Source organism: Candidatus Poseidoniia archaeon (genome assembly GCA_030748895.1).
Taxonomy (GTDB): domain Archaea; phylum Thermoplasmatota; class Poseidoniia; order MGIII; family CG-Epi1; genus UBA8886.
Genome location: JASMLC010000013.1, coordinates 1 through 45,969 on the forward strand (window position 1 = coordinate 1; position 45,969 = coordinate 45,969).

Consider the following 45,969-nt stretch of genomic DNA (forward strand, 5'->3'; position numbering starts at 1 on the left):
GAGGAAGTCCGTGAATTCTGCGCTGGCTTCCCGCTGCCACACTAATCTTTTTTAAATAGTAGTAGTCGAGGATTTTAACCGCGTAGCCTATGCTTTCGCAGCCGCTCGTAGTGCGGCTGGCACACGTCCAGGATTGCCTGCTGGGCTGGCGCCAGCTCTCCTTCGCGCGGCCGCCACGGCTGGAAGCCGGTCGAGCGGTTGACGGAGTCATACCAGTAAGGCGCCCAGACGCCGTCGCTGTCGCGCGGGCCGGATGGCCATGCCAGCATTTCGTCGCGAAACTCGATGCTGAGGCGCTGGCAGAGCGTGCCCAGCACCTTGCGCGGGTCGGTCAGCACATCCTTCGCGTCGAGCACCGGTGGCACCTCGCCCGTGAGCTCGCGTACGTAGTCGAAGATTTCCGCCTGTTGCAGGATACCCACGTCGTCTACCGTCACGTCGCCCCTCTTGCGGGCGTAGGAGAGTAGCACCTCGCGCGGGTCGCGAATCAGGAAGCAGTTCCGCACTTCTGCCATCCAGCCGCGATTAATGTGCGGCAGCAAGTGGTGCGTCATCTGTTTCTGGTAGAATATTGCGGATTCGACCGGCGCCAGTAACCCCGCGACCGCGCGCTGCCAGTCGGTCTCGCCGGCGGCGATGACCTCGTCGCGGCCAGGGTGCTCGATGCCGGTTTCCGCGAGGAAGTGCGCGTAGAGCGGCTCATCCACCACGACCGTATCGGGGCGATTCTCCCACGCACGCATCATCGCCGTTGAGATGTTGCGCGGGCCGGACCACATCGCGATGCGCAACGTCACGCTTGCTCCAGCATCCGCTCGTAGAGTCCGCGCAGCCGCGCCGTCACTGGCCCGGGCGCCGGGAGGGTGCGGCTGTCGATGCTGCGGGCGGGCGTTACTCCCCCGAAAGTGCCGGTGACGAACGCCTCTTCCGCTTCGCGGAGCGCCGCGGGCGGGAAGTCTGCCTCGCTACAGGTGATGTTGTTGTCGCGGCAGAGGCGGAGTATCGCCTGGCGGGTAATCCCGCCGAGGCAGTAGCGGCCGGTAGAGGTGCGCACCTCGCCGCCGGCGACGTGGAAGAAGTGGGTCGAGTTGCAGGTCGAGACGTTGCCGTGCGGGTCGAGCATGATGCCCTCGTCGCCTCCCAGTGCGGTTGCCTCGCGGCAGGCCTGGATGCAGTTGTGCTTGCTGAGGCTGTTGATGCGCGGGTCCTGCACTTCGGGGCCGGGCCGCCGCGTCGTCACGCTGACGAGCGCGATTCCGCGTGTGTAGAGCGCCGGGTCGGGCGTCTTCCACTCGGGGATGATGACCAGCGTCGGCCCGCCCGCCGAGGCGCGCGGGTCCTGGAACGGCGTCGCCTTGGGTCCGCGCGAGACGACCAGCCTCACGTGCGCACCGTCTTCCATCTCGTTCGCCGCGATCGTGCGGTAGAGTTCGCCCTCCAGCTCCGCCAGTGTTAGCGGCAGCTCGAGGCCGATGGCTGCGGCGCCCGCTACCAGCCGTTGCAGGTGCTCCGGCAGGAACGCGAATTTCCCTTTGTGCAGCCGCAGTCCCTCCCAGACCCCGTCACCGAGCAGGAAGCCGGCGTCGAAGACCGAGACAGTGGCGGCGTTGCGCGGCAGCAGTTCGCCGTTGACGTTGACGAGCACGCTGGCATTGCGTTCGTCCTCGAGGCAGGCGTGCGTCCCGGTTGCCATCACCCTGCCGATGCGACTGCGCTTATTGAGAACGCGGGTAACCGCCACTCTAATTTAGCAGCCAGCGGACTCGCCTGTGATGACTCGCCGGGCGACCGTGCTGCTGCTGGTGCTGCTGCTGGCACTGCCGCCCGCCAGCGGCGACTGGACCATGTTCGGCGGCGACGCCACCCACAGCGGCCTCGCCGCGCCGACCGAGCGCTCGATTGACAAGCGCGAGCCCGTAGTCTCATGGGACCGCGGCAACGGCGACCCCGGCACCGACTGTAGCGGCGTAATCGAGTGTGAAACAGTCTTCTCCTGGGGCAGCGTCATCGGCAACTTCTCGGCCGGCGTCGACGGCGAATACGACCGCAATGTGCTCCACATCGCTTACGCGACCGCCGAGGAGGATGGCGACGACCTGCGCGGTTTCCTCGAAATCCGCGACGGCGGCTTCCCCGGGCGGTTGATGTGGCGGCGCGACCTCGGTATTGTGCGCGACAGCTCCAACAACTCGCTCGAGACTGATTTCACCAGCTACGACGCAGCTTACGCGACTCCCACGCTGGGCGACTTCAATGGTAACGGGCGGCCCGATATCGCCATCGCGACCCCGCACGGCGTCGTGGAATTCTTCGAGCCGAAGATTAGCTGGAATTCGGGCTCGGGCACCTACGGCGGTTCCGGCGCAGTCTGGTCGAACGGCCACTGGTCTTACGATACCGGCCTCACGATTATCCGCTCCAACCCGGCCGTCAGCGACCTTGACGGTGGCGACGATCTGGTTATAAGCGGCCTCGACCCCGCCGAAGGCACGGCAGCGGTCGTTGCGCTCGACGGCGACGGCACCCGCCTCTGGCGCTACGAGTTCGACGCGACCGAGGTATCGTCGCCGGTAGTACTGCGCGAGGGTGCCAGCCGCAAAATCTTCGTTTCGTACCACGACAACAGCAACCTGAAGGTGTACGGCATCCAGGGCGGCAACGCGATTTCGGGCTGGGGGCCAAAGACGGTCGGCAGCATCGTTGACCCGGCCGATAGCAACTTGCACCCGCTGCTGCCGAGCCTGCTGCTCGCGGATTTTACCGACGATAGCGGCACTGAAATCATCGTACCGCGGCCGGCGCCTGAGGATAGCGGTGACTCCAGCCTGCATGTCTACCAGCTGGACGGGACGGCGGCGGCCGACTGGGGCTCCAGCTACACTTTCAGCGACGGCGGCGACATGGATGCGACGCCCGCCATCGGCGACGTCGATGGCGATGGCGACCTGGAGCTGGTGGCGGTCACCTGGCTTGACCCCAGCGCCACCACCAACACCGAGGAGACGCATGTCTGGGCGCTCGAATCGGACCGCACGCAGCTATGGCACACCACCTACGACACATCGTCCGGGGGCGGCGGCTGGGATGACGACGAGCACGCGATTTCGTCCCCCATCCTGGCAGTCATCAACACCGAGGACAGCCTCGGCAGCGACAACTGGGACGTCTTCAGCTGCACCACCCCCGAGTGCTTCGCGCTCGACGGCAGTGACGGCCGCAGCGGCGGCGGAGGGCAGCCCGAGCTGTGGCACGTGACGCTCGAGAATCGCGAGAACTCCAACCGCATCTTCAACTCGCCGGCGGCGTCCGACGTCGACGGCGACGGGCTGCTCGACCTTATCGTGGACGGCTCGGTCTGGTCGGCCGACCTCGCCGACCTTGCGGTCTACCGCGACGACATCACGATTACCAACTCCGATGACGACGAGGTCGATACGGCGCTCGAGGGCGAGGAGCTGACTTTCTTCCCGCTCACGGTGCGCAACGAAGGCAACCACGACGCGCTTGATATGACAGTCGAGGTGCGGCTGGACGACCCCGCCAGCGGCGAGCTGCTCCATGAAGAGCAGGAGCTGGACATCGACGCCAACTCGGTGCTCGACCTGACCAGCTTCGACTGGACTGCGCCGGCGCCGGGCGACTACCGCATCTGGGTCGTCTGCGTCATCGACGCCGGCAGCAATGAGGAGGTGCGCTACGATAACAACAACGCCAGCCGCCCGCTCACCGTTCGCCCCCAGTACGGCGTCGCGCTGGCGGCCGCCAACGCGACGCAGGACGCCGACCCCGGTGCCAGCGTCGGCTTCAGCGTCACGCTGCGCAACAGCGGCGTCGTGGCCGACAACTACACGATTACGGCGACGCTCCCCGCTGGCTGGAGCGGCAGCTGGCCGGCTAACGCCAGCGACGTCGCGCCGAACGGTACGGTCGCGCTGGCGCTGACGGTTGACGTCAACGGTAGCGCGACTGCCGGCGAGCACCTCGTCACGCTTACCGCCACTTCGCAGGGCGACGCGAACGCCAGTGCCAGCCTTGCGCTGCGCGTCAATGTCTCGCAGCATTACGGCGTCGCGCTCGAGCTGCCGGTCGTGGCGCAGCGGGTATTCCCCGACACGTGGGTTTCCTACCCGGTGCGCGTCACCAACAGCGGCAACGGCAACGACACGTTTGATTTGTTCACCGGCACCGACTGGCAGGCGCAAATCCGCATCGGCGGCGCGCCCGCCGGTCAGGTCAGCCTCGGCCCCGGCGCAACCGCGCAGGCCGAGCTACGGCTGCGCCCGCCCGCTGAAGCGGGCTGGAACGAGTCGCGCGAAATATTCTTCACCGCCACATCGCAGGGCAATTCGAGCCATAGCGCGACGGTTGTGACCAACACCTCGGTCGGTGGGCTGATGGCCGCCTCGCCTGTCGCCGGCGCGTTGCCGGGCGGGGTCGCCTCGTTCCGGCTCGAGCTGGCGAACCTCGGCGACAGCAGCGACGATTTCGAGCTGGCACTGGTCGCGGGCGACCCCGGCTGGGAGCAGACGCTCGAGCCGGCGTCGCTGACGCTGGCGGCCGACGAGCACGGCTTCGCGTGGCTCAACTTCACTATTCCGCGCGAAGCCTCTCCGGGGACGGCGTACAACCTCACCCTGCGCGCCAGTAGCAGCTCGATGCAGGAGCAGGTGGCGCTGCGGCTGGAAGTGCTGGCGCCTTCAGGGCTGGGCCTCTGGCCGCTCGAGGAGGGCAACGACCGCGCTTTCGTCGACCCCGGCGCGACCGCCTTCTTCGATTTGCAGGTGCTGAACCACGAAGATACGGCGCTGGACGTCAGCCTCGCGGCGACGCTGCCGGCCGGCTGGAGCGGTAGCTTCGACAACGCCAGCGGCTGGTCCAAGTCGGTCCCGGCTGGCGGCTCGGCGACGGTCTCGCTCGGAATCACCGCGCCCGACGACGCCGAGGCGGTCGAGACCGCGCACGCCGTGATTGAGGCGACGTCGGGCTCACGGCTGGCGCGGTTCCACGCCAATATTACGGTCAACCAGGATTTCGGCGTCGCGGTCGCGATGCCTCCCGAGGCGAAGTTGCTCGGTAACGTCTCGACGACGCTGCGCTTTACGGTTACCAACAACGGTAACGGCGCCGACTCGCTCGAAATCACGGTGGGCGGCGCGTGGGTTAGCGGCTCGACCGAGGCACTGTCGTTCGCGCCGTTCGAGTCGCGCGAGCTGACCGTCATCGCCAACCCGGGCATGGAGGCGCCCGGGACGCTGGCGCAGCTGACCGTTGATGCGCGTTCGCTGACCGCCGACGAGGCGGGGCTCGACGTCACGGCGAGCAACAGTAGCGCGCTGGTCGCGACCGGCCTCCAGCTGCTGGCCGCTCCCGAAGGGCCAGTCGCGCCGGGCGAGACGGTGCAGTTCCTGCTCGGCGCGGTCGCGCTCTACGACCCCGGCAGCGCGACGACGCGGCTGGTGGTCGAAGCGCAGGGCGACGACGCCGGCTGGGCGACGGTCGCCGGCATCGAGAATTTCGAGGGCCGTGATACCCTCATCGTCAAGGTGGGCGTGCCGGAAATCGTGACGGTTAACGTCACCGTCCCGGCCGACGCCAGTGCCGGCGCGCACGCGATTACGCTGCGCGTCGAGGATAATGAAGAGCCGGCGCATGTCTCGACCGTCGCGCTCGAGTTCGAGGTCTCGCAGTCGCACGGGCTGGAGCTGCTGCTGGTCTCCGGGCCGGCGACCGTCGCCCCCGGCGGCGAGGCGAACTGGCTGGTTGACTTGCGCAACAGCGGCAACGGCAACGACAGCGCCAGCTTCACGCTCGAGGGGCTGCCAGCCGGCTGGAACGCCAGCTTCACGCCCGATAACGCCACGCTCGGCGCCGGCGCGAGCGCGGCCATCGGCCTGCGCGTCTCCGTCGGCAGCGACGCGACCGCCGGTAACCACGGCTTGACGCTGGTCGCTCAGGGGGCGGGCGCGAACACCAGCCTGCCGCTTGAGCTTAACGTCAGCTCGACACGCGGCGTTTCGCTCGTAATGACTGATTCCGCGTCGCAATCCGGCCGCGCGGGGCAGACCGTCTTCTACCGCTACACCGTTACCAACAGCGGCAACGCGGCTGACACCATCGAGCTGGATGCGAGCGGACTGCTCGCGACGCAGGGCAGTGCAGTCCTCGACTGGACCGTCGCGACCCTTGGCGCCGGCGTGGAGAAGCCGGGTTACCTGCGCATCACGGTACCGGATGGCTCCGGCCCCTGGAGCGGCACCATTTCGGCGCGCTCGAGCAGCGACCCGGCGGTGGTCGATACGGTCGCGCTTACGCTCGCCTCCGAGTCGGTCTCCGACGCCTACTTGGAGGAGCTGCGCATCTCGCCCTCGTCGCCAGAGGAGGGCGACCGCGTGACCGCGTCGGTGACTGTGCTGGCGGGCGGCACTGACCTCGAGAGCGTCTACGTCGGCTTCTACCTCGACGGCACCTTCATCGGCGGCGAGCGGGTCAACCAGATTGCCGCCGGCTGGCGCGACAAGGTCGTGACCGTCAGCTTCGACGCGACCGGCGGCAGCCACCGCCTCGAGGCGGTCATCGACCCCGATAATGAAGTGGCCGAGAGCGACGAGTCCAACAACGAGCTCGAGCTTGCCTTCACCGTCGATAGCGGCAGCGGGCGGCTGCCGTTCTACCTGCTCTTTGTCGCGCTGGCCGCAGTCGGCGGCGCAGTCTACTACCGCTACCGCAACCGCGACCGGAAGCCGGCGCTGCCGCAGCGGCCCGGCCCGAAGCTGGCCGACGAGCCATCGGTAAAATTCCCGCTGGTGCTCAACTGCCAGCAGTGCGGCTCACGCGTGCGCGTCCCGCGGCCGGGCGCCTTCCGCTGTCCCGCCTGCAAGCACGTGGCGCGCGTAGAGCCGGACGGCGCCATCGTCGACCACGACGCGCCGCGCGCCGAAGCGCCGGCCGGGCCGCCCCCGGAGGAGCCGCCCGCGCCGGCTGCCGCGCCGCAAGTCGACGCGGCCGCCGAAGCGCCCGCGCCCGAAACGGCGGCGCCCGCAGCGCCACCGAACGAACGCAGCGCGCGCATGGCGGCGTTCTTCGGCGACGCGTCGTCCCCGTCGCCCCCGCCGCGCGCGCCGTCGGCAGCCGACCCCCGGTCACGCGACGAGCGACTGGCGGAGCTGCGCGCAGCTCCGCCCGCAGAGCCGGAGCCCGAGGCGGCTGCCGAGCCGGCGGTGCCCGCCGCGCCGGAACCGGAACCGCCCGTGGAGGCGGAGGCGGCGCCCGCTGCCGAGGAGGCCGAGCCCGAGCCCAAGAAGTCGAAGAAGAAGGGGCCGCGCGATTTCGGCCCCAGCATCGGCGGACTGGGATGAAGGTCGGGCTGGTCGGCAAGCCCAACGCGGGCAAGTCCACCTTCTTCAGCGCGGCGACGGCGGCCGACGCGCAAATCGGCGACTATCCTTTCACGACCATCGACTCCAACGTCGGCGTCGCGCACGTCCGCCGCGAATGCCCCTGTGGCTCGCTCGGCGTCGAATGCGAGCCGCACAACTCGCCCTGCCTGGGTGGCACGCGCTACCTGCCGGTCGAGCTGGTTGACGTCGCCGGGCTTGTGCCGGGCGCGCACGAGGGGCGGGGGATGGGCAACCAGTTCCTCGACGACCTGCGGCAGGCGGACGTGCTCATCCAGATTGTGGACGCCAGCGGCAGCACCGACCTCGAGGGCAACCACGCCGACGGGGCGGACCCCATGCGCGAGGTCGAATTCCTCGCCGGCGAGCTGCACCACTGGCTCGCCGGAATCATCCTGCGCAACTGGAGCCGCTCGGCGCGCGCGGTCGAGTCGGGCCGCGCGCTCGAGGATTTCCTCGCCGAGCGGCTGGCGGGGCTCGGCTTTTCGCGAGAGCAGGTTGTCGCCGCCCTGCGCGAGTGTGACCTGCCGGCGAACGTGCAGGCGTGGGGCGACGCTGACGGCCTTGCCCTCGCGCAGACGCTGCAAACGCTCGGCAAGCCCATCATCGTTGCGGCCAACAAGGCGGACATCGCGCCGGCCGCGAACTTGGCGGCACTGGCGGCGGCGGGCGGCATCCCGGTCGCCGCCGACTACGAGCTGGCGCTGCGCAACGCCGCCAGGGCTGGCCTTCTTGAATACCGGCCGGGCGACATCGAGTTCGCGCTCGCCGACGGCGCCAGCCTCAGCGACGCGCAGCGCGCTGGGCTCGAGCGCATCGCCGCGTTCATTTCAGGAGTCGGCGTCGATGGGGCCGGCACCGGCGTCCAGCGCTGTCTCGAGGCGGCGGTGCTCGAGCGGCTCGACCTGATTGCCGCCTTCCCGGTCGAGGACGAGACGCACTACGCCGACTCGCACGGCAAGGTGCTCCCGGACGGCTACCTGCTGCCGCGCGGCGCGACCGCGCTGGCCTTGGCGTACAAGGTGCACAGCGACATCGGCGACGGCTTCATCCGCGCCATCGACTGCCGCACGAAGCGTATCATCGGCAAGGACCACGTACTGCAGGACGGAGACGTGGTGAAGATAGTCGCGGGTTGAGCGCTATAACCCCGCTCCCCTTCCGGCAGTATGGACCCGGTGCGCGCGCAGCTGGACGCAATCGCGGCACGGCTCGCAGCGCACGGCATCGCTGCGCCGGGGACGGAGTTCGCGCCGCTCGCGCCGGGTGAGGCGCCCGCGCTGGTCGCGGCGGTCGACGGCTCTTCGCGCACGCTGCTCGACGGCGGCGCCTTCGCGGTGGTGGCGCTGCGCGCCGGGCGCGTCGTGGTGCGCGACGGTGCCGTGGCGGAGCGCGAGGCGCCGCTCGAGGTGCGGCTGCTCGAGGCCGGGACATTTGCCGACGAATGGAGCGAGCGCTACCGCAGGGTGACCGGCCGGCTGCCGGCCGAGCAGCCCGCGGACTTGCAGACGGCACTGGAGTGGCTGCGCGAGCTGGCGGAAACCGAGGCGGCGCTCGCCGCGCTCGAGGCGCTCGTGGCGGTGCTGGAAGCGAGCGCCGACGATGCACTGCTGCTGCTCGACGGCGCGCTGACCAGCCCGCACGCGCCGGCGCGTGACGCGCTGCGGCTGGTGCTCGACCGCGCTGACGCGGCGGGCGTGACCGTGGCGGCGGTCGCCAAGCGCTCGGCGCTGGCACGCGACGGGGCGCCGCTGCTGCCGGCGCTGATGCGCGACTCGCCCGACGGCTGCTGGCGCGCGCCGCTGGACTGCGACAGCCTGGGAACGCCGGGCGCGGTGCGGCTCAACCCCGCTTCCGAGTGGGCGTTCCGGCTGGATGTCGCCGGCGGCGACTACGGGGCGGTCGCGGCGTCGCTGGCGGGACTGGCGCGCGACGCCGTCTATCCCGGCTACCCGTGGCCGCTGGCGCAGGCGCACAATCTGGTCATTATCGACGGCGACCTTACCGAGTCGCTGCGGCAGGCGCTGCAGGGCGCGGCGCTCGAGCAGGGGCTGGCGCCGGGGGCATGGGACGTTTTATTCAGCGACTACCATGAGGTGCTCGACCGGAGCGTATGATGGAACTGGGACGAATTGTTGGCCGCAACGTAACCGAGGCAAAATTCCGCTGCCCCTACGGGGAATACCTGGCGCTGGGCGAAATAGTCGTGGTCGAGGACGCCGAGACCGCGGAGCCGTATTACCTGCGGGTCTTCAACGTCACCTACGGCGCCGAGGCGGCGGGTGAGGACTGGTTCGAGCGCACCGCCGGCCACATGCTGGCGATGGATGGCGCCGAGATGGAATACGGCTTCGCCGACAAGGAGCGCCGGCTCTACAAACTGGCGTCCGCGAGCGTGCTGGGGGTGCTGCGCGACGGCAGGTTCCGCCGCGCCAAGGGGCTGGTGGCGCACTTCTCCGGCGTGCGCCGCGCTCGCGACGCCGATTTCGAGTTCCTGCCGTCGGAGACGCTCACCGTCGGGCGGCTGCGCAGCGGCGACGAGCCGCTGCCGCATCGTGTCGGGCTGGCGCCGGATGCGCTGCCCTACCATATCGGCATCTTCGCGACGACCGGCATGGGCAAGTCCAACCTGCTCAAGTGCTTCTGCGCCAGCGCGCTGGAGTCGGGGCAGGCGGGGCTGCTGGTGCTCGACCCGCACGGCGAATACTTCGACGGCGGCGTCCCCGACCGGCGCGGGCTGACGCACCACCCGCGCGCCGACCGGCTGGCGGTCTACTCGTCGCGGCCACTCTCCGGCAACTACAGCCAGCTGCGGCTCTCGGCAAGCGAGGTCGAGGTGCGCGACCTGCTGCACCTGTACGACTTCTCGGGGCCGCAGCGCGAGGCGCTCAACGCGGCACGACAGCGCTACCAGCGCAACTGGCTGGTCGAGCTGAACGAGCGCAACGCCGAGCAGGTCTCCGAGGAATTGCACGGCGAGTTCCACCCCGGGACGATTGGCGTCATCAAGCGGCGGCTGCGCTACCTGTGGCAGTTCGACCTGCTCTCGGGCGACCCCGACGTCACGGCGTCCGAGGCGATAATTGCGCACCTTGACGCCGGGAAGGTGGTGCTCGTCGACACCAGCAACATGTTCGAGACCGAGGAGCTGCTGGTCTCGATGGTGCTGGCGCGCGCGGTCTTCGAGTCGCACAAGGCGAAATACGCGCAGCCGAAGGAGTTCGCCAAGCTGCCGCCGGTGCTGGTGACGCTCGAGGAGTCGCAGCGGCTGCTCTCGGAGACGCGTGGCAACGTCTTCGCGCAGATTGCGCGCGAGGGGCGCAAGTTCCGCGTCGGCCTTTGCGCGGTGAGCCAGCAGCCGAAGCTGCTCCACTCCGAAGTCCTGAGTCAGTTCAACACGCTCTTCGTGATGGGGCTGGCCGACCGGCGCGACCGCGAGTCGCTACAGGTGTCCGCCAAGCAGGACCTGTCGCGGCTCGATATGGAAATTCAGACGCTCGCGGCGGGCGAAGCCATCCTGACGTCACCGCACGTCCCGTTCGCGTTGCCGGTGGCGGTCGACCTTTACGAGGATTATCTCAAGGCACTTCCGCCCCCGGAGGAGCAGCCGCAACGGGCGAGTGATGACGGATTCTTCTGAAATCGCCGAGCGGCTCGCCCGGGTGCGCGCGGCGGTCGCGACCGCCGCGCGCGAGGCAAACCGGGACCCCGCGGAAATAACGCTCATCGGCGTCAGCAAGCGCAAGCCGCTCGCCGCCATCGAGGCGGCGTTCGCCGCTGGCCTGCGCGACATCGGCGAGAACCACGCTGACGAGCTGCTGGAGAAGGCGGCCGCCTTCGCCCCCGACGGGCTGCGCTACCACTTCATTGGCCGGCTCTCGTCGCGTCGCGCGCGTAAGGTCGCTCGCCAGGCGATGCTCATCCACACGCTCGACTCGCTGCGGCTGGCGCGCAAGCTCTCGCTCATCGCGCAGGAAGAGGGGCGTGAAGTTCGCGCGCTGGTGCAGGTGAACCAGGGCGGCGAAGCGACTAAGGGCGGTGTCGCCCCCGACGCGACCGCGGCGCTGGCGCGCGCCGCCGCCGCGCTTTCGGGGCTGCGCGTCGTGGGGCTGATGTCCATACCGCCCTTCGACGACCGGCCGCGCGACTGGTTCCGGCAGCTGAGGCAGCTACGCGACGTGGTCGCCGCGGAAACGGGCATTGCACTACCGGAGCTCTCGATGGGCATGTCGCACGACTTCGCCGCGGCGATTGCCGAGGGGGCGACGCTGGTGCGGGTGGGGACGGCGATTTTTGGTGCGCGCGACTAGATTACGACCCGCGGCTCCTGCTTCACCGTGTTGAGCACCAGCGAGGTGTTCGTCCGTTCAATGTGCGGTTGCGAAAGTGTGGACTTGATGAACGCGTCCATCTCGGCCCGGTCGCGGAACCGCGCCAGCACCAGCGAGTCCCACTCACCCGTCACGTCGTAGACGCCGAAGACGCGCGGATGCTCGGCGACGGACGCCTGCACGGCGATAATCTGCCCCTTGGCGATGCGCATCTGCATCACGGCGGTGAGCGTGAAGCCCGCTTGCTCGGCGTCAATATCGGGCAGGAAGCCGCGCAGGACGCCCGTCTTGTGGAGCCGGCGCAGCCGGTTGCTGACGGTCCCCAGCGCAACGCCAATGGCGGCCGCCAGCTCGCGCTGCGAGGCGCGACCGTCGGCGTTCAGCGCTGCCAGTAGCGCGGAGTCGGTCCTGTCCAGCATGAATTGAACATTTGTTCAGTCTTATTAAGGTTTACTGCTGGTTTGCACAGTTTTTCCGCATTTGTTAAATAGAGTCTGCTGCACTGCGGCCTGTTATTTATGGCGATGGCCGAACCGCGTAATGAGCAACTGGAGGGTGACGCAGCGACCGCTCTGTCGGTCGGCTATCGCCGTTACCATATCGACACCGCGCCGACGCCCGACCTGGCCGACCTGCCGCACCGCTTTCTCGTCGAGGTCAACCGCGTCGAGCTGCTGAAGCTGCTGGTGCAGGAGACGTGGGAATACTGGGGCCACTGGGACGTGGTCGCCGCGCGCCCCTGCGTCTACGGCGTTTTCTCGGGGCCGGTGGGCGGCTTTGCGCCGCGGCCGGAGCATTGCGTCGGCTGCCTGCGCTGCACCATCCAGCACCCCGGGGCGGTCACCATTCGCCACAACCCCGAGTGGCAGGCGTGGGGCGACGCCTATCTGGCGCCGAAGCTGGTCGAAACCATCCTGTCTGAGGCAGCGCTGGGCGCGGTGCCGGTCAAGGGGCAGGGCTATCGCGGGCGGTTCGGCGGCCCAGGCTGGGACCGCATCTGGACAGACATGTCCGAAATCGTGCGGCCGACGCGCGACGGCATCCACGGCCGCGAAGTCATCTCAACCGTCGTCGATATCGGCTCGCGCCCGATGCATCTGGCAACCGACGGCGACGGTGAGCGGCCGCGCTGCCTGCAACTACAGCTTCCCATCCTGTTCGACTCGCCGCCGGAGTCGGCGCAGAGCGTCGAGATGGCGCGACTGCTAGCGCACGCCGCCGAGGAGCTCGAAACGCTGGCGTTCCTGCCGCTGCCGCTGGTGCGTGAGGCGGTCGCCGCTTCGCCGGCGGTCGTCCCGCAGCTGCGCGTCGCGGAGCTCGAGGCGCTGGCGCCGGCACCGCGCATGGTCGAAATCCTGGACGACGCCCCCGCCGCGCTTGCGCTCACCGACGCCATCGTTTGCGAGCGGCTCCCGTTCGAGCCGGGCTGGCGCGAGGCGCTGCTGGCGTCGATTGCCGCCGGCGTGCGCGTCTTCCACCTTGTCGCAGACTACCACGGCCGCGGCGATGGCCGTTTCGTGCGCGACCTGGCGATGGAGGCGCACGCGTTGCTGGTCGAGAAAGGGCTGCGCGACATGGTGACGCTCATCGGCAGCGGTGGTATCGCCGCTGCCGAGCATGTCCCGAAGGCGATTATCTGCGGCTTCGACGCCGTCGCGCTCGACACGCCGTTGCTGGCGGCGCTACAGGCGCAGCCCGATGGCAGCGTTACCGACGCCGCGACGGCGCGCTTCAGGCTTCCCGCGAGCCTGGATGTCGAGTGGGGCGTCCAGCGACTGAAGAATTTGTCGGCAGCGTGGCGCGACCAGCTGCTCGAGATTCTGGGCGCGATGGGGCTGCGCGAGGTGCGGCGGCTGCGCGGGGAGCTCGGCCGCGCGATGTTCCAGCGCGACCTTGAGCGCGAGGCGTTCGGGGGGATTGACGGCTATGAGTAGCGTCCCGAGCCCGCAGCTAGTCGAGAAGGTCACCCACTACCTGCACCAGGGCTTCCACGACCGCTCGCACGCGCTGCTCGAAGCCCCACCTGCTCTGGGCGACCCGCGCTGGACCGACGAGCTGATTATGGCGACCTGGTTCCAGGCCGAGCACGGCCGCCCGCCAGATGACATCGAGTATCGTGTCGGTCGCTCGGGAGGCGGTTTTGACAGGCTCGACTTCAAGTTTCTTCCCGAGGGCGAATGGCTTGCGCACAGCGATGCCATTGGCACCGCCATTCCGCTGAACCGGCGCGACCCGGCGCGACAGGAGCTTGAGATCGCTCTGCCGGTCTACGGCGGTGGGATGTCCTACGGCTCGGTCTCCGAGGAGGTGATGGTCTCCCGAGCTATTGCCGCCCAGGAATTGGGCACGCTCACCTGCACCGGTGAGGGAGGCTATCCCGACGGGCTGAAGCCCTACGCCGACAGCGTCATCACCCAGATTGCGACCGGCCTTTTCGGCGTGCGCGAGGAGACCATCCAGCGCGCGCCGATGGTCGAGTTCAAGTACGCGCAGGGCGCGAAACCCGGCCTTGGGGGGCACCTGCTGGGCGATAAGTCCACCACCACCGTGGCAGACATGCGTGAGTCCGTTCCGTGGGTATCGCTCTTCTCTCCCTTTCCTTTTCATTCGGTCTATTCCGTCGAAGACCATCGCAAGCATATCGACTGGGCCATGACCATGAATCCCGACGCAATAATCTCTGTAAAGGTCTCAACACCGATTGACGTTGACATGGTTGCTGTTGGTTCCTACTACGCCGGTGCGCATGTTTTCCACATAGATGGCAGCTATGGAGGAACTGGCGCAGCTCCAGAAATTGCGAAAAAGAACATTGCGATGCCCATTGAGCTTGCCATACCGAAGGTGCACCGGCACCTTGAGCAGGAAGGCATTCGTGACCAAATTACACTGATTGCTAGCGGTGGAGTGCGTACGGCTTGGGATATCGCCAAAGCCATTGCCCTTGGGGCTGACGGTTGTGTTCTCGGCACGTCAGAACTCATCGCAATGGGATGCACACGTTGTTCCAACTGTGAACGGGGCCGTGGCTGTCCTTTTGGACTTACGACCACTGATCCGGAACTGAAGGAGTGGGTGCACCCCGACTGGGGCGCCATGCGGGTCGGCAATCTCTACATTTCGTTCCAGTGGCAGCTGCGTGACATCCTTCGCAGACTCGGACTGACCACAATCTCTGATTTGCGCGGCCGTCGAGATCTACTGCGCTACATCCCGGAGGAGTTCGAGGCGTGAGCCGCGACGCCTGGATTGGAGCGGTGACGCGTAGCCGGGAAGAGTTACCACATGCGCGTCCACCGGTGGATGGTGCAGCCGAAGGTGGCTGCGGTGTCATTGGCTTCGCTTCGACCGTTCCTGTAGCAGCTCGCCATATGCTACAATCGCTTGAACAGATGCGCAATCGCGGTAACGGAAAAGGTGGTGGCATCGCTGCAGTGGGTCTTGATTCAGAACAGCTGGGTGTTGACAGAGGGACACTGGAGCAGGACTACCTGCTCGCTGTGGCATACCTTGATGCTTCTGTCCGCAAGGAAGTGGAGTTGTTTGTCAAGAATGCCTACGAGATAGACCATGTCCATGAATTCCCTGTCAGCGAAGACTGGGACAGTATCGAGGGACTCGAGGTACGGCCACCAGATGTGGCAGCCTATTTCGTGCGCCCTCGTGCCGGGATGCTGGCTACTTTCGCCGAGGCCGTCGAGTTGCCGCACGGACTTCCGCCAACAGAGCGTGAGTTAGCTGACGAGTACGTATTCCAGACATCTTTCCGGCTCAACACTCATTTCTATGCGGGTGACCGTGGAACACAGGCTTTCGTCCTGAGTCATGGTCGTAACCTCCTAGTCCTGAAGATGGTCGGTTATGGGGACGACGTCATTCGATGCTACCAGCTTGAGAATCTGAGTGCACATGTCTGGATTGGCCACCACCGCTACCCCACAAAGGGCAAGGTGTGGCACCCCGGCGGGGCACACCCCTTCGTTGGGTTGAACGAGGCGCTGGTCCACAATGGCGACTTCGCCAATTACGAGGCGGTCTGCGACTATCTCGCGCAGCGCGGACTGCGACCGCTGTTCCAGACTGACACCGAGGTTTCGGTGCAAGTCTTCGACCTGCACCACCGGCTCTACGGTTACCCGCTCGAGTGGGTCATCGAGTCGCTGGCGCCGACGACCGAGCGCGACTTCACGCTGCTGCCGCCCGACCGGCAGGAGCTCTACGACCAGCTGCAGGCGACCCACATCCACGGTTCGCCCGACGGGCCGTGGTTCTTCATAATCGCGCAGTCCGTGCCGGAAGCGTGGCGACTCATCGGCATCACCGACACCAGCATGTTGCGCCCGCAGGTTTTCGCGCTACAGGAGGGCGAGGCGCAGATTGCCTTTGCCGCATCCGAGAAACAGGTAATCGACGCCGCGCTCGAGTCGCTCTCGGAAGCCGATAACCGCTTCTGGCCGCGCGCCGACCGCTACTGGAACGCGCGCGGCGGGTCGCACACCGACGGCGGCGCGTTCATCTTTTCGGTCGTCCCCGACGGCGACCGCTTCCGATTGCAGTGCACCAACAAGTTCGGCGAGCGCATCACTCTCGGTGATGCGCCGCAGCCGCACACGCTCGCGTCGCACCCAGCGAGCGAGGCTGGCGTCGCCGCCGACGCGCCGGCCGCGGAGGCGTTCGCCGCCTTCCGGCAAGCCGTTCTGCAGTGGGGCTACGGCGAGCTGCGCGGCTTCCTGCACGAAGTCGAAAAACGGCTGCGAGGCGAAGCAATCGCGCTGCTGACGCTTCTGCTCGACCGGCGTTACCCGACCGGCGAGCTGCGCCGCAGCTCGCTGCTGGCGCTCGTCGATGAGTCGCTCGAGCGGCTGCTCGGTGCGGTCGCTGACGCCGAGTGCGACGCATACTGCGCTGGTCGCGGCGCCCCGGACGGCCGCACAGCCGTGCTCGACGCCCGCGGCTTCGACATCGAAGGCCCCAAGTCGCTGGCAATTGCGGTCGCCGACATGATGCGCGGCGGCTGGCGCCGTTTCCTGGTTTACGGCTGCCACGGCCACCGCTTCATCGCCAACGCCTTCGGCCCCGACAGCGGCGACATCTGCATTGACGTCTACGGCTCGTCTGGCGACTACCTTGGCTCGGGGATGGACGGCGCACGCGTCGTGGTGCACGGTAACGGACAGGACCAACTGGGACAGATTCTGAAGTCGGGTGAGCTGGTAGTCCACGGTGATGTCGGCCAGACATTCATGTACGGTGCCAAGGGCGGCCACGTCTTTGTTCAGGGCAACGCCGCCGGCCGTCCGCTGATTAACTCGGTCGGCCGCCCGCGCGTAGTCATCAACGGCACCTGTCTCGACTACCTGGCGGAGTCGTTCATGGCGGGCGACCCGCTCAACGACGGCGGTTTCGTCATCCTGAACGGCCTTGAGTGGGATGACGACGGCGAGCTGCGCGAGCTGCCGACGCCCTACCCGGGCGGCAACCTGTTTTCGCTGGCGTCGGGCGGCGCTATCTACGTCCGTGACCCGCACCAGCGCGTCACCGCCGACCAGCTCAACGGTGGCGACTTTGCGCCGTTCACCAGCGCCGACTGGGCAGTGGTTGAGCCGCTGCTGCGGCAGAACGAGCGCGAGTTCGGCCTGCCGGTCGCGCGGCTGCTCGAGGTCAACGGGCAGCCGCGCCGGCCGGGCGAGGTCTACCGCCGCATTCAGCCCGCCGCAACCAAGGCGCTACAGGCCGAAGAGGTGTGGGTCGCGCACGCCCAGAATGGCTGACGACCAGTATTTAAAATGGGGGCGGCGTTTTTCAGACGTCAGCGCAGCAATCCCGCGACCGCTTCCGCCGTCGCTTCCGCGAGCGAGTCTAGCAGCAGCTCCGCTGCGCCCAGCAGCTCGCGCGGCCGCGTCGTTGCGACCGCCAGGCAGGCGAAGCCGCCCGCGTGCGCCGCCGCGACTCCGTCAGGCGCGTCTTCGACCACGACGCATCGCTCGGGTGGTAGCCCGAGCAGCTCCGCGGCGCGGAGGAAGACGTCGGGCGCCGGCTTGCCGTGCGGGACTTCATCGCCGCACGCCGCGGCCGCGAACGCGTCGCTGAAAGGCATCTCGGCCAGCACCAGCTCCAGATTCTCGCGCGGCGTCGAGGTGCCAATCGCGAGCCGCCATCCATCGCGCCGCAGCGCCGCCACCAGTGACGCGATGCCCGGCAGCGGCGCGAGCCGGCCGCGCGCCAGCTTGCAGTAGTGGCGCTCCTTGCGTGTCGCGTGCGCCTCCAGCTCCGCCGCCGGCAGCGGCCCGAGTGTGGCGGTGATGATGGCGTCGTTGCGCTGGCCGTGATGCTCACGGAACCAGCCTTCGTCCACCTTTTCGGCGATGCCGCTCTCGCGCGCCCAGCGCTGCCACGCACCGAAGTGGAACGCCGAGGAATCGACAATCACGCCGTCAAGGTCGAAGATAACGCCGCGCTGGCGGCTCATGCCGCGTCGCTCGTCTCGGTCCGGAAGTAGTGGTAGAAGCAGAACATCGCGACCGCGCCCAGCAGGTGCCACAGCGCATGCCCCTGCAGCAGCGTGTCCGGCTCGCACAGCGCGCCCCCCTGCTGACTCGCTCGCCAGATGAAGCTTGCTAGCAGGTATGCCGCGAAGCCGCCCCAGAAGTAAGGCGAGTAGGTCCGCTGTAGCCTGATTTCGTCGAGCTGGTAGAGGAACCACGCCAGCAGTAGCATGAAAATTATGATTATGACACCGACCTGTTCGCGAACGAAATCGACGGGATTGTAATTGAAGAGGATAAGTATCCCCGTAATCGGCACGAGGAAGATTGCCAGCGGCTGGCGCTGGTAGCGGATGGCAGTCTCCTGCGCCAGCCAGATGGCAATTGCGAAACCCCAGACAAAGAGTCCAATACCGTATTGCCAGTGCAGCACGCTCAGCAATGCATTGGTCCCGAGATAGCCCGCGAGGAATTGTCGTTCGTCCCAGCCGAGGAAGCGCGCGAAGTTGTAGAACACCGGCATCGTGATGTACATCATCATACCGCTGAGATCGAGCCACCCACCCCAGTCGGTGTTGAAGCCGTGCATCGCGAAGCTGCCGACGCCGACCGCGATGCACGCACCGCCATAGGCGGCGGTGAACCAGCTGCGGGTCGCCAGCGATGGCCGCCCCGCGACCGGGTCGTGCTGCATCCGCCACAGCACCCACAGCCCGACCAGCACGAAGGGGATGTTCGATAGCGTGTTCGCCGGCTCGCGGATGAAGCCGGCCGTGATTCGCTCGCAATAATGCGCCGCGTCGCCAATCCTGCCGTCGGACGCGGCGCCCCAGCTGCCGTCGTTCAGCGCATACGCGAGCGCGAAGGCCACAAAGATGGCGACGACGACGGCGAGGCCGACACAGAACTCGCGGCGGTCGCGGAGGTAGTCGGCGTCAATCACGGCTGGCGAGCCTCCGCCGGTTTAACCACTTCCGCGCTGGTGGGCCCGCCTGGATTTGAACCAGAGTCAATGGCTCCCAAAGCCACAAGGATGCCAAGCTACCCCACGGGCCCGCCGGCTTCGCGAGCGGGTGTAGTAAATCAATGTGTTGGCCGCTCGAGCAGGTAGTGCGGCACGCGCTGCGGGCCGCACGCCCCGGTCTCCGCCAGCCGCATCCCGACGTAGGCGAAGCCGAGCCGCCGCAGCACCGCTTGCGAGGGGCGGTTGCCGGGGAGCGTGCTGGCGCTGACGCGCTCGAGCTTCAGCTCGCGGAAGCCCCACGCCAGCAGTGCGGACGCCGCCTCGGTCGCGTAGCCCTTGCCCCAGCGCGCGCGCGCGACCCAGTAGCCGAGCGTCGCCTCGCGGGGCTGCTGCCGTTCGGCGGGCGCGGACGGGGCGGCGAGCACGGGTTGCTCCCCCGGCGCGGCTGACTGTGTCAGCCGCACACCGCCGATGAGCGCGTCGGAGTCGCGCAGCGCGATGATGCCTTCCCATCCGGCCCCAGGCGCCGCGGTGCGCTGCATGAACTCGCGCGCGTCTGCGAGCGTGTAGGGCCGCGGTAAATTGCAGAGCCAGTCGCTGACCGCCGGCGGGGCGATGGCGGCCGCCAGTGGCTTCAGGTCCTCTTCGCGACAGGAGCGCAGCCGCAGCCGCTCGGTGAGCAGCTCCATTGGCGCTACTCCTCGAATTCCATTTCCGCGTCGGCGACCTCGGCGGTCTCGCCGAACTCGAGCGGTTCGGGGAAGTGGCGCAGCACGACCACGTCGTCGAGGTCCTGCACCCAGCGGTAGGGTACGATGATGCTGGCGCCGTCCGGGACCAGCCGCGGCTCGGTGCCGGTGACGTAGAGGCTGTCGATGCGGCGCGAGGTCGTATCGAGCCGCACGTCATGGACTGTGCCGAGGTGAGCACCGCGGCGGGTGTAGACCGACAACCCGATAATGCGTGAAGCCTCGTGGAGCATGGCCGTCGATTGCAGGCGGGCTTAAGGCGTTTCGTTCCGCAGCGTATTTATATAGGGCGCGGGTGCCGCGGCTGCATGGGTCAGGTCAGGCCGACTTACATCAAGCGCATCGCCATCGAACTGGTGAAGAACCACGGCGACCGCTTTACCGATGACTTCGACCACAACAAGCTGCAGGTCGCCGAGCTGACCGACGTCAGCTCCATCTCCATGCGCAACCGTATCTCCGGCTACGTTACCCGCTATCGCAAGCAGGAACAGGCGTGACCAGGTACGACGTCGTCGTCGAAGGGGCAGGACCGGCAGGCGCTACGGCGGCATACTACCTCGCAAAACAGGGGCGCTCGGTGGCGCTGGTCGACCGCGCCAAGTTCCCGCGCGAGAAGGCGTGCGGCGGCGGCCTCTGCGTGCATATCGAGGAGTTCGACCACATCGTTGAGAACTGGGACGATTTCCTCGAGAGCAAGTGCACGCGCGGTATCGTCTACGGGCCGGACGGCCTCGCCGTCGATTACACGCAGGAAACGCCGTTTTTCTACAACATCCGCCGCTTCACTTTCGACAACAAGCTGGTCGAATACGCGGTTGGGGCGGGCGCGACGCTGATGGAGGGTATTGCGGTGAAGGATTTCCAGGTCGAGCCCGACAAGGTCGTCACCGAACTGCGCGACGGCAGCAAGCTCGAGAGCGAAGTCATCATCGGCGCTGGTGGCGCGTTCGACATGGTCGCACGCCGCATCCGCGCCGACGAGGGGCTGCCGATGAAGTGGGCCGACGAGGATATCGCGACCGCGCTCTATTTCGAAATCGAGGTCGGCCGCGAATACATGGACGCAGTTTACGGCCCCGAGCGCATCTCGATGGCGCACATCAAGTACAACGGGCTTGACGGCTACGGCTGGTCATTCTCGAAGGATACGGTGCTGAATGTCGGCATCGGCTGCCCTCGCTCAACCATCCGCCGCGCGAAGGCGGAGAACCCGGAGTGGGACGAGCGGCAGTACCTGCTCGACTACGTCGCGACGCTCAAGGAGCAGGGGTGGTTCCCGCGCAACCTCGAAGTCAGCCGCGACATGCTCGCCGGCTCCAACATCCCGGTCGGCATGGGGCTGCAGCCGAGCGCCGGCGACCGGATGATAGTCATCGGCGACGCCGGCGGTTTCGTGTCGCCGCTCTCGGGCGAGGGGCTCTACTACGCGCTCGACTCGGGGCGATTGGCTGCGGAGACGCTGGAGAGGCTGTTCGAGAGCGATAAATTCTCCAAGGTGGAGCTGATGGAGTACCACCGCGCGTGGCGCAACAAGTGGGGCGACGACCTGGAGTGGCTCAAGGTGGCGTGGCACCTGCTGATGTTCATGCCTTCCTCGCTCATCCGCTACGCTGCTCTCGACGAGGAGACCAAGATGTTCTTCACCCACATGTTCGTCGGCTCGATGCCGGCCTACCAAATCAAGAACAGGGTGCTGGCGCTGATTGCAGAGGGTGTGCTGAAGCAGGATGTCCTGCCGCTCCTGCAGCGGCGTGAGGTCCTGGTGCCCGAGGTCAGGTCGCCCGCAGCCTGAAGTCGAAACCTATAAGAACAGTAGTCCGGGGTCGCTACGCGATGTCAGCTGACGAATCCTGGGATGAAGACTGGGACGATGATTACGAGGAGACCATATTCGGTATGCCGGTGCGCACCTTCCGGATTAGCGTGGCAGCCGTCCTCGCGGTACTGCTGCTGCTGGTCGCCTCGCTGGTCTCGACCAGTTTCGGCCTCTACAGCGGCGTCGGCTCGGTGACCATCGCCGCCAACTACGATGGCTTCGGTCCGCTCGACGAGGAACTCAAGTTCAAGGTCTACCTGACTTCGCCCACCCTTGGCCGCCTTGCGACCGACTCAGGCAGCTACGCGGTGAGCTACGACCACGAGGTACGCGCGCACGGCAGCTTCAGCTACTCCAAAGCGGGAATTGGTACCGTGACCATCCCGGTCACTGACTTCTTCGTCGCCAACGGTGAATACACTATCACCGTCAGCGCCGGCGACGCGAGCGATTCCGTGAGCATGGATATCTCGCGCAACGCCGACTACGCGATTGGAATCGTCAATTTCTTCGGTGGTACCTTTGACGACTCGCGCTATACCGAGTCGTTCGCAAGCGACCCGCAGGTAACGCTCAGTTTCACCGATTCGGCCGGACCCGGAGGCGAGCTGGTGTTCCCGGTCGCCAACGGTTACTTCGATATTTTCTACTTCGAGAACTCGGACTACAACAACAAGGACAGCTGCGACGGCGACTGCGACGACAACTACGAGGCTAACAAATGGAACGGCTGCTACTGGAATAGCGCCGTCAGCGGTTGTTCCCCCTCCGGCGGCCGCTCCTCATCCGACTGGAACGACGAGGACAACCTCGTCCAGCGCATTTTCTTCAATATCTCTGGCGACACCTACTCCTGGAACCTCAAGGACGAGGGCGTCCAGTACGGCAATAGCATAGACTACACCATCCCGCTCGACAAGGAAACTCTCCGCCAGCACGAGCAGGTTGACTTCACCGTCGTAATCCACTTTACCAATACTTTCGCCGATGCCAACTGCGGCAACATCGAGAACACCGACTGCGACCGCGAACTCGACCGCGTCGAGAAGGATGGCCGCTCCGACTGGGAGTGGTTCGCGCTCGAAGGCAAGTAGGCGCAGTGCTACGGAATTAGCGTTGCTTCCAGGCCCACGCTGACGGCAGCACCGCCAGCGCGCAGAGCGCCGCCATCACCTGCGGTGCCTCCCACTGCACCGCCAGCACCAGCAGCGGCGCGCCGAACGAGAGTCCGAAACGCAGCGCGAAGGTGAAGCCGTAGAGCACGGCGCGCCCTTCAGTATCAGTCAGCTCCGCCAGCCGGGTGTTCAGCGCCGGCTGGCTGCCGTAGGTGAACGCGCCGAAAACCGCCATCCCTGCCGCCGCGAGCCAGAGCCCGCCCGGCAGCGCCCCCGTCAGGCCACCCGCCAGCAGCGTCGCGCCGGCGAGCACCCCCAACGCGGCGACGAAAATCACCACGCCGGCGCCATACCGTTCGATGGCGCGGCCGGCCGCCAGCGTGCCGGGGATACCGGTGACGGTCGCGACCGCAATCAGCAAGGCGACCGTCGGCGCGGCGCCTTGCGGGGTCACCTCCAGCGCAGCCAGGAAATCCTCGACCTCGAGCGGCGTGATGACCATCACCGACCGGAACGCGAAGCCGTTCAGCGTCGAAGCGGATTGCAGCGCGATGACCGGCAGCGTCAGCAGTGCCAGCAGCGCGCTGCGCCCCCGCACGGCGGAAACCGCGGGCGCCGGCACCGTGCCGAGCCCGAGCAGCAGTGTCGCTACCGCTCCTGCGGCGAAAATCCAGAGCACGCCCTGTGGGCCGATCCACGGCCACGCCCACGCGGCGGCGAGCAACGGGCCGGCAACCTGCCCGATGTTGCCACCGACGCCGTTGCGCGCCAGCGCGCGGCCGGTGCCGTCGGGGTAAGCCTCGGCCAGCACTGCCATCCCGGCCGGGTGGTAGGCGGCCAGCCCGGCGCCGCAGATGACCAGCGCGGGGCCGGTTTGCGCGGGCGACGCGGCCGCCAGCACAAGGCCGGCGGCCGCGAGCGCCAGCCCGCCCGTCATGGTCTCGCCGGGGCGCTGCGCCGCGAGCCAGCCGGCGGGGAAGGCGCCGAAGCCGTACGCCATCCCGCCCAGCGCGAACCAGCGCACCAGTTCCACGCGCGTCCAGCCGTCGGTCGCCACCAGTCCCAGAATGAGTACGGGAATGCCGAGCAGCACGGCGTGTGTGTAGCCGTGGTTGACGGCGAGATACCAGTCGAGACGCTTCACCGGAAGTCCGCCATCTTGGTCAGCAGGAACCAGAGATTGCGGATGCCGTCTTCCATGGTATTCAGCTTGACGTCACCAATCCGCGCGCGGTATTCGACCGGGATTTCAAGCACATTCAGCCCGCGCCGGAAGGTCTCGATTTTTATCTCTTCCGAGAGCGGCATCCCGTCGCTGGTGAGCTGGATTTCTTTTAATATCTGTCGTCTGAAAATCCACATGCCGGATTGCGAGTCGTGGATGTGGATTCCGTGCAGGATATTGGTCGCCTGCGTGAGCGACCAGTTGCCCACTTTGTGGGTCATCGACATTGCGTTGGAGTCCATCATCGAGAGCCGGTTGCAGGTGATGAAGTCCAGCCCGCGGTTGAGCAGCAGCGCCAGCACGTGCGGGATGACTTCGGCCGGGTAGGTAGTGTCGCCGTCGAGTGTCGCGATGAACTCGCCCGTCGCGGCGGCGAAGCCCGTTTTGTAGGCGCGACCGTAGCCCTTGCGCGGCTCGTTGATTACGCGCGCGCCGCGCTTCTCCGCCTCGGCCGCGGTGGCGTCGGTCGAGTTCCCGTCCACGACGATGATATCCACTTCCAGCCAGTTCAGGTCGCGGGGAATGGCGTCGATGGTGGGACCGATGGATTCGCCCTCGTTTAGCGTCGGGATGACGACAGTCAGCGTCCGCATCGGCCGGCGGATGGCGCCCCCGTTTTAAGGGCGTCCACGCTCGAGCGGTGTGAACCCGTTCCTGCGCAAGTTGATGGCGGCACTGTCGCTCTTCGTCGGGCTGATGACGATGCTGGTGTGGTACCACTGGGCCGACAGCACGTTTGGACACCTCGCAATTGGATTGGTGTTGACCATTGGTGGGGTAGCGCTGGCGGTGCAGGCGCTGCACGACTCCGCGCCTTAAATCCCCGTGTCGGGTGGCGCGCCGATGGGAGCGATTGAGACCCACGGGCTGACGAAGCGCTTTGGCGAGCTGGTCGCGGTCGACAACCTCGACCTCGATGTAGCCGAAGGGGAAATTTTCGGCCTGCTCGGCCCCAACGGCGCCGGCAAGACCACTACTATCTCGATGCTGGCGACGCTGCTTGGCCTCGATGGTGGCAGCGCCTCGGTAGCGGGCTATGACGTCGTGCAGCAGCCGGCGAAAGTGCGCGAGCAGATTGGCATCGTGTTCCAGGACCCGTCGAGCGACGACATCCTGACCGGCCACGAGAACCTCTACCTGCACGGGCTGATGTATGGCGTCCCGCGCGCAGTCATCCCGGGCCGCATCGAGGAGGCGCTGGAGCTGGTGCAGCTCAAGGGGCGCGAGCACGACCTCGTGCGCACCTACTCGGGCGGGATGCGCCGCCGCCTCGAGCTGGCACGGGGTCTGCTGCACCACCCCCGCATCCTGTTCCTCGATGAGCCGACCCTCGGGCTGGACCCGCAGACGCGACAGCGCATCTGGGCGCACATCGAGTCGATTGTCGCCGAACGGAGTGTGACGATTATCCTGACGACGCACTACATGGAGGAGGCGGACCGGCTCTGCGACCGCCTCGCCATCATTGATTTCGGGAGCATCGTCGCGCTTGATTCCCCCACGGCATTGAAGGCGGTCGTCGGCGGGGACACGGTCCAGCTCGAGGTCGCTGATGCCGCGGCAGCCGTAGCGGCGCTGGAAGCGCTCGAGTGCGTCAGCCGCTGCGAGGTGCGCGACGGGCGGCTCGACGTCGCGGTGCAGGATGTGGCGCAGAACCTGCCCGCTATTTTTGCCGCGGCGGGCGACATCGCCAGCTTCAGCGTCCGCAACACCACGCTCGACGACGTCTTCCTGCACTACACCGGTCACGACATTCGCAACGAGGGTGCCGAAGGCGTCGCGAAGCACATGCATCGCGTGCGGAGCGTGAACCGATGAGCCAGCTCTCGGGGCTCTACGCCATCTGGCTGCGCGAAGTCAAGGTCTTCTTCCGCGAGTATTCGCGGCTAGTCGGGAGTGTACTGACACCACTATTATGGCTCGTCGTGGTCGGCAAGGGCATCGGCGCCTCCATCGTGGACGACGAGAGCTTTGGCGGGGTCGGTTACGATACCTTCATATTTCCCGGAATATTGTGCATGACAGTCCTGTTCCAGTCGGTATTCTACGGACTCTACATCGTCTGGGACCGGAAAATCGATTTCCTCAAAGAGGTGCTCGCGGCGCCGCTCCATCGCTCGACCATCTTCCTCGGCAAGGTGCTGGGCGGGGTCACCGACTCGATGGTGCAAGTCACGATAATCGTTGTTTTAGGATACTTCATCTTCCCCGAAGCGACCTACACCGTGCAGAGCCTCGCCATCGTCTATCTCTTCATGTTCCTGCTGGCGGTGACGATGACCTCCATCGGGCTGATTATCGGCTCGCGCATGGAGTCCCCTGAGGGGTTCTCGCTGGTCGTGAGCCTAGTCGTGTTCCCGATGTATTTCCTCAGCGGTGCGCTCTTCCTGAAGAAGAACCTGGTCAACGAGGCGCCCTACCTCTACTGGGCGACGGTCGCCAACCCGGTCAGCTACGCCGTCGACGCCATCCGCTACACGCTGCTCCCCGTCGAGGCGTTCAACGAGTTCGGGCTGGCGCTCGACCTCGCGGTGCTGGGCGGCTTCTGCGTCGCCCTGCTCGGCGTCGGCACGCTGGCGTTCCGCACCATGCGGCTCTGAAGCCACGTCCCCGCCAGGCGACCTCCCGCCCGCTCAGAGGCGGCGCACGACGCCGCCCGCCTCGTGGACGACTTTGCCGAACTCGACCGAGTCCGCAAGCTGCTCGCCGCTGAGCACAGGACCGTCCTGGCAGACGAGGTCGCGGTCAATCGTGCACACCCCGCACAGGCCGACACCGCACGCCATGTAGCGCTCGAGGCAGAGCTCGGCCGGGATGCCGCTCGCGAGCGCCCATTCCAAGGCCTTGACGAGCATCGGCTCGGGACCGCAGCTGTAGAGCATGTCGGGGCTGCGCCCCTCGAGCAGGTCAGTCACGAATCCCCGGTGGCCGGCCGAGCCGTCGTCGGTCGCGATTTCGACCCGGCCGGGGAATTCGTCGCGGTGGAAGATTTCAGCGGCGGTCGCGCCGCCCAGCAGCGTCAGCGGCTCGACACCGCTCGCGGCGAACGCCTGCGCCAGGAAGAGCAGCGGCGGCGCCCCGACGCCGCCCCCCATCAGCAGCGGGTGCCGCGCGTCGAGCGAGAAGCCGTGGCCGAGCGGCCCCGTGACGGCGAGGCTGTCGCCGGGCCGGCACGCCAGCAGCGCCTTCGTGGTCGGGCCGAGGTCCTTGACCGTCAGCCGCAGCCGCCCCGGCTCCCAGCCGGCGACCGACATCGGCACCGCGTCGCACACTTCGCGGCCGAAGCCGGCCGGTGGCTGGCGCAGCGCGACCATCACGAACTGCCCCGGCACCGGCTGCGCTTCCCACCCCACGCGTGGCGCCAGCCAGAGCGAGTGGCCGACACTGGTGCGATTGTCAATTTCCGTGATTTCGGCCGCGACGGGCCGCTTCACGGCAGCCACTCCAGGGCGTTGCCGCGGAATTGCTCGAGCGTGGCGTAGCCCTTGCTTTCCATCCAGTCGCCCAGCTCGGCGGCGATTTCGCCCAGCCGCTCCGGGTTTCCGCCCAGCGCGGTCCCGACCTGCACCGCCTGCGCGCCGCAGAGCAGGTATTTCGCCGCGTCGGCGCCACTGGTGATGCCGCCGATGCCGACGACCGGCGTCGCGTGCCCGCCGTCGCGCAGCGCGCGCACCGCCCTGAGGACGCAGCGCAGGCCGATGGGGAGCAGCGCCGGCCCCGAAAGGCCGCCGAAGGCGTTGCCGAGCACCGGCGCTTCCAGCTCGGTATCGATGTCGAGCGCCGGCATCGTGTTGATAGCGCTAATCGCAGCCGCGCCCGCTTCGGCGCAAGCGACGGCGATGGCGCCGATGTCGCTGACGTTAGGCGAGAGCTTGGCGATGACCGGCAAATGCGCAGCGGCGGCAGCGACCGCCGCCGCCGCTGCGTCGGGGTCCTGCGCGGTCAGCAGCCCCGTCCAGGCCGCCTGCGGGTGCGGGCAGCTCAGGTTGATTTCAGCCAGCTTCGCGCCCGCCCCGGCGACGCCCGCGGCCAGTTTGCCGAACTCCGCGGGCGTGTCGGCGACGAGGTTGGGGATAACCGGCACCGTGCCGCCGCGCAGGTCGAATTCGTCGAGGAATTCGGCCAGCCCGGGATTGGGCAGCCCCATTGCGTTCATCCAGGTCCCCGGCGCGACTTCCGCCACCGTCGGGCCGGCGTAGCCGGGGCGCGCTTCCAGCGAGATGGATTTGGTTACGAGCGCGCCAGCGCCGGAGTCGGCCATTCGCGCCAGTATGCCCGGCGTCGAGTCAAGGATTCCCGAGGCGAGCAGGACGGGATTGGCGAGTTCGAGCCCCGCCAGTTCCACACGCATTTCGACCACGCTGCTGCCTCCAGCGGCCAGTCGTGCCGGCCCCACTTAAAGGCCAGCTTTGCGAGTGGATTACTCGCGCAGGACGAACTGCGACTGGCAGTGGGGGCAGCCCAGCTGGACCGGCCGCTGCGGAGTCGCGACGCTGATTTGCCTCTGGCAGGCGGGGCACGCCAGCTCGAGCTGGCCGTCATCGAAATCATCGAAATAATCCTCATCCTCGCGCAGCCGGTTCCACGCCACCGCACCGCCCGCCAGCACAACCGTCGCGAGCAGCAGCAGCCCCAGCAGCCGTACCCAGCTGCCCCCGTCGTCCCCACCGCCACCCGTGCCAGTTACGGCGGGGCTGACGACGACGCTGACCGCCGCGGTCGCGACGCCCCCGCGCTCGTCGGTGACGGTGAGCGTGGCGGTGTAGGTTCCCGCCGTGTTGAAGATGGTCGTGAAGCTCGCCATCGATTGCTGGCTGAAGGGCGTCCCGCCCTCGTTGACGACGCTCCACGCATACGCCAGCTGCACGTCGTCCCCGTCGGGGTCGCTCGAGCCGACGGCCGAGAATGTGACTTCCTGCCCCGTCACGGCGGCGAGCTGGACCGCGGTCCAGCCACCGCCGGGCAGCATCGCCTGCGCGACCGCCAGCGGCTGCTCGTTCGGAGGCGGGACGACCGTGACTATCGCCTGGCGGGAGCTCTCGTCGGCGGTCGCGGTGAGCTGGATTGAGCCGGCGGTCGCGGGCGTCCAGCTGAACGCCACTTGCTCGCTATTGCTGGCGTCAATCTCGAGGTACTGTTCGCCGATGGCGCCGCTGAATTCCGCCAGCTGCACGGTGACGCTCCCGTCGGCTCCGCCATCGTTGGCGACCGTGACGGTCACGGTCGCCGCGACGCCCTGCGTCATCGGCTGGCTCGTCGAGATGGCTTCGACGCTGAAGAGCGGTCCAGCATCCTCAATCGCGAAATCGAATTCGGCCTCGTTGTTAGCGGTCGATGCCTCGGCCGGGTCAGCGCCCGAGAGCGTCACCGCCAGCCGGTGGTCGCCCGCCGTCGCTTCCCAGTCGGCCGAGAGCACCTCTTCGGCGCCGGCGTCCACCGCAAGGCCATCCCACGCCTCGAGCGCGCTGCCGTCCAGCTCGAGCGCCACATCCACCTCGCCATCGGTCTGGCCGAGATTGCGGACGACGAAGTTGATGGTGACTGTCACGCCTTCCTGTAGCGTGCCGTCGATTTCCAGCGCAGCGGCGGCGAAGTCCGGCTCATCGGGCGGCGGCGCGACGCTGACCGACAGCGACCGCTCGTCGTTACCCGAATTCTGGTCCTGCGGCTCGACGTTGACGATGCGTGCCGAAAGCGAGCGGTTGCCTTCGCTGGCGGTCCACTCGGCGGCGATTTCCATTTCGCCGCCGGCTGCCAGCGCGCTGCCGCTAACTGTCGCGAAGCGGCTGCTGCCTTCGTAGAAGCGCACCTCGAAGCTGTCGGCTGGCTCGTCGCCCTGGTTGCGCACCGTCACCGTCACCGTGACCGGTTCGTTGTGGACCGGCTCCGCCGGATCGGTCGCGAGCGCCGCCAGTGCCAGGTCGACGCCTTGCGGGGGTGGCGCGACGCTGACTTCCAGCTCGAGTTCGTTGTTGCCCCTGTTGCCATCCCCGTCGGCGGAGACCTTGGCGAGCAGCGTGTAATCGCCCTGTACCGGCTCCCAGTCGACACCCCAGTCGAACGTCGCGCCGGGGCCTAGCTCCGGCACCGTGGTTGAGCCAAGTTGCGTCGAGTCGGCGTGGAGCGTTAGCGTCGCTTCCTCGAGCATCGCGTCACCGCTGTTCTCGACGGTGGTGCTGACACGTACCGTGTCGCCTTCGGCCGGCGCGTCCGGCTCGGCCGCGAGCGCCGCAATGCTTCCGTCGGGCTGCGCGATGTTCACGAACTCCCACGCGTCGACGTAGCCCCATCCGGAGTAGTAGTTGTATTTCGAGCTGTTGTCCGGCTCGGAAGCAGCGCCCCACGGCTCAGAGAAATTGCGCATGCGCCACATCACCTCGTTCTGGCTGCTGCCCGGCTCCAGTCCGGGGTCGTCCTGCAACATCAGCGCCGCCAGCCCCGCTACGTGCGGGCACGCCATGGATGTGCCGTCCATGGTGGTGTAGCCATCAGTCGCAATTGTAAATGGCGCCGGCGCACCCGCCGCGGCGCGGATGCCGCTTCCGGGCGCGACGACGTCGGGCTTCATCTCATCCCAGCGGTCGTCGTCGCCGTCGCTCTGGCGCGGCCCGTAATTAGAGTAGCTTGCAACCGGGTCGCCGTCGCGGTCGACCGTGTCCTGGTCGTCGGTCGCGCCGACCGCGATAACCCAGTCGCCCGCTGCCGGTGCGGGGACTACGTTGTCGCCGTCGTTACCCATCGCCGCCACTGCTACGATACCAGCCGCGACCGCGGCGTTGGCCGCTTGCGAAACCGAGTCAGAACCGTCGCTGCCGCCGCTGGTTCCGACCGACATCGACATCACCTGGATGCCGGCGGTGCCGGAGCCCCAGTCTTCGTCGGCGTGGTCGGCGCACCACTCGATGCCTTGCAGCACATTGCCGCCCGCGCCGAGGTCGGTCATCACCTTGACGTCGACCAGCCGTGCCTCGGGTGCGACTCCCATGTAGTCCGGCTCACCGTCGCTATCGTCGTCGGTTTCGCCGCCGGTCCCCAGCGCGGTCGAGGCGGTGTGTGTCCCGTGGCCGTTACGGTCGTCGGGGTCGCCGCCGCTGTCCTCCTCGGTCGTGTAGGCGTTGCAGCCGCCGACGCAGTCCACTCCCGCAATGAACCGCCCTTCGAAAGTTTCGTGCTCATTGTCGACGCCAGTGTCGAGGATGGCGATATTGACGCCTGCGCCCTGCAACCCGCGGTCCCACGCAACGTCATCGTAGGTCGACGAGTCGCGCGCCTTGACCGCAGGCACCGAGGTGCTGAGCAGCGGGTAGTAGATGGCCTGCCACTCGACCAGCTTGAGGCTCGGTAACGCCGTCAGCCAGCCCAGCTTGTGCGCCGGGACGTCGTCGAGCTGCCAGACCGGCAGGTAGTGCGACTCGTAGCTGGATGCCAGCCCCAGCGCGCCGAGCGCCCGGCGCTGTTCAGAGCCGGGCGCCACGTCGAAGACGAGGAATATGTCGACAGCCTCGCCTCGCGCCACCAGCGGTGCCAGCCGGTCATCGAGTCCGTCGCCGTCGCCGTCGAAATAGTTCGGGGTGAACTCGGGCGCTGCGGGCGCCGGCAGCGCCGGCGCCCCCGACATGAGCAGCAGCATCGCGACTACGACATAGCGGAGCACGGCCGGGACGGGGTCGCGCGCGTAAATAAAAGTGCGGGGGCGCCGCCGCCTGCGTTACAGCAGCTGCCGTCGCGCAACCGCCCATGCCACGATACCGCCCCCCGCCAGGCCGAGCAGCAGCGGCAGCCCCCAGCCGGGTTCGTCGCCGACGCGCAGCGTAAAGGTGAGGTTCACCTGCACCCCCGGCTGCTCCACGCTGCTGGCGCTGAAGCTGACGCTGTAGCTGCCGTCGGCCCCAGCGACCCCGAGTAGCCGTACCTCGCGCGTCTCGAACGATGCCAGCTGCATGTAGCTCTCCGAGAGGTGCAGTGCAAGGCCTTCCGGCAGCGCCTTCGTCAGCACCACTGTTTCGGGGCCGTTGCCCGCGTTGGTGACGAAAAGCGACCAGCCGCCGCCCTCGCGCTCGGACGCCGAAAGGCGCAGCCCGTGATACTGCGGCACGTTCACCGCAAAGCTCGCGTTGCCGGCCGGGAAGCCGTTGCGGTCAACCAGCGAGACGCCCACCTCGTGCGGGCCGGCGACGCTCTCGAGCGCGGGGGTGATGCGGATGCGGGTGGTTTCGCCACCGGAGAAGGAGAGATACGAAATGTCGTATTCTCCCCCGCCCGGCCATTCTATAATGTTGGATGACAGGTTATGTCTCCGGACATACCACTCGGTAAGGGTAGTGTAAACTGCCATTTGCTCCGCTTCCCATCCCATCGGCAGGTTCAGGAACACTTCACCAGAATCATACGACTGCGGCTTGGAACCAGTTGTGCTCAAGTTAACCTCGAGCCCGCTGAATCCCCCGTCCTCAAAGCTGGATGGGACCAGGGTCTCGACCTGAATTTCATAGTCATGCGCTTCAACCGGGAAAAATGTGAAATCAAGGCTGGCGGAGTTGTCGGCCGGGTTTTCGTCGCCTGATTCGGACTGCACCGTCAGCGAAGCGTGGTAGGGGCCGGTGTAATCCTCAAGCGTCTGGTTGTAATCAGTTGTGGAATCGTAGTCCTGCCATGAAGAGACGACTTTGACCATAACCAGTCCATGGAAACTGAACTGATTCTGATAAGCTATTAAGATAATTCTTTCATCTGGCAAAATATTGCCGGCCTCAAACAGGTTCGGCTGGCCGTTGTTATCGAACACCAGGGTTACGTTCTCGGCTACAGTTGACCCCTGGTTGTAGATTGTAGCATCAAACGATACATCGTCACCGACCTGCTGGTGTTGTGGCGAGCCGAATAATTTACCCGGGAAATTTGTGAAATACTCCACCACGAGGTCCGGCAGTTGCAGGTCCACCACCAGGCCCTCCGCGATGAGGTGGTCCTGCAGCCAGCCGTCGCCGTCGTAGAGCAGCGCATCGAGCCGGTAGCTGCCGGAGCGCGCCGGGCGCAGCGTGACGGCGGGGAGCGTGCCGCCGCCGCCTCCGCTGAGCGCGTGTTCCTTGTGCGCGACGATGTTGCCGTCGCCGTCCTGCAGGAACAGCTCCAGCCGGGCGGCATCGCCAGCGTAGCTGCCGCTGAGCGTGATGTTGGCGCCGTCGGCGCTCGCGTTGGCGGCGAGCGACGCGTGTGGTTGCGGCAGCTCGGAGTTGAGCGCGTCGATGAAGGCGCGCCAGCCGCCGCCCTCCGCGGCGGCTGCGAGGTCGAAGTAGCGCGACGACGGGGTCGAGGCGGGGTAGTAAATCGTGAGACCGTACGCGTCGCTGACGTCGCGGCGGCCCGGCATCGTCCAGTGGTCCTCGACGACGGTGGCGTTCGCCTGCGCCTGCCGCACGCGGTCGCCCGCCAGCCGCACCGCCGGCGACGGCGTCCACTCGGCGGTGCGCAGCGTCAGGTCGTACAGGTCGCGGTAGTAGCTGTTCTCGAACACCTGCGCATTGGCGCGGGCGTCGTTCACCTCGTCGCGGTAGAGCGTCTGCACCGCGCGCAGCTCGTGGCCGAAGTCGGAGATGGCGGTGTTGAGCGGCTCAAGCTGCGCGGTGTCGATGACCGAGGCGGTGACCGAGTAGCCGCTCGGGATCGAGCCGTTACGGTAGCTCTCGACGTAGGTGTAGACCACTACCTCGAGCATCTCTTCGCGGCTCGTCTCCGCGCCGAGCAGCGGCAGCAGGTGGTTGTAGGTCCACCCCTCCTGCGGCTCGTACGCCTCGGAGCCGTGGATGTAGGCGGCGTGCTCGCGCAACTCGTACGCAATCTCGAACATCCCCATCAGGCAGGCGTCGAAGCCAACCAGCGTCAGCGGCCCGTGGCCGGTCGCGCTGCGGTATTCCGCGAGCGCCCCCTCGATTTCTGGCACCGTCAGGTAGCTTCCGCCGTCCTCGGCGACGCGCTTGAAGCCGTTGCCGTGGTTCCAGATGACCAGGATGCGCTCCTGCGCCGGGTATTCCGTCGTCGCCCACGCCAGGAAATCGCGCAGCGTGGCGGGGTCGCCCATGTCCAGCTCGTCGCCCCAGCCGCTGCTGATGTCGGCCAGCGGCGTCTCCTCGAGGCCGTTGCGCAGCACGCGGTAGGCGCGGCTGTCGCTGTCGCCCGACTGGTCGACCAGCGCGACCACCTCGCGGCCGCCGTTCGAGCCGGCCGCCTGCATCTCGAACAGGTCGTCGGCCGCCTCCTCGGAGAGCGAATTGTCGCCCGCCATGTAGACGTAGAAGCCCCACTTCGGCAGCGGCTCCCCGGCGCCCGCCGTGCCCAGCAGCGAGCCCCCGAGCGGCAGCGTGGGGCCGGGCAGCGCGACTGGCGGCGCGAGCAGCAGCAGCGCCAACAACAATGTAACAAGCCGCCCCGGGGACATCAGCCTGCCTGCCCCATGAGCGATATAAAGGTCAGCCGGATGCGCTTCAGTCGCGGGCGGCGTCGCCCGCGGGCGACGCCGCCTCGCCCTCGGCCGGAGCCGAGAGCGCGACCCAGAGCGGGAGCCCGACGAGGGTGAAGGTGACGATGCTCGAGAGCAGGTGGTAGAGCATGAACGGCAGCCCCAGTGTGTAGACCGCCAGCAGGTTGCCCGGCGTGTGCGCCCACCAGAGCCAGAAGACGCCGAAATTGGTCCAGCCGTCGTAGACCGCCGCGAAGACGACCCCCGCGCCGGCGAAGCGCATCGCCAGCCCGGGCGAGAGCCGCCCGCCAATCTGCGGGCGCCAGCGGCGCGACGCGAGCGCGACGAGCAGGAAGCCGGAATAGGTGAAGGCGATGATGGGCGAGCCCCAGAGATAGCCGAGCCACCAGTCGCTCAGGAGCATCATCCCCATCGTCACCGCGACCGCCCACGCGAAGGGCAGCAGCATTGCCGCCAGGAAGGTGGCGACCATCACGGTCTCGACGTTGGGGTGCGCGTGCAGCGCAATCCGCCCCCCCGCGCCGAGCAGCAACAGCACCCCGGCGGTGAGCGGCAGCGGCAGCCGGCTCTGTTCCATCGCCGGGCGCAGGCCGGGCGCTATTAATATCAATCGCGGAGCGATGACAGTACGGCGGAGAATTGCTCTTCCGACAAGCGCCGCGTGTTCAGGTTGTAGCGGCTGGGGTGGTAGCTGTCGACCAGTTCCCACCCGACGCCGGGCAGCGCGTGGCGCGCGCCATGCCCGAAGGCGAAATCGACCTGCCGGCCGCCGACGGTCGCGATGACCTGCCGGTGCGCTACGCCCCCCAGCGCCAGCACGGTATCGAGCCGCGGCAGCAGCGCCAGCTCGCGCTCGAGGAATGGCCGGCAGCGCTTCAGTTCGTCGCCGGTCGGCTTGTTCTGTGGCGGCGCGCAGCGCAGCGCGTTGGCGATGCGCACGCCGTCCAGCGCGAGCGGGTCGTCCCGCGAGCGCGATTCCGGCCCGCTGCTCCACCCCTGCTCCCACAGTGCGCGAAAGAGCAGGTCGCCAGCGTAGTCGCCGGTGAACGGCCGCCCGGTGCGCCCGGCGCCGTGGGTGCCAGGCGCCAGCCCGACGATGAGCAGCCACGCGTTGCGGCCGCCAAACGACGGCACCGGCCGGCACCAGTAGTCGTCGCGCCCGAAGCCGGGCTTGCGGCCGCGCTCGCGGACGTCAGCACCGTAGGCGACGAGTCGCGGGCAGAGGCGGCAGCCGATGATGTCGTCCGCCAGCGCCCCCATTACTGGTTATCGCTCTTGACCGGCCGGAACGGGTGAACCCAGCTGGCGAGCGTGCGCGGGCTGCGCGTCTGCACCCACAGCTTGCCGCGGCCCTGATAACGACTGACGAGCTGGTCGCCGAACAGGAACGCGCCGATGGAGCGGCCGGTGCGGCCGATACTGTAGTCGAGCGACGACTGCCACGCGACCGCGTAGCCGCTGTCAACGGTGTAGTTGCCGTTGACCGCCACTTCCTGGATGTCGCCGTAGGAGTTGAAGAAGAGCAGCCCCGTTCCCGTGACCTGTAGCGCGAGGAGCCCTTCGGCGAAAACGCCGGTAAAGCCTTCGAAGCTCACCGAGGTCTCGATGTCGCCGCTGTGCCCGAGATACGCGCCGCGCTCCATGATGAGCGTCTCGTCGTTCATCTCGTACGGCACGATGTCGCCCGGGACGCCCGGCGCCAGCGCAATCTTTCCCGCGGCACCTTCGGCGTAATAGGTGTTCTGGAAGAAGCTCTCGCCGCTAACCATGCGGCCCAGTCCCTTCAGCAGCCCGCCGCGCGCTTGCGTGCGCACCCGGATGGAGTCGTCCATCCACGCCATCGCGCCCGCCTCGGCGACCAGCTCCTCGCCCGGCGACAGCTCGATTTCGGCCGCGGCGTAGCCCGGTCCGCAAATCAGGCGGTGGCGCATCAGTTATCCCTCGGGGGCAGCAGTGGCCCCAGCGCGCTGCCGAGCCGGTCGCGGTCGTGCGACTGCACCAGCACGCGGCCGTTGCCGCGGAACTTCAGCACCAGCCCCTCCCCGGAAAGGGCAGAGGCAATCCAGCCGCCCGCCTTGCCGATGTCGTACTCGAGTCCCTCGGTAAAAGCGACGATGTGGCCGTTATCAATCGTGATTCCGCCGCGCACCTCGACTTCCGAGATGCGGCCGTAGGCGCTGACCAGCAGTTCGCCCTGCCCCGCGGCGCGGACGTAGACCAGTCCCTCACCCGAGAACATCCCTTTCTTCAAGCCCTGATATTGCGTGTCCAGCTCGACTCCGCTCGACGCGCCGAGGAACGAGCCGCCGGCGCAAATCCACGTTTCGGCACCGACTTTCAGCGACGAAACTTCGCCTTGCAGTGTCGGCGCAAGGCCGACTTCGCCCGGTGCGTTATCCTTGACGCGGTAGGTCGAGAGGAAGAACGACTCGCCCGCGAACATCGCCTTGGCGCCCTCCTTGAGCGCGCCCCAGAGGCCGCCGCCCTCGCGCTTGCGCGACTTGATTTCAATGTCCATATTGCCCGAGGCGCGATACATCGCCCCCGCTTCGGAGACGAACTCCTCGCCCGGCTGTAGCGTCACCAGCGCCGAGCCGAATGCTCCTCGGTTTGCGACGGTTACGTCCATTTCAGAGCCTCGGGGTGAGCCAGCCCGCCAGCCCCGGCAGCGTGCGCGTCTGGACCCACACCTTGCCGTTGCCCTGGAACTTGATGACCAGCCCCTCGCCCGACAGGAAGGTTGATTTCAGGTTCCCCATCCCGCCGATGCTGTATTGCAGCGACGGCTCGAAGGCGACCAGATGGCCGGTATCAACCGTAAACTTTCCCGTGACCGATTGCTCGATGACGCCGCCGTAGGCGTTGTAGAACAGCTCCCCCGTGCCGGAAACCTCAATCAGGAAGGCGCCCTCGCCCGAGAAGAGCGCGCGCAGCCCACCGAACTTCGCCTTGACGCTCAGTCCGGGGGTGCAGGCGAGGAACGCGCCGGCGGTCAGGAAGACGCTGTCGCCGTTCATCTGGCGGTGCGTCACCGTTCCGGGCAGCCGTGGTGCAATCGCGACGGTGCCGCCGTCGGGGTGCGTGAAGCGGCCGACGAAGAATGATTCGCCGCCGAACAGCTTGCGGATGATGGCGCCGAAGAACGAGCCGAGCCGCTTTGACTGCGCCTCCATGTGCGACGACATGCGTGACATCGCCCCCGGCTCCGCCAGCAGCTCCTCGCCCGGCCCAAGCTCGACGATAACCTCACCGTAATCGGGGTTGCCCTCAATCTCAAATCGCATGCGCCCGCCACTTGAGGGGCCGATATAAGACCGTCGTGAACACTCTTATTAAGCAGCAGCAACGTGCGCGCGAAGGGAGATTACATGGAATCCAACAATGGAAACAAACTCGCTTCGTTCCTTCTTGCAGGAGCGCTACTGCTTTCGGGACTGCTAGTTTTCCCAACCGCTGCAGGAAATCCGGGACCAGACCTCTGGCTCAGTGATTTCTACGAGCCTGCTGGAAGTCCACCTCCACGCGCTGACACGCTCTATGAGGTCTACTTGGCGTGGGAGAACAGTGGCGACGCCGACGCTAATGGTGTACGAATCGGTATCGACGACGAGGATGGCAACCAGATGGCCATCTCGGACTACATTAACATGGGTGCCGGTGAGACCGGCTCGCTGACGTTGAACATCACCTTTGACAGCGTGGGGGAGACTATGCCTGTCGCGATTGTAGACTACGACGAGACCGTCAGTGAGGACGACGAGGACAACAACGAGTACGAGGGCTGGTTCAACGTCGAGCCGAAAATAGGCATTGCCGACGTCTGGGCCGATTTGGATATTGAGGACACCGAGGCTCAGGCAGGCCAGCAGATGCTGCTCCGCTTCAGCATCGGCAACTCCGGCAACGTCAGCACCGCTACGCCGGTAACACTTGGTCTCTTCTTCGAGGAGGCAGGCGATGAACCGCAGAACTGGATTGACCCCACTCCACTGCACTACGACTACATCCAGCCCCCACCCCCGGGTGAGGAAGGAGGTGAGATGATGGAGTTTGAGTGGCAGGTTCCCCAGGACACCGATGATGGATGGTATGAGTTCACTGTAATTGCCGATTACTACGAAAACAACACTGAGGACAACAATATCTCCAATAACCGGGACACCCACGAAATCTGTATCGGTGACTGCACCTTGCCCGACCTGACTTGGTACGAGGCGGCTCAGGAATCTATAACTCTAAGTCCTCCTGAGGCGATAGCGGGTGAAGTGGTAACCGTTATCTATGCCCTGGCCAACATCGGCGAGGGTGCCGCGGGACCACCAGCTATCGTAATCAACCTTGAGGTGGAAAAGTGCCCGTGTGATGGCAGCGGCTGGCAGCAGGTTAACACGACTGGCGACCTGCGTGTGACGATTGGCGCCGGCCAGACCTTTAGTTCCGAGGAAGAGCTGGGGCTGAACTGGTCGATTCCCGAAGATGGCCCGGGCGACTGGGACCTGCGCATCGTGATTGACCCTGACAACAATCTTGAAGAGGCTCGCGAGGACAACAACAACCTTACCTGGTATGATGCCCATGAGGACTACCTTGAGGTAATCGAGCGCAAGCCGGACCTACGGGTCGCAGGTGTCTCGACTCCTGGTCAGGCATACGCAGGTGATACCATCGACCTCGACCTCCATATCCAGCAGAGCGAACTGGGAAACAAGATGGCGACCGACACCAACGTGCGGCTGCGCATCACCGACCCCGAGCTGCAGGAATACGGCCCCTACACCCTCGGACCGCTTGATGTCGGAACCTTCCCGGACATAATTTTCTTCACCTTCGAGTGGGATATTCCGCTCAACTGCGGCGGTAGCGCCTGTATCGGTGACTACACGCTGGAGGTCATGGTCGACCCCGGCAACGAGATTGATGAGTGGGACGAGACTAACAACCTGCGCAACGACCTCTCGATTAATGTGAAGGAAATGCTCCCTGACCTGATTGTCAGCGACGTGGTAATCACGCCGGTCGACGAGGACGGCAGCGCCGCGGTCGGCGTCGCCAGCACCATCACCGCTGTCGTCAGCAACATTGGGCTGCGCGACATGAGTCCGGGCGAAGGGGCTGACTTCGAGGTTACCTTCAGTACTGCGGCTCCGTCCTATTCCGTGATTGGCACGACCGCGGTTGGAATTGCTCTGGCGATTGGCGAGTCAGCCAACGTCTCGATTGGCTACATCTTCACTGACCTCGGCACCTACAAAGTAGTGGCCGAAGCTGACGCGGCTGACGACATCAACGAGATGGACGAGAGCAACAACGAGGCGTACGATATCCTCCCGGCCGTGACGAGCATCGACGGCTGGGTGCAGAATGTCACGACTACCGATGGCCTTTCGGGCAAGAATCATCCTCTCAGCTTCGAGATTGGTTTCAACAACCTCCCGGCTTCGGGCTGGCAATACCTCTTCTTCCGCGTGACCGTGGAGGGAACCGGTGGCTGGGGCGACGTTCTCCAGCTCGAGGCTGGTGAGAATTTCCTTGTTTCACCCGAGAAACCAAGCGGGGAACCGAGCGACTGGCGACCAGAAAACTGGTCCAGCGCTATATTCATGCCCAACACAGCCTACGTCAACCTGACCGCGGCGAATCCCAACGCGAACATCACGGTCAACTGGGTGCCCGACAAGGACCGTAGCGACAATTACACAATCACGATCAAGGTTTTTGCCATGATCGATACCGATGAGGACAACAACGCCGCGACGACCACTGCCAACATCGAGAAACTGACGACCGACCTGCTCATCGAGAAGATGTCGGTCAAGGATACCGCCAGCTCGGTGCAGATAATCGTCGACGTACTGTTCGTTGAGGGCGAGCAGTCGACCCTCTGGGACGTCGAAGTCTCGCTCAAGGTGTATGACTGGGATGACTACGCTGCCGACAGCGACGCCGCGGTACCGCGCGAGAATCTCGGAACCAAGACTATCAACGGTGGGCTGTCGCGTGGCAGCAGCTGGTCGCTCACTTTCACCTGGGCGCGCGAGAAGGGCGAGTTCATCTTCGTCGCCGAGGTTGACCCCAACAACAAGGTGCGCGAAATCAACGAGGTTAACAACGTCTACGCCTCCGATGTGGAGGAGTTCGGCGATGTCAGCACCGGCGGCACCGACAATGGTGGCGAGGACGATGGCGGCCTCTTCGGCATTCCATCTATCTCGGGAATAGCGGCGCTTTCGCTGCTCGGCACGGTAGCCCTCCTGCGTCGTCGTCGCTAATGGCGCACACGGCGCTGCTCTTCTTCGTCGGTCCGGCTGGGGCGGGGAAGTCGACGCTAGTCGCGACGCTCAAGGAGTGGCTCACGCTGCAGCGCTTCGACCCCATCGCGCTGAACCTCGACCCGGGTGCCGAGACGATTCCCTACGCGCCCGATATCGACGTGCGCGAGCGGCTGACGCTGCGCGACGTGATGACCGAATACGGCCTCGGTCCCAACGGGGCGCAGGTGGTCTGCGCCGACCTGCTGGCGGTCGAGCTGGAGTGGCTGCAGAAGGAGGTCGAGGCGCTCAACTGCGACTACGTCATGGTCGATTCCCCGGGGCAGACCGAGTTGTTCCTCTACCGCGAGGCGCCGCGCGTTTTCGTCGATGGCCTCTCGTCGCGCACTGGGCTGGTGATGCTCTTCGACCCGTTGCTGTCGCGAACACCGGCCGGTTTCGTGACGCAGCTGCTGCTTGCAGCAGCTGCGCACCTGCGCTTCCCGGTGCCGATGTTCCCCGTCCTGACCAAGTCGGACCTGCTCGAGCCCGAGGAAGTGGACCGCATCCTCGGCTGGGCTTCCGACCTCGAGATGCTGCGCGGCGATATGCCTCCCGGGGAGGGGATGGATGCCATCCTCTCGGGCGAGCTGCTGCGGGTGCTGCAGACGCTGGCGCTCGAGAGCCAGCTTGTGGCGGTCTCGGCGCGCGAGGGTGAAGGGATGGACGAACTCTATTCACTCGTGCAGAGTGCCTTCGCCGGCGGCGACGACCTTGAGGCGCACGTCGACGCGCACTAGCATTAAATCCCGCGACCTCTCGCCGCCAGATGGCTGCCGCGCCGGAGGTCCGTATCGAGTCACGCGACGATGTCCTGCGGCTGGTCCTCAATCGCCCGCAGAAGGGCAATGCGCTGACCCCCGAGATGATGGGCGCGCTGACCGCCGCTTTCGCTGGCGCCGCCGAACATGTCGGCCTGCGCGCGGTCACGCTCGCGGGTGCTGGAAAGCAGTTCTGCACCGGTGCTGACCTGGGCTGGATGGCGTCGCCGCCGACGGTCGAGCAGGGCGAGGCGCTAGCCGAGCTGTTTCGCACCATCGCCGAGTGCCCGTTGCCGACGCTAGCGCTGGTGCAGGGCGGCTGCTACGGCGGCGCGATGGGGCTGGTGGCGGCGTGCGACTTCGTGCTCGCCGGCCCCGAGGCCGAGTTCGGTTTCACCGAGGTGCTCGTCGGCCTCGCGCCGGCAGTGATTTCACCATGGGCGATACAGCGGATGGGGGTGGCTCGCACGCGCGAGCTGTTCCTGACTGGCGAGCGTTTCGATGCACTGCGGGCACTCGAGTTGGGGTTGCTCACGGACGTGGCTAGTAACCTGGAGGCAGTGGCTGACGCGCTGCTCAAGGAGCTGCGCGCGGGCGGGCCGCAAGCGCAGCGTGCCATCAAGGAAATGCTGCTGACACGCGATGAAACAATTGAGGAGCGCAACGCCCGGTTGGCGCGCGTCATTACAGCGCTCCGTGATTCTGACGAGGCGCAGGAAGGCGTCGCTGCCTTCCTCGAGAAACGGAAGCCGGAGTGGTAGATGCGGCGGGTACTGGTCGCGAACCGGGGCGAGATTGCGTGCCGGGTTATCCGCGGCTGCCGCGAACTTGGCCTCGCGACGGTCGCCGTCTATTCAGAGCCAGACGCGAACGCGCCGCACGTGCGGCTGGCCGACGAAGCGGTCGCCCTCGGGCCGGCAGCGCCAGCCGAGAGCTACCTCAACGCGAAGAAAATCATCGCGGCGGCGCGCGCCAGCCGCGCCGACGCCATCCATCCCGGCTACGGCTTCCTCTCCGAGAACGGCGACTTCGCCGCCGCGGTCGAGGAAGCGGGGCTGGTCTTCATCGGCCCCAGCGCGGAGACGATTCGCCAGATGGGCGACAAGTCGGCCGCCAAATTGCTGATGCAGGACGCGGGCGTCCCGGTCATCCCGGGTCACGACGGGATTGTCGGGGATAACTTTGCAACGGTTGCCGAAAAAATCGGGTTCCCGCTGCTAGTAAAGGCGGCCGCCGGTGGCGGCGGGAAAGGCATGCGCGTCGTCGAGGACGCGGACGGCCTCGAAGCGGCCGTCGAGGCGGCGCGGCACGAGGCTGAGGCGGCTTTCGGCGACGGCCGACTTCTCCTCGAGCGATATATAAATCGGTCACGCCACATCGAAGTCCAGATTCTGGCTGATAACAAGGGCCATACGGTGCACCTCGGCGAGCGCGAATGCTCGCTCCAGCGGCGGCACCAGAAAGTAATCGAGGAGGCGCCGTCGCCCGCGCTGACGCCCGAGCTGCGCGAGCAGATGGGCGCAGTAGCCGTCGCCGCCGCAAAAGCGGTCGGCTACCGCAACGCCGGCACGGTCGAGTTTCTGTTCCAGGACGGCGAATTCTGGTTCCTCGAGATGAACACGCGGCTGCAAGTCGAGCATGGTGTCACCGAACTTGCCTATGGCGTCGACCTCGTCAAGTGGCAGCTGCGGATTGCCGCTGGCGAGCCGCTAACGCTGCGGCAGGAGGACATTGCGCCGCGCGGCCACGCTATCGAGTGCCGTGTCTATGCCGAGGACCCGGCGCGCAACTTCCTGCCGTCACCCGGCCGTATTCGGCGGCTACGCGAACCGACGGGGCCGGGAATCCGGGTCGATTCCGGCATTGTCGAGGGGCAGGAAATCGGCACCGACTACGACCCGCTGCTCGCCAAGCTGCTGGCGCACGACGCCACGCGTGAAGATGCGCTCGACCGTATGACGCAGGCCCTGCGCGATTACGTAATCCTCGGGCCGACGACCAACATCGCGCACCTTGAGGCGCTGCTGCGCCACGACGCGTTCCGCGCGGGGGAGCTGGACACGCACTTCATCGATACTCACTTTAGTGAATGGGTGCCCGCAGCGCCATCGCTGGAGGCGCTCGTCGTGGCGGGAGCAACTCGTGGTGGCAGCGGCCAGCCGTCGACAACGGCTGTCGGCCGTGACCCGTGGTCACCGTGGGGCGGCCAGTCGGGCTGGCGGCAGGGGGTGTGATGTCGCAAACCTTCCGCTGCGGCGACTCGCAGTACGCGGTTGCGCTGCGGCAGCGCGGCGACGAGTTCGCGGGCGAGGTGGACGGAGAACCGGTCGAGGGGCATCTCGAGCAGCTTGAGGAGGGGCTCTACGAGGTTGACGCCGGCGCGGGGGTGGTGCGGGTGCACGTCGTGCGCGACGGCCGTCGCACTTGGGTCCACTGCCAGGGGCAGGCGTGGGAGCTCGAGCACATCGCCGCCGCGCGAAACGCTGAGGCAGAGGCGGCGAGTGACCTGTTGCTCTCGCCGATTACCGGCAAGCTGGTTGAGCTGCGCGTCTCCGCAGGCGATTCGGTTACGCAGGGCGACACGCTCGCCGTGCTGGAAGCGATGAAGATGGAGCACCGGCTGCGCGCGCCGCGCGGCGGCACGGTGGCGCAAGTGACTGCGACCGCCCCGGGCGGACAGGTTCGCGAGCGCGAGCTGGTAATTGAGCTGGAGGCTGCTTGATGGAGCCGCTCGCGAGCAATATTGATACCGCCGATTCTGGTTACCTGACCAATGTCGAGCAGAATCGCGCGCTGGTGACAGAGCTGAAAGAGCGATTGGCGCAGGCGCGGGGCGGCGGTTCAGCGAAGGCAGTCAAGCGCCACCGCGCGCGCGGCAAGTTCACTGCCCGCGAGCGGATTGACGTGCTTCTCGACCGCGGCGCGCCGTTTCTCGAATTCTCGCCACTGGCGTCTGATGGAATCTACGATGATGACGTGCGGTCGGCCGGCATCGTTACCGGCATCGGCGTCGTCCATGGGCGCGAGGTAATGGTTATCGCCAACGACGCGACGGTCAAGGGTGGTAGTTACCTCCCGCTGACGGTCAAGAAGCATTTGCGCGCACAGGAAGTGGCTGCCGAGAACCGACTGCCCTGCATCTACCTTGTCGATAGTGGTGGCGCGTTTCTGCCGGAACAGGACGAAGTTTTCCCCGACCGCGAGCACTTCGGCCGCATATTCTACAACCAGGCGCAGATGTCGGCCGCCGGAATCGCGCAGGTCGCTGTCGTGCTCGGCAGCTGTACCGCTGGCGGCGCATATGTCCCGGCGATGAGTGACGAGACAGTTATCGTTCGTGAACAGGGCACTATCTTTCTGGCGGGGCCGCCGCTGGTGAAAGCCGCCACCGGCGAGGACGTGACGGCGGAAGAGCTGGGCGGGGCGGAGGTGCACTGCCGCGAGAGCGGCGTCAGCGACCACATCGCGCAGGACGACCAGCACGCGCTCGAAATCACGCGCTCTATCCTGGAAAATTTGAACCGCTCCCCGAAGGCGAAGCTGGAGGTGACCCCGCCCGAGGAGCCGTTGCACGACCCTGCCGAGATTTATGGAATACTGCCAAGCGACCCGCGGCAGCCGTTCGACGTGCGTGAAATCATCGCGCGCATGGTCGATGGCTCGCGCTTCCACGAGTTCAAGCCACTCTACGGGCCGACGCTCGTCACCGGTTTCGGCCGGCTGATGGGCTACCCTGTCGGGATTCTCGCCAACAACGGCGTGCTCTTTTCCGAGTCAGCACTGAAGGGCACACACTTCATCGAGATGTGCTGTCAGCGCGGAATTCCGCTGCTCTTTCTGCAAAACGTCACCGGTTTCATGGTCGGCAAGGAATACGAGGCCGGCGGCATCGCCAAGGATGGCGCCAAGATGGTGATGGCAGTCTCCAACGCTGCCGTTCCGAAGTTTACGGTCATCATTGGCGGCTCGTTCGGTGCAGGCAACTACGGCATGTGCGGCCGCGCCTACGGGCCGCGCCAGCTCTGGATGTGGCCCAGCGCGCGCATCTCGGTGATGGGCGGCGAGCAGGCCGCGACCGTGATGGGCATCGTCCACGAGGCGCGGGCGAAACGGAAGGGCGAGGCGGTGGACGAGGCCGGGCTCGAGGCCATGAAGGCGACGGTGCGCGAGCGCTACGCGTCCATGTCCTCGTCCTTCTACGCCACCGCCCGGCTCTGGGACGACGGCCTGATCGACCCCAGGGACTCGCGCCGCGTCCTCGGCCTCTGCCTCAACCTCCTCGACGAGGCCGGCCGCCGCCAGCTCCACCCCAACACCTTCGGCGTGGCGCGGTTCTAAGGC

At 66.6% G+C, this 45,969-nt stretch carries 38 protein-coding genes and 1 tRNA gene; 20 read left to right on the top strand and 19 right to left on the bottom strand.

Annotated elements, in window-relative coordinates; genetic code table 11:
* Positions 1–74: 74 nt before the first annotated feature.
* Positions 75–797 (bottom strand): HAD family hydrolase, encoded by a 723-nt coding sequence (locus QGG57_05745; protein MDP7007669.1) that lies wholly within the window; start codon positions 795–797, stop codon positions 75–77.
* A complete protein-coding gene (locus QGG57_05750; GenBank protein MDP7007670.1) occupies positions 794–1,693 on the bottom strand; it encodes an aminotransferase class IV in 900 nt (299 codons plus the stop codon). The genes QGG57_05745 and QGG57_05750 overlap by 4 nt, the downstream gene beginning before the upstream one ends.
* A 79-nt stretch (positions 1,694–1,772) precedes the next feature.
* On the opposite strand from QGG57_05750, the gene QGG57_05755 reads away from it, so the two are divergent.
* From QGG57_05755 to QGG57_05775, 5 genes are read left to right on the top strand one after another with little or no spacing between them, the layout of a single operon-like run.
* The gene (locus tag QGG57_05755; protein ID MDP7007671.1) at positions 1,773–7,355 is read left to right on the top strand and encodes an NEW3 domain-containing protein; all 5,583 of its coding nucleotides are present in this window, start codon (positions 1,773–1,775) and stop codon (positions 7,353–7,355) included.
* Complete coding sequence (locus QGG57_05760) at positions 7,352–8,533, top strand: redox-regulated ATPase YchF (protein ID MDP7007672.1); 1,182 nt, start codon at positions 7,352–7,354, stop codon at positions 8,531–8,533. Before QGG57_05755 ends, QGG57_05760 begins: the two co-directional genes overlap by 4 nt.
* 30 nt (positions 8,534–8,563) lie before the next feature.
* Positions 8,564–9,511 carry a hypothetical protein gene (locus QGG57_05765; GenBank protein MDP7007673.1) on the top strand — a complete coding sequence of 316 codons (948 nt, stop codon included), beginning with the start codon at positions 8,564–8,566 and terminating at the stop codon, positions 9,509–9,511.
* Positions 9,511–11,034, top strand: coding sequence for an ATP-binding protein (locus tag QGG57_05770; GenBank protein MDP7007674.1), 1,524 nt, complete (start codon positions 9,511–9,513; stop codon positions 11,032–11,034). The genes QGG57_05765 and QGG57_05770 overlap by 1 nt, the downstream gene beginning before the upstream one ends.
* Positions 11,018–11,704, top strand: a complete 687-nt coding sequence (locus QGG57_05775; GenBank protein ID MDP7007675.1) for a YggS family pyridoxal phosphate-dependent enzyme — start codon at positions 11,018–11,020, stop codon at positions 11,702–11,704. The genes QGG57_05770 and QGG57_05775 overlap by 17 nt, the downstream gene beginning before the upstream one ends.
* Here QGG57_05775 and QGG57_05780 read toward each other — a convergent pair.
* A complete protein-coding gene (locus QGG57_05780; protein ID MDP7007676.1) occupies positions 11,701–12,144 on the bottom strand; it encodes an Lrp/AsnC family transcriptional regulator in 444 nt (147 codons plus the stop codon). The genes QGG57_05775 and QGG57_05780 overlap by 4 nt on opposite strands.
* 99 nt (positions 12,145–12,243) lie before the next feature.
* Here QGG57_05780 and QGG57_05785 point away from each other — a divergent pair, with 99 nt between their 5' ends.
* The 3 genes from QGG57_05785 to QGG57_05795 all read left to right on the top strand — a co-directional run bounded on the left by QGG57_05785 (position 12,244) and on the right by QGG57_05795 (position 17,496).
* Positions 12,244–13,659 (top strand): glutamate synthase-related protein, encoded by a 1,416-nt coding sequence (locus QGG57_05785; protein ID MDP7007677.1) that lies wholly within the window; start codon positions 12,244–12,246, stop codon positions 13,657–13,659.
* Positions 13,652–14,959 carry a glutamate synthase-related protein gene (locus tag QGG57_05790; protein MDP7007678.1) on the top strand — a complete coding sequence of 436 codons (1,308 nt, stop codon included), beginning with the start codon at positions 13,652–13,654 and terminating at the stop codon, positions 14,957–14,959. The genes QGG57_05785 and QGG57_05790 overlap by 8 nt, the downstream gene beginning before the upstream one ends.
* 137 nt (positions 14,960–15,096) lie before the next feature.
* Positions 15,097–17,496, top strand: a complete 2,400-nt coding sequence (locus QGG57_05795; GenBank protein MDP7007679.1) for a glutamate synthase — start codon at positions 15,097–15,099, stop codon at positions 17,494–17,496.
* Between the two features lie 38 nt (positions 17,497–17,534).
* Here QGG57_05795 and QGG57_05800 read toward each other — a convergent pair whose 3' ends face one another.
* The 5 genes from QGG57_05800 to QGG57_05820 all read right to left on the bottom strand — a co-directional run bounded on the left by QGG57_05800 (position 17,535) and on the right by QGG57_05820 (position 20,156).
* The gene (locus QGG57_05800; protein MDP7007680.1) at positions 17,535–18,194 is read right to left on the bottom strand and encodes an HAD family phosphatase; all 660 of its coding nucleotides are present in this window, start codon (positions 18,192–18,194) and stop codon (positions 17,535–17,537) included.
* The gene (locus QGG57_05805) at positions 18,191–19,153 is read right to left on the bottom strand and encodes a ceramidase domain-containing protein (GenBank protein MDP7007681.1); all 963 of its coding nucleotides are present in this window, start codon (positions 19,151–19,153) and stop codon (positions 18,191–18,193) included. The genes QGG57_05800 and QGG57_05805 overlap by 4 nt, the downstream gene beginning before the upstream one ends.
* A gap of 37 nt (positions 19,154–19,190) precedes the next feature.
* A tRNA-Pro gene (locus tag QGG57_05810) sits at positions 19,191–19,266 on the bottom strand.
* A 27-nt stretch (positions 19,267–19,293) separates the two neighbouring features.
* Entirely contained in the window at positions 19,294–19,863 is a 570-nt protein-coding gene (locus QGG57_05815) for a GNAT family N-acetyltransferase (protein ID MDP7007682.1), read from the bottom strand.
* Positions 19,864–19,868: 5 nt separating this feature from the next.
* Positions 19,869–20,156: a PRC-barrel domain-containing protein gene (locus QGG57_05820; GenBank protein MDP7007683.1), complete on the bottom strand. Its 288-nt coding sequence runs from the start codon at positions 20,154–20,156 to the stop codon at positions 19,869–19,871.
* A gap of 75 nt (positions 20,157–20,231) precedes the next feature.
* On the opposite strand from QGG57_05820, the gene QGG57_05825 reads away from it, so the two are divergent.
* The 3 genes from QGG57_05825 to QGG57_05835 are packed head-to-tail and all read left to right on the top strand — an operon-like array spanning position 20,232 to position 22,836.
* On the top strand, positions 20,232–20,423 hold the full coding sequence (locus tag QGG57_05825) for a 30S ribosomal protein S17e (protein ID MDP7007684.1): 192 nt from the start codon (positions 20,232–20,234) through the stop codon (positions 20,421–20,423).
* Entirely contained in the window at positions 20,420–21,718 is a 1,299-nt protein-coding gene (locus QGG57_05830; protein MDP7007685.1) for a geranylgeranyl reductase family protein, read from the top strand. Before QGG57_05825 ends, QGG57_05830 begins: the two co-directional genes overlap by 4 nt.
* Positions 21,719–21,759: 41 nt before the next feature.
* Complete coding sequence (locus QGG57_05835; GenBank protein ID MDP7007686.1) at positions 21,760–22,836, top strand: hypothetical protein; 1,077 nt, start codon at positions 21,760–21,762, stop codon at positions 22,834–22,836.
* A 16-nt stretch (positions 22,837–22,852) separates the two neighbouring features.
* On the opposite strand, the gene QGG57_05840 is transcribed toward QGG57_05835, so the two are convergent.
* Positions 22,853–24,001, bottom strand: a complete 1,149-nt coding sequence (locus QGG57_05840) for an MFS transporter (GenBank protein ID MDP7007687.1) — start codon at positions 23,999–24,001, stop codon at positions 22,853–22,855.
* Positions 23,998–24,675 (bottom strand): glycosyltransferase family 2 protein, encoded by a 678-nt coding sequence (locus QGG57_05845; protein MDP7007688.1) that lies wholly within the window; start codon positions 24,673–24,675, stop codon positions 23,998–24,000. The genes QGG57_05840 and QGG57_05845 overlap by 4 nt, the downstream gene beginning before the upstream one ends.
* A gap of 49 nt (positions 24,676–24,724) precedes the next feature.
* Here QGG57_05845 and QGG57_05850 point away from each other — a divergent pair, with 49 nt between their 5' ends.
* Genes QGG57_05850 through QGG57_05860 form a run of 3 tightly spaced genes read left to right on the top strand, consistent with a single transcriptional unit; the run spans position 24,725 to position 26,682 of the window.
* A complete protein-coding gene (locus tag QGG57_05850) occupies positions 24,725–24,901 on the top strand; it encodes a hypothetical protein (protein ID MDP7007689.1) in 177 nt (58 codons plus the stop codon).
* A gap of 24 nt (positions 24,902–24,925) precedes the next feature.
* Positions 24,926–25,900 (top strand): ATP-binding cassette domain-containing protein, encoded by a 975-nt coding sequence (locus QGG57_05855; protein ID MDP7007690.1) that lies wholly within the window; start codon positions 24,926–24,928, stop codon positions 25,898–25,900.
* Positions 25,897–26,682 carry an ABC transporter permease gene (locus QGG57_05860; protein MDP7007691.1) on the top strand — a complete coding sequence of 262 codons (786 nt, stop codon included), beginning with the start codon at positions 25,897–25,899 and terminating at the stop codon, positions 26,680–26,682. Before QGG57_05855 ends, QGG57_05860 begins: the two co-directional genes overlap by 4 nt.
* Before the next feature lie 33 nt (positions 26,683–26,715).
* Here QGG57_05860 and QGG57_05865 read toward each other — a convergent pair whose 3' ends face one another.
* From QGG57_05865 to QGG57_05905, 9 genes are all read right to left on the bottom strand, one after another.
* The gene (locus QGG57_05865; protein ID MDP7007692.1) at positions 26,716–27,516 is read right to left on the bottom strand and encodes a dihydroorotate dehydrogenase electron transfer subunit; all 801 of its coding nucleotides are present in this window, start codon (positions 27,514–27,516) and stop codon (positions 26,716–26,718) included.
* Positions 27,513–28,433 (bottom strand): dihydroorotate dehydrogenase, encoded by a 921-nt coding sequence (locus QGG57_05870; protein ID MDP7007693.1) that lies wholly within the window; start codon positions 28,431–28,433, stop codon positions 27,513–27,515. Before QGG57_05870 ends, QGG57_05865 begins: the two co-directional genes overlap by 4 nt.
* Before the next feature lie 69 nt (positions 28,434–28,502).
* The gene (locus QGG57_05875) at positions 28,503–31,736 is read right to left on the bottom strand and encodes a S8 family serine peptidase (protein MDP7007694.1); all 3,234 of its coding nucleotides are present in this window, start codon (positions 31,734–31,736) and stop codon (positions 28,503–28,505) included.
* A 54-nt stretch (positions 31,737–31,790) separates the two neighbouring features.
* Positions 31,791–34,517, bottom strand: coding sequence for a clostripain-related cysteine peptidase (locus tag QGG57_05880; GenBank protein ID MDP7007695.1), 2,727 nt, complete (start codon positions 34,515–34,517; stop codon positions 31,791–31,793).
* A 46-nt stretch (positions 34,518–34,563) separates the two neighbouring features.
* A complete protein-coding gene (locus QGG57_05885; GenBank protein ID MDP7007696.1) occupies positions 34,564–35,136 on the bottom strand; it encodes a hypothetical protein in 573 nt (190 codons plus the stop codon).
* Between the two features lie 29 nt (positions 35,137–35,165).
* A complete protein-coding gene (locus QGG57_05890; protein MDP7007697.1) occupies positions 35,166–35,819 on the bottom strand; it encodes a uracil-DNA glycosylase in 654 nt (217 codons plus the stop codon).
* Positions 35,819–36,490 carry a TIGR00266 family protein gene (locus tag QGG57_05895; protein ID MDP7007698.1) on the bottom strand — a complete coding sequence of 224 codons (672 nt, stop codon included), beginning with the start codon at positions 36,488–36,490 and terminating at the stop codon, positions 35,819–35,821. The genes QGG57_05890 and QGG57_05895 overlap by 1 nt, the downstream gene beginning before the upstream one ends.
* A complete protein-coding gene (locus tag QGG57_05900) occupies positions 36,490–37,188 on the bottom strand; it encodes a TIGR00266 family protein (GenBank protein ID MDP7007699.1) in 699 nt (232 codons plus the stop codon). Before QGG57_05900 ends, QGG57_05895 begins: the two co-directional genes overlap by 1 nt.
* A gap of 1 nt (position 37,189) precedes the next feature.
* Entirely contained in the window at positions 37,190–37,843 is a 654-nt protein-coding gene (locus QGG57_05905; GenBank protein MDP7007700.1) for a TIGR00266 family protein, read from the bottom strand.
* A gap of 63 nt (positions 37,844–37,906) precedes the next feature.
* Here QGG57_05905 and QGG57_05910 point away from each other — a divergent pair, with 63 nt between their 5' ends.
* The 6 genes from QGG57_05910 to QGG57_05935 are packed head-to-tail and all read left to right on the top strand — an operon-like array spanning position 37,907 to position 45,966.
* Complete coding sequence (locus QGG57_05910) at positions 37,907–40,828, top strand: CARDB domain-containing protein (GenBank protein MDP7007701.1); 2,922 nt, start codon at positions 37,907–37,909, stop codon at positions 40,826–40,828.
* Entirely contained in the window at positions 40,828–41,607 is a 780-nt protein-coding gene (locus tag QGG57_05915; protein MDP7007702.1) for an ATP/GTP-binding protein, read from the top strand. Before QGG57_05910 ends, QGG57_05915 begins: the two co-directional genes overlap by 1 nt.
* A 29-nt stretch (positions 41,608–41,636) precedes the next feature.
* Positions 41,637–42,389 carry an enoyl-CoA hydratase-related protein gene (locus tag QGG57_05920; GenBank protein MDP7007703.1) on the top strand — a complete coding sequence of 251 codons (753 nt, stop codon included), beginning with the start codon at positions 41,637–41,639 and terminating at the stop codon, positions 42,387–42,389.
* Complete coding sequence (locus QGG57_05925; GenBank protein MDP7007704.1) at positions 42,390–43,862, top strand: acetyl-CoA carboxylase biotin carboxylase subunit; 1,473 nt, start codon at positions 42,390–42,392, stop codon at positions 43,860–43,862.
* Complete coding sequence (locus QGG57_05930) at positions 43,862–44,350, top strand: DUF2118 domain-containing protein (protein ID MDP7007705.1); 489 nt, start codon at positions 43,862–43,864, stop codon at positions 44,348–44,350. The genes QGG57_05925 and QGG57_05930 overlap by 1 nt, the downstream gene beginning before the upstream one ends.
* On the top strand, positions 44,350–45,966 hold the full coding sequence (locus QGG57_05935; GenBank protein ID MDP7007706.1) for a carboxyl transferase domain-containing protein: 1,617 nt from the start codon (positions 44,350–44,352) through the stop codon (positions 45,964–45,966). Before QGG57_05930 ends, QGG57_05935 begins: the two co-directional genes overlap by 1 nt.
* Positions 45,967–45,969 lie beyond the last annotated feature (3 nt).

Excerpts from the sequence above, each read along its gene's own strand:
- QGG57_05920 (MDP7007703.1), top strand. The coding sequence starts at position 41,637 with ATGGCTGCCGCGCCGGAGGTCCGTATCGAGTCACGCGACGATGTCCTG.
- QGG57_05880 (MDP7007695.1), bottom strand. The coding sequence starts at position 34,517 with ATGTCCCCGGGGCGGCTTGTTACATTGTTGTTGGCGCTGCTGCTGCTC.
- QGG57_05825 (MDP7007684.1), top strand. The coding sequence starts at position 20,232 with ATGGGTCAGGTCAGGCCGACTTACATCAAGCGCATCGCCATCGAACTG.
- QGG57_05935 (MDP7007706.1), top strand. The coding sequence starts at position 44,350 with ATGGAGCCGCTCGCGAGCAATATTGATACCGCCGATTCTGGTTACCTG.
- QGG57_05845 (MDP7007688.1), bottom strand. The coding sequence starts at position 24,675 with ATGCGGACGCTGACTGTCGTCATCCCGACGCTAAACGAGGGCGAATCC.
- QGG57_05930 (MDP7007705.1), top strand. The coding sequence starts at position 43,862 with ATGTCGCAAACCTTCCGCTGCGGCGACTCGCAGTACGCGGTTGCGCTG.
- QGG57_05790 (MDP7007678.1), top strand. The coding sequence starts at position 13,652 with ATGAGTAGCGTCCCGAGCCCGCAGCTAGTCGAGAAGGTCACCCACTAC.
- QGG57_05800 (MDP7007680.1), bottom strand. The coding sequence starts at position 18,194 with ATGAGCCGCCAGCGCGGCGTTATCTTCGACCTTGACGGCGTGATTGTC.
- QGG57_05925 (MDP7007704.1), top strand. The coding sequence starts at position 42,390 with ATGCGGCGGGTACTGGTCGCGAACCGGGGCGAGATTGCGTGCCGGGTT.
- QGG57_05900 (MDP7007699.1), bottom strand. The coding sequence starts at position 37,188 with ATGGACGTAACCGTCGCAAACCGAGGAGCATTCGGCTCGGCGCTGGTG.
- QGG57_05760 (MDP7007672.1), top strand. The coding sequence starts at position 7,352 with ATGAAGGTCGGGCTGGTCGGCAAGCCCAACGCGGGCAAGTCCACCTTC.
- QGG57_05915 (MDP7007702.1), top strand. The coding sequence starts at position 40,828 with ATGGCGCACACGGCGCTGCTCTTCTTCGTCGGTCCGGCTGGGGCGGGG.
- QGG57_05765 (MDP7007673.1), top strand. The coding sequence starts at position 8,564 with ATGGACCCGGTGCGCGCGCAGCTGGACGCAATCGCGGCACGGCTCGCA.
- QGG57_05870 (MDP7007693.1), bottom strand. The coding sequence starts at position 28,433 with ATGCGTGTGGAACTGGCGGGGCTCGAACTCGCCAATCCCGTCCTGCTC.
- QGG57_05890 (MDP7007697.1), bottom strand. The coding sequence starts at position 35,819 with ATGGGGGCGCTGGCGGACGACATCATCGGCTGCCGCCTCTGCCCGCGA.
- QGG57_05860 (MDP7007691.1), top strand. The coding sequence starts at position 25,897 with ATGAGCCAGCTCTCGGGGCTCTACGCCATCTGGCTGCGCGAAGTCAAG.
- QGG57_05785 (MDP7007677.1), top strand. The coding sequence starts at position 12,244 with ATGGCGATGGCCGAACCGCGTAATGAGCAACTGGAGGGTGACGCAGCG.
- QGG57_05795 (MDP7007679.1), top strand. The coding sequence starts at position 15,097 with ATGCTACAATCGCTTGAACAGATGCGCAATCGCGGTAACGGAAAAGGT.
- QGG57_05905 (MDP7007700.1), bottom strand. The coding sequence starts at position 37,843 with ATGCGATTTGAGATTGAGGGCAACCCCGATTACGGTGAGGTTATCGTC.
- QGG57_05815 (MDP7007682.1), bottom strand. The coding sequence starts at position 19,863 with ATGGAGCTGCTCACCGAGCGGCTGCGGCTGCGCTCCTGTCGCGAAGAG.
- QGG57_05820 (MDP7007683.1), bottom strand. The coding sequence starts at position 20,156 with ATGCTCCACGAGGCTTCACGCATTATCGGGTTGTCGGTCTACACCCGC.
- QGG57_05770 (MDP7007674.1), top strand. The coding sequence starts at position 9,511 with ATGGAACTGGGACGAATTGTTGGCCGCAACGTAACCGAGGCAAAATTC.
- QGG57_05780 (MDP7007676.1), bottom strand. The coding sequence starts at position 12,144 with ATGCTGGACAGGACCGACTCCGCGCTACTGGCAGCGCTGAACGCCGAC.
- QGG57_05835 (MDP7007686.1), top strand. The coding sequence starts at position 21,760 with ATGTCAGCTGACGAATCCTGGGATGAAGACTGGGACGATGATTACGAG.
- QGG57_05755 (MDP7007671.1), top strand. The coding sequence starts at position 1,773 with ATGACTCGCCGGGCGACCGTGCTGCTGCTGGTGCTGCTGCTGGCACTG.
- QGG57_05895 (MDP7007698.1), bottom strand. The coding sequence starts at position 36,490 with ATGCGCCACCGCCTGATTTGCGGACCGGGCTACGCCGCGGCCGAAATC.
- QGG57_05855 (MDP7007690.1), top strand. The coding sequence starts at position 24,926 with ATGGGAGCGATTGAGACCCACGGGCTGACGAAGCGCTTTGGCGAGCTG.
- QGG57_05750 (MDP7007670.1), bottom strand. The coding sequence starts at position 1,693 with ATGGCAACCGGGACGCACGCCTGCCTCGAGGACGAACGCAATGCCAGC.
- QGG57_05775 (MDP7007675.1), top strand. The coding sequence starts at position 11,018 with ATGACGGATTCTTCTGAAATCGCCGAGCGGCTCGCCCGGGTGCGCGCG.
- QGG57_05885 (MDP7007696.1), bottom strand. The coding sequence starts at position 35,136 with ATGGAACAGAGCCGGCTGCCGCTGCCGCTCACCGCCGGGGTGCTGTTG.